Consider the following 57671-nt stretch of genomic DNA (forward strand, 5'->3'; position numbering starts at 1 on the left):
GTGTCCGACGTGACTTCGATATCGAGGTTGGGGTAGTGGTGCATCGCGTCGGCGACGAAATCGACGAACCACGAATGAATCGCGCTATCCATCGCGCCGATCCGGATCGTGCCGGCAGCGAGGTTCTCGTCTTGCAACGAGGCATAGAGCTCGGCCATGGATCGGCTCACCTGCTCGGCATGTTGCAGCACGCGCTCGCCGGCGCGCGTGAGCGTGACACCTTTCGGATCCCGCTTGAAGAGCTTGGAGCCGAGTTCCTGTTCGAGAACCGATATGCGGCTCGAAATGGCGGCCTGCGTCGAATGGAGCTTGTCCGCCGCGAGGCTGAAGCTGTGCAGCTTCGCGACCCAGATGAACGTTTCGAGGAACTTGAGATTCACTTTGCACTCCGCCATCAAACCGAATGAGCGAAGGGCCGGAATTGCCTCGGCAATCCGGCCCTTGCGCGCTGTCAATCTCGATATAGAGCTTCAGACATCACATGAACGCATTCAAAAGCACGATATTGACGATCAACAATGCGATCGCCGTCGGTACCTGTGCTCGAATGACGCCGTATTTATCGGGCAGCTCGAGCAGCGCGGCCGGCACGATGTTGTAGTTTGCCGCCATCGGCGTCAAGAGCGTTCCGCAATAACCCGAGAACATGCCGATCGCCGCAATCGGTGCGGGATTGCCATGGAAAACGCCGATCAGCACCGGCAGGGCGACGCCGCCGGTCATGACGGGGAACGCCGCAAAGCCGTTGCCCATGATGACCGTGAACAGCGCCATGCCCACGCAGTAGACGGCCACGGCAACCAGGCGGTAATCGAGGTTCACGTAGGCGGTGATCAGATGCGCGACGGCCTTGCCCATCCCGGCATCGGCAAACACCAGCCCCAGCATGCCGAGCAATTGCGGAAGCACGACGGCCCAGGAAAGGGCATCGACCAGGCGGCGCGCTTCTTTCACCGACTGTCCGACCGAATCGCGCGTCAGCGCACAGGCAAAGATCAACGCGATGACGCAACCGATTCCGAACGATGCGAGCGTCGCATTCTTGGGGTCGATCAGCGCGACACCGCCGAAGACGAGCTTCGGCGCGAGCAGCGTGCCGATGACGGTGACGAGCGGAATCGTGAGCGCCGGCATGAAGAGCTTGTTGCCGAGCCGGATCGCACTGGCGCGGCGCGCTTCCTCAGGGCGCATCTGGGGTTTGGCACGTGTGACGCCGCCGATACCGGCGACGATCGCCATCAGAATCACGAGTACGCCGACGACATCGGCGGGCAAGCGGTCGCCGGCCAGAAAAATCACGCCGCAGACGATCCAGAAGCCGCCTGCGAGGAAGCGCTTCGGATGTGAGCGGTCGCTGACGATGATGCCGCCGATGACGAACAGCACGATCCCGACGAGCCAGAAGAATACGTTGAGCGAGACGATCATGCGTTTTCTCCTTGCGCCTTCGCGGCGACTTCTTCGGAACCGGTGCCTTGACGAGCGTCGGTGGGCTGCTTGCTACCGAGATTGCGAGCGAGCCAACGATCCAGCCGGTACAGGCGGAAACTTTGAATCAGGAACGCAGACAGCGCGGTCGGCATGCCCCAAACGGCGACGTGCATCGGCTCGACGACGATGCCGGCCTCCTTCAGGAACGTCACCATCAGCACGATGGCGCCGAAGGCGACGAACACGTCCTCGCCGAAGAACAGACCGACGTTGTCGCACGCCGCTGCGAACGCGCGCAGCCGGTAGCGAACCGCATCGCTCAGCTTGCCGTGGCGAGCCTCGGCCGCGCCTTCCGTCATCGGTGCGATGAGCGGGCGCACCATCTGCGCATGACCGCCGAGCCCGGTCAACCCGAGCGCCGCCGTGATTTCGCGCACGAACAGGTAGGCGATCAGCAAACGGCCGGGCGTTGCGGCGCGAATACCGGAGATCCAGATCTGCGCGCGTTCGCGCAGCCCGTGCCGTTCCAGCAGACCGACCACCGCGAGCGGCAGCAAAATGATCAGCGAAATCACGCGTGTCTTGACGAAGCCGCTACCGATCGCGGCGAGGATATGGTCGATGGGAAAGTGCGCCGCAAGCCCCGTGACGATGGCCGATGCCGCCACGATCAACATGGGATTGAAACGCAATAGAAAGCCGATAACGATTACAGCCACACCGACAAGTGGGTATAGATTGACTGCATGTTGCATGGGGTGCTCCTCCGTAGCAGCGATGGACAAGGTCCCGCGCGTTCTCACGCGGGGCCCCGGTATGGCGCGTTGACCGGGGCCTGTTCGTTCAATGCCGCCCTCCGAACAGGCCCCGACTCGCGCTTGTATTGTTGGAATTATGCAGCGCGGCCGAAGCCGCCACCTCCCGGCGTTTCGATGACGAACACGTCGCCAGGATTGACCGTTGCCGTATGCGTTGCGCCGAAGTGATCGATTTCGCCGTTGGCGCGTTCGATCCAGTTGCGGCCGACGCCACCGGCTTCTCCACCCGCCAGACCGAACGGCGGGACGCGACGGCGGTTCGCGAGGATGTTCGCCGTCATCGCACGCCGGAAGCGGATTCTGCGCACCGCGCCGTCGCCGCCCGATTGCAGGCCGGCGCCACCGCTGCCCGCCCGAATCGCATGCTGCTCGACGATGACGGGGAAGCGCCACTCGATCACTTCCGGGTCGGTCATCCGCGAGTTCGTCATATGCGTTTGCACCACCGAGGTGCCCGGATGAGCGCGCCCCGCGCCCGAGCCGCCAGCGATCGTCTCATAGTACTGATGAGATTCGTCGCCGAACGTGAAGTTGTTCATCGTGCCTTGCGAGGCAGCCATGACCTCGAGCGCACCGTAAAGCGCATCGGTGATCGATTGCGAGACCTCCACGTTGCCGGCCACGACAGCGGCAGGGTACACCGGGTTCAGCATCGACCCCTGTGGAATCACGATTTCGATCGGACGCAAGACGCCTTCGTTCATCGGGATATCGTCGGTCAGCAAGGTGCGGAACACGTAGAGTACGGCGGCCTTGCAGACCGAGCAGGGCGCGTTGAAGTTCGTCTTGCGCTGCTCGCTCGTGCCGGTGAAATCCACGCGGGCCTGACGCCGCTCGTGATCGATCGTCACCTTGACGCGGATCGCGGCCCCGTCGTCCATCTCATAGGCGAATTCGCCGTCATGGAGCGTTGCGATGGCGTTGCGGACCGCTTCTTCGGCGTTGTCCTGCACGTGCCCCATGTAGGCGAGCACGACATCGGCACCATAGCGCTTGACCGCACGCAGCAGCTCGGCCGCACCGCACTCGCAGGCGGCGATTTGCGCGGTCAGGTCGGCGATGTTCTGATCGACGTTGCGGCTCGGGTAGGGGCCCTCGTTGAAGAGCCCACGCACCGGTCCCTCGAGGAAGGTACCCTCGTCGACGATCTTGACGTTATCGAGCAGGACGCCTTCTTCTTCGATGCGCGTGCTGTTCGGCGGCATCGATCCCGGCGTGATACCGCCGACATCGCCGTGGTGCCCGCGTGCGGCCACGTAAAAGAGCAGCTCGGCACGCTCGCCATAAACGGGCATGACGACGGTGATGTCAGGCAAGTGCGTGCCGCCGTTGTACGGGACGTTGAGCATGAAGACGTCGCCGCGCTTCATCGTCGCGCCGTGCTCGCGAATGACGCTGAGCACGCTGTCGCTCATCGACCCGAGGTGAACCGGGATATGCGGCGCGTTCGCGATGAGGCCGCCCGCCCGGTCGAAGATGGCGCACGAGAAGTCGAGCCGCTCTTTCATGTTGACCGAGTACGACGTTTTCTCGAGCGTCACGCCCATTTGCTGGGCGATCGACATGAAGATGTTGTTGAAGATCTCGAGATGAACGGGATGCCGCGCGGTCGTGATCGCGGTCGTCGCTGCCGCGGCGCCGGCCTGCGCCTGATCGTTGCGCTCGAGACGCAGCGTGCCGTCTTCGAGCAGGCTCGCCGACCAGCCCGGTTGCAGCACGATCGTCGAAATGTCCTCGGTGATGAGGGCAGGGCCTTCGAGCCGGTCGCCCAACGCGATTGCCTTGCGCGCGTGAAGCGGAACCTGCAGTTCGCGCCCGCCGACGAACATCGTTGCGCGCGCATCGGTTTGCGGAGCGCTCGCGGCGCGGCGCGAGACCATGGTCAGCGCGTTGGTATCGGTCTCGGTCAGGCCGACGGCCTCGACGACGACCGATTCCACGACGAGCGCCTTGGCCTGCATGACGAAGCCGTAGCGCTTGCGATGCAGTGTTTCGAACGCCAGCACCATCTCGGCTTCGTGGCCGAACGGCACTTCGAGCGTGGAATCGGTGTTCTGGTACTTGAGCCGCACGGCCCGCGTCACGCGTGTGCGATCGCTCGGGATGCGCTGTGCCACCAGTTCTTCGAGCGCTTCGGTTTCGAGCGCGTTGTAGAACCCGCGCAACTCGGGCAGCGCGGCTTCTTCGAGTACCGTTTCGACGGCGCGTTCGCGCAGCACGCGCAGGTCCGCGAGGCCCATGCCGAATGCGGACAGCACGCCCGCGAACGGATGCAGCACGATGCGTTTCATGCCGAGCGCGTCGGCCACCTCGCAGGCGTGCTGGCCGCCCGCGCCGCCGAACGCGCACAGCGCGTAGTCGGATACGTCATGCCCGCGTTCGACGGAGATGGTCTTGATCGCCTGCGCCATGTTGTCGACGGCCACCGTGAGGAACCCCTCGGCGACGGCTTGCGGGCTCATCGAGCGGCCCGTTTCGCGTTCGACTTGTTGTGCGAGATCGGCGAACTTCCGGCGCACGACTTCGACGTCGAGCGGCAAATCGCCGTCCGGCCCGAACACGTGCGGGAAATGCTCCGCCTGCACGCGGCCGAGCATGACGTTGCAATCGGTCACCGTCAGCGGGCCGCCGTTGCGGTAGCTCGCCGGACCCGGATAGGCGCCGGCCGATTCGGGGCCGACCTTGAAGCGTCCGTTTTCGAAGCTGCAGATCGAGCCGCCGCCGGCCGCGACCGTATGGATGTCCATCATCGGCGCGCGCACGCGAACGCCGGCAACCTGCGTTTCGAATACGCGCTCGTACGCGCCGTCGTAGTGCGCGACGTCGGTCGAGGTGCCGCCCATGTCGAAGCCGATGACCTTCTGTTCGCCCACGGCTTCGCAAGTCTTGACCGCGCCGACGATGCCGCCCGCGGGGCCGGACAGGATCGCGTCCTTGCCGCGAAAGCGCGAAGCGTCGACGAGGCCGCCGCTCGACTGCATGAACATGAGCCGCACGGAGCCCGTATGCTGCGTGACGCGATCGACGTAATCGCGCAGCACGGGCGACAAATAGGCATCGACGACCGTGGTGTCGCCACGGCCGACGAGCTTCATGAGCGGGCTGACTTGATGGCTGACGGAGATTTGCGTAAAGCCGCATTCGCTGGCGATGGCGGCGACGCGAAGTTCATGCTTGTGGAAGCGGTAACCGTGCATCAATACGATGGCAATCGAGCTGATGCCGGCTTCGCGCGCGGCGCTCAACGCCGCGCGCGTGGCCACTTCGTCGAGCTCGCGCAGCACCGTGCCTTGCGCATCGATGCGCTCGTCGATCTCCGCCACGCGTTCGTACATTTGCGCCGGCAGCTCGATATGCCGCGCAAAGATGTCGGGGCGTTCCTGATAGCCGATGCGCAATTGGTCCGCGAAGCCGCGCGTGATCGCGAGCAGCGTGCGGGCACCTTTGCGTTCGAGCAAGGCATTGGTCGCCACCGTCGTGCCCATCTTGACGACTTCGATCTTGTCCTGCGGCAGCGGGGCACCCGCTTCGATGCCGAGCAAATCGCGGATGCCCTGGACGACCGCATCGCGATAGCGATCGGGATTTTCCGAAAGCAGCTTGTGTGTGATGAGCTCGCCGTTCGGTTGGCGCGCGACGATATCGGTGAACGTGCCTCCCCGATCGACCCAGAATTGCCACCGGCCGTCGCTTGGGGTGGTCTCTCGCGCGGCGCCGACGCCGGTTGCCGCGTTCTCTTGGTTTGCTTGCGATTTCACTTCCATGACCTCGACTCTCCGTCCACGATGGATGGCCGCCGGTTGCTGGGTGTGGGCGCATCGCCGGCCATTGTTTGTCGGGTGGATTGTCGAAGGAGCCAACCCGGTCAGTCCAGGCAGAAAAATAAATCCACCGTATAAGAAAAATAGATACCTGCCGGAGCCTTATGCAGCGGGCCTGTCCGTGCCATCGACGCCTAGATGGCGGCGCACCGCGGGGTAGTCGTATAACTCGTCTTTCATGGCCGACAGCGTGTTGGCTCGCGGCACCGCTTCGTTGCGCGGCACTCCGGCCTGCGTCATGGCGTCGAGCGCGTCGCGCAGCTGGGTTTTGGCTTGGCGCAGTTGTCCGCGGGGCCACCACTTCGCGCGCACGAGGTTGGCCAGACCGACCGGTCCGCTGACGAGGCCATGGCCGACGGCGCGGCCGACGAGCCTCAGTTCGTCCCACGTCGAATGGACATGCCGGCGATAGCCCGCCGTCGTACGCAAGTCGACGCGCCGCCCGGCCGCCTGAAACACCCAGCGCGCTTCGTGCAACCGCGATTGCAGCGGGCTCACGCGCGTTTGCGAGAGCAGCTTCTTGTTGTCGGCCTTGCTCATGCGAACCTCGCCCGTGGCTGCAGTGAAGACTGCGCCGCCTGCAATGCCCGCACTCAATGCGCCCGCTTCGGCGGAGGGATCGAGGCCGGTGCGATGGCCGTGCGCGTCCGTGGTGTAGGACGAATCCGTTGCCGTGATGCCATCCATGATCGGCAGGGCCGTCCCGGTCGATACGCCCGCGTGAAAGGCCTGGACGTAGCGCTGAACGATCTGGGCGCTTTCTCCGGGCTTGCGAAGCCGCGCGCGGCGATTCGCTTTTTCGAGTTGCTTCAAGTCGTCGAGGCAACGGCCGATCAGGCTGTCGGCGGGAATCGCGGCCCAGCGTGCCGGATCCAGCGACTCGAAATCGCCCGCGTGCTGCTTGGCGAGCTCGATGCGTTCCGTCAACTCCGCAAGCCGCGTGCGATGCGGCGCCAGCGTACGCTCTGGCGTCGTCCCGCCCGCTTGCAGCGCGCGGATTTTTCGCTCGAGCTCGGCATGCTCGTGGATCCATTCGCCGAGCGCATCTTCGTAGACCTCTCGAACCGCCGCGATCTGCACTTCGGGCTGCGTCGTGAACGACCGCCTAAGGGCCGCTTCCGAGACATGCTCGGGCCTCAAATCCTTGAAATGGATGCGCGCGGCGCCTTCCGTCAGGAAGTCGCCCCACTTGGTGTTCGCTCGCAGGTTGTAGCGATGCTTGTTGCGCCGTTCGTCGAGGTAGCCCGCCCCCCATTGCAGCGGTACCGTGGCGGCCAATATCGCGGGGCCGGCAATCTGCCCGGCGACGGGCACGGTAGCGGTTACCACGGCGCCCGCTGCGGCTACGCCGTTCACGGCCATTCCCCAGCCCTTGCTGTAGGTCTGCGTGCGATTCAGGCCGATGCGGCGCCTGTACTGCCGATCCGCGGTGTCGTGCAACGCGAGGAACGCATCGGTCAGAGGGCCGACGGCGGCTTGCGCGCCTTCGTCCGATTGCGCCGCCTGCCGAAACTGCGCAACCGCCGTGGCCAGTTCGCGACGCTGATCCTTGAGCGATCTGACGATCGCCCCCATGTCGGGGCTTCGTTCGATTTGCGGCGCAACGACGGGCTGTCCGCCCACGCGTTTGAACGATTCCTTCACGTCCGTGATCGAGCGAAGCGTGCCCGTGAGCGCCGGGTTGACGATATTGGGCGGCAATTCGTGCGCAACGATCTTGGCGACCTTCTGCGTCACTTTCAATGCGTGCTCGGTACCGGGAACGAGCGAGAGTCCGCCGCTGATGCCGGCGGCCGCGACCGAGGTCAGTCGGCCCGCGACGCTGTGCAGCCCTTCGTATAGGCCTGCGTTGTGGATACCTTGCTTGTATAGCGCGACATCGATGTTCAGCGAAGCGAGCAAATGATGCTGAGCCAGGTCCGTCAACAGTGTGCGCGAATAGTGCTTGGGGTGCGCTTGCACGTCGGCGAGCAACTCGTCCACCGGTACGTCGAGTAACTCCTCGAAGCGTCGCTGCGCGGCGCCCTTTCGGTGCAGACGGGGCATGAAGCGGGCCCATTCGTTTTTCTCGCAGTGAACTTCAGCGGCGCAACGCAGCTTGATCGCGGTCAGTGCGCGTTCGCGATCGAGCGGCCGCCGCGTCGCGTCCAAGTAGTCCTCGAGTAGCCGTTCGCGCCGCGTGTGCGCAAGCGGCGGCGCTTCGTTCGTCTGCGCCTCGTGCACGAGCGGACCCGTGGACGCCGTGGTGTTCGGGGGCACGACGGCATTCGTTGGCGTGACCGTATCGGAGATCGTATCGGAGAGAGCATCGAATGGACCGGAAACCGTACTGTGAAACGAAGCTCCGCTCATGTCCGAATCGGTTCTCTCCTCGATGTGGGCCGAAGTCCGGCGCCATGGTCGCAAGTCGGAGAACTGCGCGTTGACGGCGGGCGTTTCGCGGCGCAGCCGCTCGGACGTATCGCGAACGGAAGCCGTCTGCGAATCGGTCGACGTCGACGCGACCGGGTTACCGGTGGAAATCGTTCCGCTTTTCATAGGGGCGATGGGCGAGGGATGGATGGGGCGTGCGTCGAGCGGCCCGCTGGAAAAACGCGGATGCCGTGCCCGACGCGTCATGGCCCAACCATAAGCTCGATCGCCGTGCCGCTCGGTTCAGCGAACGAATTGCGCTGGAAGCGAGCGAAATGAGGATTTGGAATATAGATCGACGATTTTATGGATACGCTTATGAAGTTCTATTGATAGGGAAATCGATCTATGCCGTCAGTGCCGGTCAGTAACGAATTCGATGCCTTGATTGATCGCGCATGCGTACGTGATCTGCGGCATCAAGCGCGTATAGGCCGGAAGGGAGAACAAATCGGTCGAGAAGGCGACCGTCTGATCCGGTTTGACCTGATAGCGGATGAATTGCCACAGCGGCGAACCGTCCTGTCCGACGCTCGCATGCTCGTCCGCGAAACTCAGCGTGCCGTCGGGCGTGATGCGGTACGACGAGATCTTGAGCCCGCCACGCGTCGTGCCGGGCCGCGTCGTGCTGCCGCTCGGGGCGCACCGGGTGAGATCGACCGCCACCGATACGGTTGCTCCTCGCTCGAGCGCCGCTTCGATGTCGGCCAGCGTCGACAGTTGCGGGTTGGCCAACGCTTGCGTCGACCAAAGGCCAGCGGCAATGGACAGCGCTATCCAGGTCATTTTCGATTTCGACATCTTTCCCTCTCAGGCTGGTGGAATGGGTGGTTGAAGCGCGGATGAATATATATAGATTCGTCACTCGAGAAAAGCACCATAAACATCCCTTATGGCGCTCGATAAACATTTCTTGTCTTGTGGAAACGGCTGACCCGGAACCCCATTCGCCGCGCGCGGCGCGGTTTCGTCGCACGGCTGCGTGCCTGATGCCCTTTACCGGCAAGCTCGCAGGGTGCGAATCAATGGGTCCGTCAAGTGAAAATCAACTTTACCGAAGGCAGCAGCTTTCATGTCGAGAAACATGACGACGACGCAGCCGGTAGGCGCGAGGCGGTCGCGCAGAAGGCCGCGCAACGCTACGGAGAGCGACCGGTCTATTTCAACGCGCTCCAGCACGGCAGTTTCTCGGCTTTCGAACAGTCGCCCGAGTACGTCGTGTCCAAGGCGCAGATTCGCAAAAACGTCGATTCATTGAAGCAATTCCTCGAACGCAAGCAAACAGCCCAACACCGGGATGCGTCGGCGCAGATCGAAACGTTTGCGGGGCGCGTCGAAGCCGGTTCTTCCGGTTATTTTTCGACACGCGTCGTGCTTGCGCATACTCAGGGCAAGGAGGCACTCGAGCAACTCGCCTATCGAATCGAGGATCCGGCAATCGACGAGGACAAGCGCGAGCAAATCGTCAGGAACCTGGCGCCCGGGCTGATCGTGTGTGCCGACGGCGCAATCACGCATCTGATCAATTCGGCGAGAGAGATCGATCTTGAAGGCGCCGGCGGGCTGCGCTTCAACGCTAAAACCGAATGGGAACGGATGCTGACTCAAGCGATTCTCGAATTCACGCAGAGATCGTTCGGCATGCGTCAGCACTATCAGCCGAACGAGGTCCATTATCACAACGCATGCTGGAATCATCTCCTGTCGGACTATGGCACGGACCCACGTGAGGACGCATTCATTCCGAGCCTCGGCATTTCCGACGGCGATCTCGCCGCGTGCAAACAACACGTCATCGAGCGTGTCACGCCGGGGCGGCTCGTGCGCCACGTCGCCGAAAACTGCCTGGCGGAGATTCGCGGACGCTTCAACGGCTTTACCGACCGTACGCTGTCGGCCGACGAGGTTTGGGCTTTCTATCGGGAGTTCGCGCCATGGGCCGAAACCGAACTGCGCGAGCGCTTCGGACCGATCGAGGCCGAGGCGCTGTTCGTCAGCGGGGAAGACGAAGATGGAGAAACCAGCTATCGGATGACGCAGGATCCGGTGCTGCTGATGCCGCAGATCGGCGCCAACCTCGTCAAAAGCGACCTGTTGAATGACTTTCCTGTGCGTGTCGTACGTGGGGGGCCGAGCGAGCAGATCGTCGAGCTCGGGTACCAGGCCTTTATCGTTCACGACGAGGCTCAAAAGAAAGATCGTTCGCTGGTGCTGCGCGATCTGGGCTATATGCATGACGCCTTGACGCCAGCGATGGTGATGGCTGCCCTGAACAATACGCCGCACGACGAGCTGATTGCGCTGGCACCCGAGCGTATGCTCGCGCTGCTGGATACCGAACGAGCGCCTGTGAGATGGCTCGCGCAACTGAGCGACCCTGTCGTGCGCCGATATTGGGAGAACAGATCCGATACGGGTGAAATCCTCACGGCGCCGATCGTGGACAAACTGAATGTCCTCGGCAGTGCGCAGCGCGATGCTGTACTGCTCGGCGCGGCGAAGGCCGGAGATGAACGTTTGACGGCCTTTCTGGTCCAGGCATTTACGCCGATCCGCGGAATCGATGAGCGCGGCAACGCGGTGGTGCATTACGCCGCGAGCCAAGGGATGGTGCGGCCGATCGAACGGCTGGCAGGGAAGATCGATGTCAACATGCGTAACCGCGATAACTGGACCGCGCTGATGTTGGCTGCCCAAAGCGGCCAAGCCGGAGCTATTCGCGCGCTCAAATCGGCCGGTGCCGATGTCGAATTGACCAACGAGGCAGCCGAGACCGCATTGATGATTGCCGCGCGCAAGGGCCGCGTCGAGGCGATCGAGGCGCTGCATGAGAGCGGGGCGAACCTGGAGCGAACGAACGTGGTCGGCTGGAGCGCGCTGCTGATCGCCGCGGCACACGACCAGCCTCGAGCGTTGGCGGCGCTGCTTGCGCGCGGTGCGAACGTCGAGCATCAAGACAATTACGGCTGGAGCGTATTGCACGTGGCCGCTTCGAACGGCGGTACGAGGGTTTTCGCCGAGTTGATGGCACGCGGCGTGGATCCGGAGCAAACCACCGCGACAGGCATCACGGCGCTCATGCTTGCCGCGGCGCATGGTCGCGTGCCGATGATCGAAGCGTTGGCGGACGCGGAAGTCTACGTCGACCGGGTAACCGGCGAAGGTCTTACCGCTGTCATGTTCGCCGCACAGGTAGGGCAGGCCGCCGCGATCGACGCGCTGGCCGCGCGCGGCGCCGACCTCGATCTGCTCAGCGACGGAGGCTTGAGCGCGCTGATGATGGCGGCGCAGCACGGACATGTCGCAGCCATCGAGATGCTGATCGACCGCGGCGCGGCGCGCGAGCTGCCTGACGCGCACGGTTGGAGCGCGTTGGTGCTGGCTGCGATGATGGGCAAGACAGCGGCGGTCCGGGCGCTTGCGGCGCGCGGCGCGAACGTCGATCATGCCGATGCCGCGGGCATGACGGCGCTGATGTCGGCCGCGGGAAGCGGCAAGCTGACCGTCGCCGAGGCATTGATCGAAAGCGGCGCGGACCTCGATCGCGCCGACCGGATACTGGGCGCCACCGCGTTGATGTATGCGGCAACCTCGGGACACATCGAAATCGTCGACGCGCTGCTCGCAAAGCGCGCCGACGTGGCACGGACCGACAGCAAGGGCTGGAGCGCGCTGATGCACGCGGCGAACGGGGGAGGACCGGCCGTTGTGACGGTCCTCCTGAATGCCGGCGCGGACATCCGTCACATCGCTCTCGATGGGCGGGACGCGCTCATGGTTGCGGCCGCGATCGATGCTCACGCGTCAATCGAGGCATTGGCGGCGGCGGGCGCCGAGATCGACCGGACCGATGCGTCGGGGCAGACCGCTCTGATGATCGCTGCGGCTCGCAATGGCCACGATTCGGTCCGCCTGCTTGCTGCTCGGGGGGCTGAAATCGAAAAGCGCGACGCCAATGGCCGAACCGCCCTGATCATCGCGGCGGCGCAAGGTCACGGCGAGGCGGTCAATGCGCTGCTGGCCTTGGGCGGCGATATCCGCGGCACCGACAATGAAGGCATGACGGCCCTGCTGGCGGCTGCCAGGACTTGCGATACCGAATTGGTCGAGACGCTGATTGCCCACGGCGCCGATGTCGAACATGCGAACGCGCTGGGTCAGACAGCGATGATGCTGGCCGCTCGGGACGGCGACGCCGATATGATCGCAGTCCTGATCGACCACGACGCGCAAGTCGATCGTACCGACGCCGCGGGGCGCACCGCGCTGCACCACGCGATACAGCAAGGCCAGACCGAAGCGGTCGCCTTTTTGCTGCGCCTGGGTGCCGACGCAAGCATTAGGGACACGGGCGGTTGGAGGCCACTGGCGCTCGCCGAAGCTCACGGGCATGTCGCAATCGTCGACTTGCTGCGCGCCGCCGGCGCATCGTCATCGGAGAGTTCCGATGACGACGGCTCGCCGGACGCTTCCGACTCGGGAAGCGGGAGCGACGACAGTCCCGAAGCGTCGCCGCCGGGCTCACCCCCGGCGCCCGGCCCATCTTCCTCCTCCGCTGAGCCGTCAGCGAAGCGGCAGCGGCTCTGACAGCGCGCGCGGCGAAACGCGGATCGCCGCGTCGTCCGCTTATGTGCCCGGGCGGGCGAGTCCGCTTACGTGAACGATAGAACCTGCTGCGCGCGGTTATCGTTGCGAGCATAGGTCACGCCGACGATACCGTTGATCCCCACCTGCTTGCCTTCCTGCTCGATTTGAAGGTTGGTCAGGAAGCGGCCCTCGCGATACTTCTCGTCGCCGTGTATCGCCGATATCTCTTCGCGCGCGGTACCTGCCGTCTCTTTCTTGCCCAGCCGCTCGGCCATGTAAGCGGCTGCGCGCAGTTTGTTGGCCGTATCCACGTTGTCGCCGAATTCCGTGTACAGCTGCGGTGTCGACGTCAGGTCGCGTTCCTTCAGGTAGTGGTTGACGAACTCGAGCATGCGGGTCTTCTCGCGCTGCACTACGTTCTCGCGTGCCTGACCGCCCGCGTTGTACTCCTTCGGGAAAAACTTCTTTGCCTTGTCGTCGGCATACTTGTCGACGTTTTGCCCGAATTCGTGAAGGAAGGAAATCGGCGCCTGGAACGTGCGTGTCGCGAAGCTCGTCGGCAGCTCCTTGCCGTCCTGCACGATCTGGACGCGACGATCGGCCACGCCGAAGCGGAAGAATTGCGCCGAGCCCGATACGAATGGGGCGATGGCGGTGGTGATCGAGCTGTGCAGGTCGTGAGTGCCCGCCGAAAGCTCGTCGTAGCCATTCAGCGACGCCAAAGAACCCTGGAACGACGCGTTGTAGGCGCTCGAGTCCGTCTCCCATTCGGTCTTCAGGAATCCCGATTGGTCCCGATACCGGATCGTCGTGCCTTGCGTGCGTCCGGCTGCGCCGACCGTCGGCAGGCCCAGCTTGAAATCGCCGAATCGAATGCCGACGTTGCCGTTGACGCTCAGCGTGCCTTGCTTGTCGGTTTGATCCATTTCGTAAAATCCGATCGACAGATCGTCGCCGAAAGCCTGATAGGCGCACTTGATCAGCGACTTGCGGTCTTCCTCGTTGGCCGGCTGCGCGTGGCCTTCAAGTGCGCCGCCTTGCACGAGCAGTTTGACGAGCTGCGCTTTTTTCTCGTTGACGGCGCGATCGCCCAGCACGCCGCCCGACAGATTGCGGGGGAATCCGAGGACCGCGCCTTCCTGATGGACGACTTCGTACGCGCCGCCGACATCGAGTCCGCCGCCCGCCGTGATCGGTGCGTCACCCGAGGTGAAATGGCCGACGCTGCCGCCGAAGCCGGCCTGACCGCGCTTCAGTGTCGTCACGCTGACGCGCAATTGACTGCGATCGGTACTCGTCACCGATTCGAAGCGCACGGTGCGGATCTTGCCGCCGCCCAGGTCCGCGTGGACGCTGCCGAGAAAGTGCAGCGGAACGCTCGAGATAATGCCCGAAACGTTCTTCGTGGTGCCCTGCACGTTGCCGGCGCTATCCAGCGCGAAACCCGAGCCCAGTTCCTCCGCGGCGACGATTTTGGCCAGGATGTCAGCGACTTCGTCGCGCGATTTGCCGCGTAAGGAAGGGGTGGCGATCGGGGCGATCTCGTCCGGATGTTCCGCGCGCTCGAACGCTTCCGCGAACGCACGCCATGGGTGGTCGGCCGGTGCCGCGCCCGCTATCTCCTTGGCCGAACCCGCGTTATCGGGCCCGCCGACAGCGGCGGCCCATTGCAGCAAACGTTGCGTCGTCAACGGCTTGTTCTCGTCGGCCACCATCGCGGCGACTTTGGCTCGCAACGCGTCGTTCGCTTCCGCATCGGCTTCGGCACCGGCGCCGCCAAGTTTCTGCATCACGGCATCCACGACCTTGCCTTGCGACAGGTCCGAGAGGCTCACGGGCTGCGCGAAACGCGGCAACATCAGTGTCTCCGCCTTGGACGTCTGAATGATCGACGATCGCACCATCAGACGCAGCGCTTCCTCGTCGCCGGCGGCCGCGTCCTCGCCAAGATTGGCGCGTTCGTCGATCGTCGTCTGGACCTTGTGCTGCATGTCGTAGAGCGCGCGGCCGGCGTGTGTGCCGCCACGGTTCGCGACACCCATGCCGCGGCCGCCGTCGCTCTCCGCGATGCGGTTGTAAGTGTAAAAGGGGCTCTTGTTCTTGTAGACGCCGACGTGCCGGCTCAACGCTTCGAGCGAGCCCAGGAAGCGCGTCCAGGTGGTCGGGCGCCGCATTGCGCGGTCGAGGTGCTTGCCAACGCTCTTGCCCAGGCGCGATTCGGCGAGCTGGAATTGACTGCGCACGCCGCTCGGCTCACGCGCCTGGTCGGTCAGCATATCGCCGCGAATCATCGAAATCGCGAAGCGGCAACCGTGCGTGCCCTGGCTGAAGGCCGTGCCGCGCGTGGCTTCGTCGGCGACGTGCGCATCGATCGTCTGCAACTCGTCTTTGACGGCGAGCATCGCCTTTTGCGCGAGCGAGAGATTGCTCGGCACAGACGTGTTGTTGCTTCCCGGCCACTGGTCTTCGCCCGCTTGCGCGATGGCGGCGTGGAGCGCACCGTCGGCGAAGATCGAAGCCGGATCGTGCGCGAGCATGCGAGGACCGCCGGGCTCGGGCGAGGCGGCATTGCCCACCTGCCGCGATGCCCGGGGAAACACGCCGAGTATCTTGCTTTCGGGCTTCGTCGCGGCCGATTGCCGTGCTTCGCGCACGACCTGTTGCGAGGCTTTCAGCAACACGCTCAACAGCATCCGGTCCTTTTCCACGACCGAGGCATGTGTGCCCGCCGGACGGGGCGTCTGCGGCGTGAGCTTTTCGATGAGGCTCGTGCCGACGCCGCCTGGAATGTGGATGAGCTCTTGTGCGAGCGCCCACGCCTTATCGGCATCGTAATCGGGGGTGCGCTGCGGTTCGGCGGTATCGCGCAGCGCATCGAGCAGATTCGTCTGCGGCAGCGATTGCAGTGCGATCTGCGCATCGTGCGCTGCGTCGTAGGCCGGATCGTAAGCGGCGTCGCTCGAACGATCGGGCGTGCGGCTGAACGCGATATGCAGTGCCTGGGCAAGGCTGGATGCCTCGAACGGCGTCAGGTTCTTTTCCGCGGCGACTTGCTTGATCGAATCGAAGAGCTGGCGGCGGTTGGTCCCGGGGAGGATGCTCGCGTCGAGAAACAATCGATCGAGTGCGTTCGGCGCTTCGAGTTCCTGCACGACGGGGCTTTCATGAAGCACGGCCGGCGGTGTGCTGCCGGGCAGATTCGCGAGCCGCCTGTGCAGCTCGACGGGTGCATCGCCTTCGCGCGTGACGCCCGTGAACGGTTTGGCGCGTGCGGTTTTTGTATTGGTCGAGATCGGGGTGAGCGACAGGCTCGTCGACGAAAAACCGAAGCCGTGAATATACGCTTCGTCCTTGGCATAGGTCTGCCAGCCCTTGAGCGCGTTCTTGAGTTGCTTCAACTTGCCCAGGCTGCTTCGCTGCGGGTTGGCGCTCGGCACGGGGTCCGGTTGAGGGAGCGGTGCGGTCGTAGTCAACACTTCGTTCTGCTGCGGCGGGACGTCGTGCCGTGCCGAACCCGTTTCCGAATTCGATGGCGTGACCGTACGGATTTCATTTTCCACCGGCGGTGGATGCAACGGGCCGATGTCGAGATCGAACAGATTGTCCTCTTCATGTTCGTCGCCCGACTCGTCGAAGATGGGGCCGGTGTCGTAGGTGACGTCTTTCGCCGAATGCTCCGATGTGTTCGAGTTACGAGGGCTCTCGTGCCGAACCTCGGTATCGTCGTCTCCGGCTCCTGTCGAGGAGAAAACCGCGGCACTCGGCTCCTGGATATCTTCCTGCGCGGTGGATTCCGCGGCGTGCTTGGCTTTGATCCAACTAACGGTCTCCCCAATCGGATCCTCGCGATGGGTGACCGTCGACAATGTGGCGGGGGGGGCTTGCGTCGGCGCCTTTTGCGTGGCGGCAGGAGTCTTTTTGGAACTGGATCGGCGATGGAAAAGCCCGCTCCAGCCTTTCTTGGAACGTTTCTCGGGTGCGCTCGGCGAGACGCCGAGTTCCGGTGCGAGGAAGTGCGCGATCGTGGGGCGGGCTTCGGTTTCGCTCGATGTACCGGCGGCGCCAGGACGGCGCGAGTCTTTTTGCGAGACGATGCGTGCGACCATTTCGCGCACGTCGTCGTCGTTAGAAGGGGCGGTGCCCGAGCGCCGGTTGTCTGCCGCGCCAACCGTTCCGGACACGGGTTGCTGAAAACTCCCGCCCGTCGCCAGTGAAGACTGCGCCTTCGGCGATCGCCCAAGCCGGGTAAGCTTCGAAAGCATACCGCCAAACGATCGACGCCCGCTCGAACGCGAGGCACGGGTACGGTTGCCGCTATCGGTTGCGGCTTGAGCAGGGTGTTGATTTGCGGCGGTGGACGACGCGCTGGTTCCAAACAGTTTCATAGCCTCGACTCGCTCAGGGAGACGAATGAAATAAGGCGCTGGAACACCACGCGCCGTCCTTCAAACCGGGTCTTGGGGTACCCGCGCGAAGCCAACCGCATCGGCTCGCGCGGGCTCGCTTTCAATCAACGCGCTGCGTTCGATACCGGTTCGCCGCGCTCATCGACACCCGCGGCGGCGAACGCCGCATCGCGTGCGGCACGCAGCTTCTCGGGTTCGATGTGCGGACCGTTGCGCAGCGGCGTCGGTCCCGACGGGCGAACGTTGCGCTTCATGAACTCGTTCGTCAGCACATGCTTCTCGAACGCGCGCACCTTCGCGCGCGCGCCGACGATGACGCGCTCGTAGTTGCCGATCGTCACCTGATGCCGTACTTCGGGAGACAGTTTGTCGAGCAACGGCTTATACATGTTGCCGGTCTCGGCCCAGGTTTCTTCCTTCTTAGGATCGAGCGCATCGGAGCCCATCAGAAAGCGATCGGGAAACTCGGTGATCAGTTTGGCGGCCGCGTCGATCGAGGCCGGATCGGGCTCCTCGACACCGTGCGCGTTTTGCTTCATGACGATCTGGCGTGCCACACGCGACCACGAGATGTCCACGTGAACGTGCTTCATCTCGGGATCGCGCAGAATCTGGCGCAGGTTTTCCATGTGATTGTCGGGCTTCGCGACGAAGCGGCCGATGCCGCCGAAGTGCGCCCAGACCATCGTCGTGTTCTTCGCTTCGGGCGAGCCGAGCAGATTTTTGATACCGTCGAGATGCTGCGGAGCACCGAGACCGTTCTTGCGCTGGTTATCGGTCGAGTCCACGTCGCAATGCAGAACCACCGGCATGCCGACGACCCCTGCCGTTGCGATGAGGTCCTTGAACGGTTGAACGTTGTCGGTCAGATTGGCCTGGCGCGCACCGTCGAACTGGCGCTCGACGAGCTCCTTGTGAATCGTTACTTCACCGATGCCCGTGAACGTGCCGGGGTCCTTGTGAAGCTTTTTGAGCAGCGCTTCCGAACTGAGCGGCGAGCCCAGATGCAGGCCCGTCACCATCGGATCGAGGCGGTCGCGCTGAGCATCGGTGAGACCCGACATGTCCATGAAATCGGCTGTGTCCGCGTCGACTTGCTGATTGACGACGAGATGCGCGCTCTTGGCGATCTTGTCTTCGCGCTCCGCGGTCAGCTCGTGGCGCGCCATGCTCATGTCTTCCTTCGGAACGTAATAGTCCTCGGGCGGAATGTGATTGTTGTCGGGGTGGCCGCACGGAATGACATCGGTTGGAATCGGCATGATCACGCTGCGATACACGCCTACCTTATCCATCATCGCGAGCATTTCTTCCGGCAGAATGCCTTGCTGCGTGTATTGGGTCGGATGGAAATGCGAATCGGACGTCCAGCTGCCCAGCGTGGTTTTAGCGCCTCGTTCGAGCGCTGCCTTGTCGGTGCCGTGGGTCACCGCGTCGATCTGCCGGCCGCGTAGCGCGGCGGTGATATGGCCGGCGCGCTGTGCAATCGGAACACGCGACGGAACGCGCGAACCGGTTGTCGTGCTGCTGCCGTCTTCGAAAAAACGTGTATGCGCTTGCAGCGTGGACGCCGCTTCGCTGCTCTCGCCTTTGCCACGCTTGGCGAGGTTGCCGGTCGGCGAATCGGGATTACGGCGTTTCGCGGTACCCGTCGGCGCTTTTGGACTGGCGCTTTGAGCGTTGTCGGACGGCGAAGAGGGAGTGGATGCCGAGGTTGACGCACGGCTGGATTGGACAGTGGTCATTTTGCCTTGCTTCGATAGGGTTGGAGTAATCGAGCGCGCCGAGATAACGGCAACGGCCGCTCGGTATGCGCGGCTTCGTTACGTGGTTCGTAGGAAGAGCGCGCGTGCTCAGTATCGGGAGGCGAATATGAGGGTGCGTCGTCTCGCGGCGAAATTGCTCGTACCGCGGCGAATCGAATCGCAGGCGTGGATGGCGCGTGTTCGGCGATGCCCTATTGGGGGGGGGTGACGAGCGGGAGCGAGAGCGGATGCGCTTGGGCGTCTCGCCGTGCAACCTCAGAAAGACCAACTGACTTGCGCGACCCAGCGATGCACGAGCATTGGACCCAACCGCGCTTTGATGCGCTCCGGACCTTGTGTGCCGAAGTAGGCGAGCTGAAGTTGCAGCGAACGGTATTGGTAGATCAGCCCGATGTCGTCATAGACGAAACCCGAGCCGAGTCCGGCGTGCAGGTCGTAATAGCCGACGCCGGCCGTCGCCGAAAATCCGTGGGCGAGCGGCAGATGCCCGACGAGGTTGTAGGTCAGCGCCAGCGTTCGCGGCGATCCTCCGTAAGCGGTATTCGGCGACACGGTGACAGAAGCGAAGAGGCTCTCGCGCCAGCTTCCCGCGAACCCCACCTCGTCGTATTCGATCCTCGTTGCGCGAGGGATGTGGGCGAACTGATAGTGCAGCAACATCGCTTTCGCACCCCAATCGCCGCGGCGCCATCCGTAGCCTGCGTTGGCGAGGAATTCCGCACCTATCGGGCTACCGCTCATCGGCCTGACGGTCCATGCCGAAACGCCGGCAAACGGCCCCGTGCCCGGGTACCAACTGACCGCCGCGTCGACCGAGGGCTCGTTGTGGCTCATATCGAGGCCGCGGTTGATGCGGTCGGTCGTCGCGCCTAACTGAAAATGCCAGGTATCGGACGCGCGAGCGGCGGGAACCGAGGCCACCAGCATCGAGAGCGCCAGGGCCAACCGACGCCCGACTGGGAGGCGCTGCCCGAAGGACAAATGCGAATACCGCTGCCGCAACCGCAATGCCGTTCGTATTCGAAGCAACGCCTGAATCCCCCTCATGACTCGTACCGCTTTCCTTTCGATCAGACTCTGCGCCGAAGTATCGCCAGGCTGCGGCAACGACTTCGGCGGGCAGGGCAAGGTACCCCGAGCGGGACGATGCTACCTCAAAAACAATAATTGTCGAACGGCGGATCGGGGGGCGGTGCGCGACGCTTGCATCTTTCGACGATTCGCCGATGGCTTTTTGATTTCGCCGCGAGCCATGAGATCGAAAGGCGGCTTCGATATCGTGGCGCGCAGAGCGACGCGGGGATGCAGGTCAGTGCGGCGCTTACGCGGCGGGGCCTTTCGCGCACGATGCGCATCGGCGGTTTCTCATCTATGCGGAGTCTAATACCATGAGCGTCAACCTTTCTCTCGATAGCACTGTCCAGTCCGAGCCACTCGACCTGAGTCCGACGACATCGTCCCCGGTCAATTCCGCTGTGGCGAATTACGAAGCACTTTACGAATCGGCGCTGCAATCGATTCAGCAGATGCTGCAACAAGTGTTCGCGGAGGAGAGCTCGCTCGACGCAGGGAATATCGACAACGGCGGTCAGCCCGATTCGGGCATGACGGCGCAAGGCGCATCGGGTGCGCTGGCTGCTTATATGCATCAGAACGGGATCGGCTCGCTCGATCCGAGCAAGCTCTATCAGATGGCGTACTCTCCGGCTGCCGGCACGCCGTCGGAAGTGTCCGACGCCGCCAAGTTCATGCTTTCGAACCCCGATGTGTTCAATCAGATCGAAACGCACGACGTCGCGGGCAGCGACGGCATTGCCGGCGTTAACGATTTCGACTGGGCGGCGCAAGGCGGGTTGAGCGACGCGTCGAACACCGGCGATGCCTCTTCGGCGGGCGATGCCGATTTCCTGGATGAGAGCGCAACGATTGGCGATACGGGTGCGTCGCTCGGCGCGCAAAGTGCCTCCGGTGCGTCGCTCGACGCCTCGGATGCGTCGCTCGACGCGCAAAGCGCCTCGGGCGCGCTCGGCGCCTACCTGCATGAGCAGGGAATCCCCAAGCTCGATCCGAACAAGCTGTATCAGATGGCTTACAATCCGGCGAGCGGCACGCCTTCGGAAGTCTCCGCGGCCGCCAAGTTCATGCTCTCGAATCCCGATACCTACAACCGGATCGAAACGCACGACGTCGCGGGCGGCGACGGCATTTCCGGTGTGAGCAATTTCGATTGGGCGGCACAGGGCGGCCTCGATAACGTCTGACGAAAGGCGCTCACGGGCACGCATGGCGCGTTGTCCGGCGAGCGGTTCGTCCGGTTTCACGGTTCGTGCGTCAGGGCTGCAACATTTTTCACTGTTTGCGGTACTCACGGGTTGCCATGTCTCGCCTCTCGATCAGCAACCCGGAGAAATCAATCAGATGACACATTGTCAGCCCAGCACGCCACGCGCCGGCCGTGCACCGTTTGCGCGGGAGGCGGCCCTGAAACGGCCGGCCCGCGCGCACGTCGTCCGTCTTTGGATGGCGGTATGGACGAAAGCGGTCCGGCGCACGGCAAGGCCGCGTCTCGTCGCGCTTGTCGCGGCCATCGTCCCGCTCGTCGTGGCATGCAGCCACGTTTCGCTCGTCCCGCCTTCGAATGCCGATATCGATCCCGATGTGCTCCGTCAGATCAACGACGAGGGCGAGCGGATGATCGTCGTGGCCGTTGCCAATCCGAGCGAATCGGTGCCGATTCTGGCAGGCACGACGATTGGCGGCTATGACGGCGGTCCCGGTTATACGGCTTACGGCAGCGCGCGGGAAACGATCGATGCCATTGCCCGGGACTACAAACTCGAGCAAGTCATGGCCTGGCCGATCGTGCCGCTCAAGGCCCATTGCGCGGTGCTCGAGGTACGTGACGAGCGTACCCGTGCACAGGTGATCGAGCAGCTTTCGCATGATCGGCGCGTGAAGATCGTGCAGCCGCTGCAGTCCTTTCGCACCGTCGGCACGTTGAGCAAACCCGGTGGCGATAGCGCGACGATGGCCGAGACGGCCGCGGCGGCCGACGCGAAAAGTACCGCGGAGCGTGCATATCGCGCCAACTATGTCGACTTCGAGCGGGGGTTGCGCGAAATCGATGCCCTGGCCGCGCAGCGCATTTCACAAGGCGAGGGTGTCCGAGTCGCTGTCATCGACACGGGCGTCGACGCGTTTCATCCCGGCCTCGCGGGATCGATCGCCATGAGGCGCGATTTCGTCGAACAGAACTTGGCGACGTTCGGCCACGACGTGCATGGAACCGCCGTGGCCGGCGTAATAGCAGCCAATCTCAACGGCGGTCGCGGCATGGTCGGTGTCGCGCCGCGTGCGCGCATTCTTGCATTGAAGGCATGCTGGCAGGAGCCGGCGTCTTCGGGCGGTCATGCGGCCGGGCAATCGGTGTGCAATTCGCTGACGCTTGCTCAGGCACTTGCGGCGGCGATCGAAGCGCACGCGAACGTCATCAATCTGAGCTTGAGCGGTCCGCCCGATCCGCTCTTGACGCAACTCGTCGAATATTCGTTGCGGCACGGCATTGTCGTGGTGGGCGCGGTCCCGCCCAGTGGAGACATGCATGCTTTTCCGGTTGGCATCGCGCACGTGATCGCGGCAGACTACCCGGGCGCGAAGACGGCCGCGCCGGTCGTGCGGGCGCCGGGTCGCGACGTGCTGAGCCTGACGCCGGGCGGTCACTACGATTTCTTTTCGGGCACTTCGTTTTCGACGGCGTTCGTCTCGGGCGTGGCAGCATTGCTGCTCGCCGTCGATCCGCGGCTCGATTCGGACAAGATCTATGCGGCGCTCAAGAGCAGCGCCCATGGCGACGCGGCGCACCAAACGGTCGATGCCTGCGGCGCGCTGTCGGCCGCAGTCGGCATCGCATGCGCCGACGCCGTAAATCAACCGCACTGAGCGCTGGCCGTCCAGCCGGCCCTTCTCTGCGCTCGCTCGTTCCCGCCCAACCCGCTTCTCTCGTTTCCTCGCGCCCGGATGTATTGGGCGAATCGCGTTTTTCGGCGCGCGAATCGTAACGGCCGATCGATTCGTCGAGGGACGCCGATATTCGCCACTTCCGATGTGAGCGCAGTTCGGTCGCCATGACAATCGATTCATCCTGCCGCTCGTGCGGCATTGTCGACGCGAAACCCGGAGAAGGCGATGAGAACCGATACTGTCCATGGCAGGCGCGTGTCGCGCGTGCTGCTGTTTGCACTCGCATGTCTAGGCGTTTTCTTCTCGGGGCCGATCCGTTCGGACAGACATGACCTGCTCGCGCGATGGCAGCGTGCCGACGCGACGATGTTGCGGGCGGCCGGATTCGACTTGCATCGAATCGCGTCGGGGGACATGCCGTGAACAGCAAGATCACGAAAGCGCTGTCGTTCTTTTCGGGGCTGACGCGCGGCGCGAGCAAGCCGGCGAGCGCGCCGGCCAAGACAGGGACGACGCGGCCCGCTTTGAATGGAGCGTTGAGCAACCTTGCGCGGCTGAACACGTCGTCGTCCGCGGCGGCGTCGCTCTTGAGTGGAGCGGCTCGGCCGCGATTATCGGCTCGCGATCTGCCGCGCGCGGGCGCCACGCCCCGGGCGCGTGCACAAGTGCTTGCGACGGCGCGCGAAGTGGCACGCATCCAGGCGTTGCCAAGCCCGGCGTTGCCAATTGATCTTCAGAAGCGGTTCGATGCACTCAAGGCAAGCATGCCCAAGGCGGGCGGAGGAAACGCCCCGGCCGGGCGCAAGCCGCCGATGACAGGCGAGAAGCGCAACGGCGGGTTGTCGGCGGCCGTATCGGTCCAGGTCAACGTGTCGTTGTCGGCATCGGTTACGAACGCGGACGCTCACGAAGTGGACGGCGCGAAGGTGGAAGAGCCGAAGGTGGAAGCTCCGAAGGTGGAAACTCCGGAGGTGGAAACTCCGAAGGCGGAAGAGCCAAAGGCGGAAGAGCCAAAGGTGGAAGAGCCAAAGGCGGAAGGTCCAAAGGCGGAAGAGCCAAAGGCGGAAGGTCCGAAGGCGGAAGGTCCGAAGGCGGAAGAGCCGAAGACGGAAGAGCCGAAGACGGAAGAGCCGAAGACGGAAAAGCCGAAGACGGAAGAGCCGAAGGCGGATGCTCCGAAGGTGGAAGACCTGAAAGCGGATGGTCCAGAGGCGGAAGGATCAGAGGCGGAAGGACCGGAGGCGGAAGGACCGGAGGCGGAAGGACCGAAAACCGAAGGCGTCGCAAGCCCCATTGCCGACGCTCATCAAGAGCTCTCCGGCTTGGAAGGCAAGGTCCACGACCATGTCAACGCCATGCACAACGCAGTTGCGGCTCATCCGGCCCAACCGCCGTACGACCTGTTCCAGCAGGAAATGGCCGAGCTGCAGCAACTCGCCATCCTGATCTCTCAGATCCTGCAGCGACTCGTGCAGCACTCGGGACAGGCATTGCTTTCGATCACCCGGAACTGAGATGGCCGAACGGCTGGCCGAGGTCGGCCGTTGGCAAAACGTCTTGCGCAGACGGCATGGGTCGAAATTTGCACAACTCGATGGGGCGTATGCGCCGAGAAAGCAGGCGCTCGCAACCGCTCCGAAGGGGAATGAGCGACGCGACCTATATGGGGCTCACGAGCGAATTGCCGCTGGAGGAGGAGGCAGCGCCGACTTGGCGCGACTGTACCGGACATTGACGCTCGACTCGGTGGCGCTCGCGGCGCACCCCGCAGACCGATCGAGCGCGAGCGCGCCGAGGTGACGAGCAAGCGCACTTGCCGCACGCAAAGGGCTATTCGACGTGAGATCGAGGAACGGGCCCGCGCGAGCGTGCGAGCTCGCACATTGCGCCATTACCCAAGGACGGGGCGCCAAAGACTCTGCAATTCGTCGGCGAGCTTATTCATGGCTTTCTGTTGCTTGGCCGGATTGGTCGCGCAAAACGCGCGATCGAACGCATTCGGGCCGAGCGCCTTGCGCACCTTCGAAGCCTGCGCGCGCAGCGCGGCCGCTTGCTCGGCGGAGATTTCCGCGAAGCTGCCCACGGGTAGCGCGAAGCGTATCGGATAGCTTTGGCCGAGCTCCTCTTTGGGCAACGATCCGGTATGAAGCAGAGTCGCGCCAACGAACGATTCGGCCATCGCTTGCTGGCCAGCGCCGCGCCAACGCGAGGTGTGAAGCCAGGCATTCGGTGTCGGCGCCTTCGGCCAGAGGCCGTAGATCGCATCGGCAACCTTCGCGATGGCCTCGGGTTCCCCGCCGAAGTAGGCGCGCTCGAGGGTGTCCTTACCCACTGTGAGCTCGAGTTCCGCCGCAAGCTCGACGCCCGACTTGCCGTTGGCGAGCCGTGCCGCCGCCGATCCATTGTCGAGCACGGTGCCGCGAAAGCGCGTCCCGTCCGGGAATTTCTCCGTGAAGTGCTGGGCAAGCCCTTCCGAAATCGACGGTGTACCGCTGCGCAGAAGCAACTCCTGAAATGCAGGGCTGTTATAGCAGTGAATGTATTCGTGCTGCGTGATATGGGTGGCGAGTTCCTGCGGCAACGTCTTGTCCAAATGCATGCCGACGACTTTTGCGTTGCCGAGCAGCCCCGGTACGTACTGCAAATCGGTTACGCCCGGCATGCCGAACGGCAACTGATCCAGTTGCGGTTCGATCGAATGGCAATCGCTATCGGCCGGAATATGGGTGCCGAACCGCTGCAGTACATTCTCGCGAGCTTGATAGACAGTGGGTAGATCGATTCGGGGACTGGGGACCTTCGGCGCTGCCGCGGGCGGACGATTGGCGCTCGTGCCCGGGGTCGATTCCGAGCCCGACGACGCTTGCCTGCTTCCTTGATACACACCGTAGCCCGCGCCGACGGCCAGTGCGCCGACATAGGCCTTCCAGAGATGCCGCATCCAATTTCCGCCTGCCGCGGCCGGTGCGGCCTGATCCGGCTGAGCGCGCTCGTCGGCGGGCGCAGCGTCACCCGTTTGGGGCAAGCGTGCGCGACGGCGCCGAGCGCCTTCCGGGTTGGGCCCCCCGCTCGTTGCCGAACGCCGGTTCAACGATTGGAGATTGGCGTCGCGCGTGGGGCCGGAGGACGAGGAGGGCTGCGACGAAGTCTTCTTCGTTTCGCGGCCCGATCGCTCGACCGGCAAATCGCCGGCACGGTTTGCGGAGGTGACTTTGGTCATGAATATACTCGGTGGGTGCGCCCCGCGCGGCGCGAGGACGCACCGAATAATCGCTTAACCCTGCGTCAGGCTCTTCGCGTTCTTCGGACCGGCTTCTTCGAGCTGATCCTTGGCCGCGTCGTTGTTGAGCGCGTTTTCCATTTGCGTGGCCGCGTCTTGCAGCGCGATCGAGCTAGCCGTGCTGGCCGACATTTCAGCGATGGTCGAAGCGTTTTGACCAACCGTTGCGCCGGACGAGAAAGCGGACGTATTGATTGCCATTTGTAGTACTCCCAATCATCAAGGTTGGGCCCATGATGGGCCAGAGTAATGCCGCGGCCTGGTGGACACGGTTACAACGATTCATTGAATTGGCTTGCTTATAAGTACCGCTCTCACGCTTGACGCATCGTTTTTGCAAAACAGTCGATTGGCTTCGGCGTCAGGAGATATTTTGCTACTGCTGCCGATTTTTAACCTGTATTAGAACGAATTTTATGAGGCGTCGGCGAACTCTCTTAAATGTCTATTCATGTGTTTGGCATTCAATTTCGATCAGGCTCTAATCCATAAATAATTCCCATCCGCGAGATGGCGAAACATTTCGTCATCGGAAAGCAGGATGTTTTCCCGCCAATAACGGCCATGCTCGACATAATGTTCGATCATCTCGACGAGCCATTGCCCGTCCGAATTCGCTTCGAGCACCCCACGGACGACGAGGATGACGCCGCCCGTCTCGGCTTCCACGCCGAGCTGGGCCTGGTCCTGCGCATAGACGGAAAGATTCGCTTCGAGCAGCAGCCGGAACACACGCAACGTGCGTCCGCCCGAGACAATGCCGAATTGAAAATTCACGTAGATGGCAGCCGGGTCTTCCTCGTAGAAGTCGATGGCGATGTCGAAATCGTCGATGCTGATCACGCCGCGCTCGATGGCGCGATCGGCATCGCCGATGCCGCGTAAATCGCATAACTCGCGGATCAACTGATTTCGGCGTTCGAGGCTCATGAGCAGGAGTCTTCGGAACGAAAAGGGGGTGCGCCCCGCGCGGCACGAAGGCGCACCTCGGATTACGCTTAACCTTGCGTCAGGCTCTTCGCGTTCTTCGGACCGGCTTCTTCGAGCTGATCCTTGGCCGCGTCGTTGTTGAGCGCGTTTTCCATTTGCGTCGCCGCGTCTTGCAACGCGATCGAGCTGGCCGTGCTGGCCGACATTTCGGCGATGGTCGAAGCGTTTTGACCAACCGTTGCGCCGGACGAGAAAGCAGACGTATTGATAGCCATTTTAAGCACTCCTAACGATCAGAAAAAACCCATTACAGGGCGATGGTGTTGCCGCGACCGGATGGACGCGGATACTGCGGATTCGTACTTTCGTACGGGGAACGACTAATGCAATGCGGTACTGGCCTGACAGGTCACGATGGAGATTCGATCGTGTTGCGGCACAATTGCGCCGCGGCATTCAGGCCGTCCGCGATGGTCGTCGCGGATTGCCGAAGCATCGGATCGGCCAGCTTGAGCGCTTGCGACGCGATTTCGGTCGCGAGGCGTTCGAGCCCGCGCGCCGCTTCGCCGAGCTTTTGCCGCTGTTGCGGGGGCTGGTCGGCCAGCGTCTTCACGCTGTCGATCGCATCGATCATTTCGGGGGTCACGGTGTCATACATGATCGTCCTCAGTTCAGTGGATGCGCGGCTGCGCGTGAATCGATGAATTGCTTGGTGCCGTCGCCGGCCTCGACGTATTGGAGATCGTCGACGGCGAGCAGCGACTCGACCGAGCTCGGCATCGCCATGCGGTCATCGGGCGTGAGCTCCTGCGCCACACGCGTGACCATCGGCTGCAGGTCGGCGCTCAGTTGCGCGAGCGTCGTGCGCACTGCGCGCGTGTCTTTCGCCACGCCGGACACACCGAATTCGCGGTGGCCCAGGTAGTGCACTTGCAAAGCCGGGTCGTGCAGCGACTCCTGCAGGTCGCGCTCGATCTGGTCGACACAGCCGAGGTGCCATATGATGCGGCCCGGCGCCATCGTTTCGAGCGTCGTTCGCACGAGTGCCTCGCTCCCGGTGTCGGGTACTACGCCGACGACATCGAAGCGCCCGCCTTGCTGCGTGACGGCGACGTCGGGCTCATGGAGCCGATCGAGCGCACGCTGAAGCTGTTCGAGACCGGCCTGCGGTGCCATGGCGCGTTGCGGCTCGGTCGGTCCCCCGAGGCCCGCCAAGGCGCCGGTGCGAGGGTGGAGCACGGCAGGCAAAGCGATGCCGGCACCGCCGATCGCGAGAACCGCGACGCCCGCAATCCCCAGCGCATGCAGCGTCTTGCGATTCTTCGGCGAGGCAGGCGGTGCGGCGGGCACGACCTCGTCGACGTGCACGGGTTCCGGTTCCTCCACGGGCGCGATAGCGGGCGCCAGCAGCGTTTCGAGCAACTCGATGTCGCTGGGCCAGGGCGCATCGGCGTCTCCAGCGCAGAGCACGACGTTGCCGAAGCGGTGCGGTTTGAAGTCCTCGAGCACGATGGGCTCGCCATGACCGTCCGCGTCGGCGATCGTGAGGCTTGCGTCGTCGTGTTGGCTCAATTGCATGGTGGGCTGATCCCAATCGCTGATCTGAATTTCCGCTTCGCCATCGTTGCCGATGCCTGTGTGCGTTGAGGTCAACTTTATGCGGGCTCCTGCGTGGCGCCCGGTGAGCAGACGAATTTCCTTGGTCATGAACGAACTCCTTTTTGTTGCGTTGCGCGTCGCGCGTATGCGTTCAAACGTAGGATCTGCGCCGCTCGATCAGCGAGGTGATCTTCGCGACCGCCAGCGCGCGCTCCGTATCGGTGCGCGTGCGTTCGAGATTGAGCAGCATCAGCGGCAATAGCTGATTGATCGACTCCTGTTGCGTCGGCGCCCGTTTCGTCGGGGTGCCCACAGCCGCGACGAGCCGCTCCTTGATCAGCGCCAGCGTTGCCGAGGCGCGTGCCGCGGTGCCGGGTACGGCCAAAAAGTCGCGCATCACAGCGAGTACGCGATAAGTCGAGCTCATCGTGGCGCCGGACTCGCCTTGCGCCCGGCGTGCTTCGAGCAGTGCCGATTCCGCGGCATCGAAAGCCGCGATTGCCTGCTCGGGATGCTCCGTGGTGCGAAAGAAACGCTTGCCGGAACCCGTGCGTTTGAGCCGGGAGGATGCGGCGCTGCCGTTTTCGTCGCCGCCCTCGCGCGTATCGGCGTCCGATTCGCCACGCTCGCCGCCGTGTCGCTCGGCGACGCGCATGACGAGGTCCGCCTCTTTTTGCAGATGCTCGGTGAGCATCATCAGCAGCTCTTCGCTGGCGCCGGATTCGTCGATACCGTCCTGTGAATCGGCGCCGCGCTTACGCTTGGACCGCGAGCGAGCGCCGCTCTTCTGCGCTTGATGAACCTGATGCTTGTGGTGATGATGGCCTTGCGGGCCAAACGGTCCCTGCGGGTTTTGCGACGATGCCCCGTCATCGGCGGGCGCCGGGATCGGGCCGATGCCTCGGATATGAATGCTCATGGGAAGACGCTCCGCATGACGGATTGCGCGAAGTGCATGACGGCCGATGCACCCCAGGGTGCCGCCACGATGATGACCACGGTGACGATCAGAAATTTGAAGCCATGGGAGATCGTGGAGTCTTGCAGCGAGGTCACCGCCTGCAAGAACGCGATGACGAGGCCCGCGACGGCCGCCACGCCGACGGCGGGCAGCGAGACGAGCAGGCACAACGTCAGCGCATCGGTGGTCAGGCGCGTGATTGCGTCGGCATCCATGCTTCACTCCTTCACTTGTACGTCGAGATGAGGCCGTGAATCAACGTCGACCATCCATCCATCGACACGAACAGCAGCAGCTTGAACGGAATCGCCACGTTGGTCGGCGTCACTTGCGAGAGTCCGAGTGCCATCAGGAGGTTCGCCACGATCAGATCGATGACGACGAACGCGAGGTAGAGCAGGAAACCGATTTTGAATGCCGAGGTCAGCTCGGTCAGCGTGAACGCCGGGGCCAGCACGACGAGATCGTCCGGCTTGAGACTTGCGACCTTATCCGCCGGCCAGATCTGCTGCGCCGAGCGCATGAAAAACGCCTTCTCGCGTTCATCGGTATGTTTGAGCAGGAATTGGCGGAACGGCTCGCGGGCAGCATCGAAAATCGGCATCACCTGGCTCGTCGCCGTCTGGTCGCTCGAAAGCTCAGCGCGATGCACGGCCTCCATGCCCACGGGCGCCATGATGAAGCAGGTCACGATCATGGCGATGCCGTTGAGCACAGTGCTCGGCGGCACTTGCTGTACGCCGAGCGCGTTGCGCAGCAAACCGAGCACCACGACGATCTTCGTGTAGGACGTGACCACCATTGCTGCGAACGGCAGCAGGCCGAAGGCGAGCAGCGCGACGAGCAGCGAGGCGACGTCAAGATTGCCGTTCATCGCTGGCCGCCATGCGGTTGATCTGCACGCCGAGGTTGTCACCGACTGCGACGAGCTTGCCGAACGCGAGCGTCTGACCGTACGAAACGAGTCGGACCGCGGAATCGGCGAGCGGCAGCGGAAGGTCGAGCACGTAGCCGGGCTGCAGCGAACCGAGCTGGGCGACGCTCAGATTGACGCTGAGCAGCTCGACATGAACCGGCAGCTCGATCGATCCGACCGGGACGAGCGGCTCGCTCGATGGATCGATCGATGCGCCCGCGAGCGGATCGAAATCGTCGGGTTGGGCGGCGGTGGCAAGGGTCACGGGGGTCTCCAGAGTAACGGTATGCGGATCGACGCGCACGCCGGCCCGCAGTTGGCGGCCGCGAGGGGCGCCCACGCGTAGCGAGGCTTGTTCTATGGCGCCGCCTTCGATGTAGGGGTGGCCCGGTTGCCAGCCGAGCAGCACGTCGTGGCGTCGCAGCGACGCGAGCGTCGCCGGCGAGCACAGGCGGCTGCGCAGCCGAATGGCCGTCGGCACCACGATGTCGTTGACGGTATCGTGCGGCACCTGCGCGCCCGGGCGCGCCCAAGCGCGTTCGTAATCGTCCGCAAGAGCAGCGGGGAGGTCGACGACGGCGAGCTTGACGTGGCCGCCGCCCGCATCGACCGAGAGCTGAAGCCCATGCACGTCGGCGGCATGCGCGCCCAACGCGATCGATTTGACCGACGGCGTGATGCCGTCGCCGGCATCGAGGCGCGCGAGCCACTCGGAGAGCCACATATTGGCCAGTGCGCTCGCCCGCTTGGGTTCGCTATCGAGCGCAATGCTGAGGAGTGCGGAATGTTCTGCAGCGTCGGCGACGACCGAAATCGGCCCATGCATGCTATCGAGCGTGACCGTCAGCGGCGCTTCGAACGCACTCGCTTCGAACCCGCGTACGCGCAGCCCGAGCTGAGCCGCCGGATGCGCCGAATGGCTGAGCGCGAGCGCGCGAGTCAGCTGAGCGAGCGCGCTCGTGTAGCGGGGTAGCTTGCCTTCGAGCAATGTCGGCAGGGCGTCGTTCATGGTCTGCTGGATATCCTCGTGGCGCAGGTGCGTTTCGGGCGTATGTCACGCGGCGAGCTCGACTTCGATGTGGCGGCCCAGGGCGTCGCTCAATCGGGTGCGCAAGGCGTCGGCGTTATCTGAGATTAATTGCGTCGAGCGCGCACTCGACGTTTCAAAGCGAATACCGATGGACGACGGCGAAAGTTGCAGATGCAACAGCGTATCGGGCAGCACCGCGGGATTCATCGGCAGCGTGACGGCCCACGATGCGTCGTCCGACGCACCGGACATCGAGCAAAAGCGCGTGATGCGATCGGCCAGCTCACGGGTGAAGAGCTCGCCATGCGCGGCCGTGGCGCACGCATGCACGATCTGCTTGCCGAGCGCGGCATCGTGTTCGGGCGGTTCGGGTTTTTGCGCTTCGCGCTGAGCCGTGGATCGCAAGCCCGACAAGGCGCCGCCGCGCGACGTGTCCTGTTTCGGCTGGTCGTGGGGGGCCGAAGCTGGAACGGATGGCGGTTGCTGTTCGCGCGGCTCGGCCGATACGATGGTGGCTGCTCCCTGATCGGTCGAAGACGATGCTTGAGCATCGGATTCGTCGACCGACGCCCCGTCCCCTGCCGCAGCGTTCGCCGATAGCGGCTGTCCTTGCGCCTGGCTTGCCAGTAGGCGGAAGATCTGTACCGCGGTCGCGCTCGGGGACGGCGAGGGTGGCGATATCGCACTTCCGGCGGCCGCACCCGCGGGCACGATGCGAATATCCTGGGGTTGGCGTACGCGCTCGCTCATGACGGCTCCCGAATCAGAAAGTCAGGCGCCCGACCGGCGTCAGATGCGCGTCCGATCCGAGCTCTTGGAACGAGTAGACGTGCAACCAGGGCAGCCGCTGCTCGATCATCCGCCGCACGTAACGGCGAATGTCCATCGCCGCGATGACGGCCAGATGCTTGACGGGCTCGGCGCCGCAGATGCCTTCGAGATTGCGCAGCAGCGTATCGACGATGGCAGGCTCGAGTGCGAGAAAGTTGCCGGCCGGTGTCGGCTTGATGGCCTGGCGTATGGTCTGCTCGACTTCCGGGTCCAGTACGATCGCGGGCAATTCACCGGTGCCGCCCGTCGCCCGGTGGGCGATGAAGCGGCCCAGATCGCCGCGTACGTATTCGGTCACCATCAGCAGGTCCTTTTCCTTGGGGCCCCAGATGACGAGGCTTTCGAGGATCGCGCGCATGTTGCGAATCGGCACCTGCTCTTCCAGCATGCGGCGCAGGACCTCGGCGATCCGCTGAGCCGGCAGCGCCTTTTGCACTTCGGCCACGAGGCCCGGATAGTCGGTGCCTGCGCGCTCGAGTAGCCACTGCGTTTCCTGCAGGCCGATGAAAAGCTTTGCGTCGGAGCCGAGGCGCGCGACCGCATGACCGGCAATCAACGCTTCGCGGCTCACCACGTCGCGGCTCAACTCAGCGGGCAGGCGGGCAGTGTCGATCCAATAGCTCTCGTCGAGCCCGGCGACATCGCGGCGCGCTTCGAATGCGTCGCGCAACGCATCGGGTACGCTGCGCACCACGCTCAGATTCGGCGGAAGGTCGAGCGGAACCGAGGGCACGTCCTGCACGAGCAGCTGATAGCAGTGATCGGGCAAGGCGTCGTCCACCCAGAGCGCCGTGCGGGGAAACGGCAGGCCGAGGTCGGCGGTCAATGCGCGGCGCCCCTGTTCGAACGCTTCGTCGAGCTTGGCCGCATCGATGAGGGCGGCGAGTTTCGGCGAGAATCGAATCGCCAACGGCACCGCGAACGCCGGTGCTTTCGCCGAAATCGTGGGCGCGTTTTCCTTCGATCCTTCGCGCGTGAGCGCGGGCAGCTCGGGGCCGGCCGGCTCGTTATCCTTGCGTTGCTTGCGACGCAGCGCGAACGCCGCAGCCGCCAGCGCAGCCGCGAGCACGACGAACAGCATCGACGGAAAGCCGGGCACGAGCGCAAAGCCGCATAGCAGCGCCGCGGCGCTGAACAGGGCGCGCGCATTGCCCGAAAGCTGCTCGAGAATCTCCGCGCCGAGCGAGCGCGGCTTGCTGTCTTCGTCGGCCACCCGCGTGATGAGCACGCCGGCCGCGACCGAAATGAGCAACGACGGGATCTGCGAGACCATCGCATCGCCGATCGACAGCACGGAAAAACGGTTCGCCGCTTCGCCGGCCGACATGCCGTGATAGCTGACGCCAATGACGATGCCCGCGAGAATATTGACCATCGTGATGACGAGACCCGCGATCGCATCGCCCTTGACGAACTTCATCGCGCCGTCCATCCCCCCATGGAGCTGACTTTCGATCGCGAGCAGCGCGCGGCGCTTTTGCGCCTGCTCGGCGCTCAGGTTGCCGGCCCGCACGTCGGCGTCGATGCTCATCTGCTTGCCCGGCATGCCGTCGAGCGTGAAGCGCGCGCCGACCTCCGCGACCCGCTCCGAGCCTTTTGCGATCACGATGAACTGCACCGTCGTGATGATCAGAAAGACGACGAGACCCACGACGAGATTGCCCCCGACGACGAGCTCGCCGAAGCTTTCGATGATGTGACCGGCTTCGGCGTTCAGCAGAATCGACTTGGTCGAGGCGATGTTCAGCGACAGGCGAAAGAGCGTCGTGAACAGCAGCAGCGACGGAAAGGCCGACAGGGACGTCGCCTTCGGGATGTACATCGTCACCATCAGCAGCACGACGCTCGTCGTAATGTTTATCCCGAGGAGCGTATCGATCAGAAACGTCGGCAGAGGCAGGATCATCAGCGCGACGACAGCGACGATGACGCCGGCGATGCCGACCTCCCCGCTGTATTGCGACACGCTCGACATGGTGGCGTTCTTGGTCATGACGGTAAGCCTCGATGGGGTTGAGCTTGCGGATTCGGCGCGTCCGGCGGTGCGTTCGGTGCATCGCCGCGCCTTGCCGCAGCCATGTCTTCGACCCAGGCCAGTACCGCGGCAACGGCCTTGAAGCACGATTCGGGAATCGCATCGTCGAGCGGCACCAGATACAGCGCCCGGGCGAGCGGCGGATTGCCGACGATCGGCACGCCGTGACGCTCGGCCATCCGTCGAATCTCGAGCGCATCGGCGTCGACGCCTTTCGCGACGATGCGCGGCAGCTCGTACTCCGAGGGCATGTAACGCACGGCGACGGCGTAGTGCGTGGGGTTCACGATGACGGCTTGCGCGCCGGCCACGGCCTTCTCGGGATTGCCTTCCACGATTTCCTTGGCCACTTGCTTGCGCTTACCTTTCAAATGCGGGTCGCCTTCCGAATCCTTGTGCTCGCGCTTGACCTCGTCCTTGCTCATGCGGTGATCGCGAATGAAGAGCCATTTTTGAATGCCGTAATCGGCTACGCCGAGCACGAGATAGAGCACGCCGCCCACCGCGAACAGCCGGCATAGCGCCGACCACGAAATTTCGATGAGGTCGAGCACGGGTTCATAGGCCACGCCGACGATCAGCGGCACCAGGCCCATCATCGTCTTGTAGAGCGCCGCGGCCAGCACGGCCGCCTTGACGAGCATCTTCGCGAGATCGATCAACGAACGCAGCGAAAACATCCGCTTGAGGCCCGAGGCCGGGTTGATCGCATTGAACTTCGGCTCGAGCGGTTTGAACGAGATCGCAAAACCCACCTGCGACGCGACGGCGACCACCGCGGCCACCATCGCGACCCATACCGGTATCGACAGCAGCAGCGCCTCGATGCCGATGCGGCCCATGGCCCGCCGCAAATCCGCATCCGTGCCGCTCGCGAACCGCATATCGAGCGCGAAGCCCAGCAGGGCTCGCAGATGTTGGCCCATGACCGGTCCCGCCAACGACAGCCCGAGCGCTGCGGCGATCAACAGCATCGAAAACGACAGATCGGCGCTCTTGACCGTTTCGCCATCGCGACGCGCGTCCCGAAGCTTCTTGTCTGTCGGCTCTTCGGTTTTCTCGTCGGACATCGGCTGACGCTTCGTATGCGCGCGGTGAGTGGGAATGGTCGAAGTCTCGCGTAGCGTGCGTTCGGGCGGCGACACCTGCGACGAAACCGCGCGTCGGCCGGCGAAATCCACGTGGGCCGTGCCGCTGGCGCGCTCCGGGTTCGCTGGCGGGCCACGGAATTCGCTGTCTGTGTCAAGGGCGCCGGTTCGGCCCGGATACGTTACGGACGTCGGCGGCGCAGCTTCCGATGAGGGCGGCACGGCTGTCGCCCTGATTGACGAATCTGAACTTCGCGAGGTGTAACGATGAATCTCACGACATGCAGCAATCGCCTGGTGTCCGCACTGGTCGAGTTGTTGACCTGGGCGGCACGCAAGGGGCACTTGGACGAGGCGGACCGCCTGCTGGCGGCGCTACACCTGATGCGTCCGAACTTCGTCGAGCTCAATGCGTACGATGCATGGCTCCTGATTCGGCGCAATCGCATGGAAGACGCGGCGCAACTGCTGCGGCAGCTCGAGGGCCGCGAGCTGCAGCCGCCGTTCGGTCCCTACGTCACGGCGCTGTTGGCCGTGTGCCTCTCGTCGCTCGGCGATTCGGGCTGGCGGATCTATGCCAACCAGGTGCTCACGCGCGACGAGGACGCCGAATCGGTCGGCCTCATGAACCTGCTGATGGGCAAGCGCGAGAAAACCGAACGCGACGACACGCAGACGGCAAGCAAAACCGAGGCGGCCGATCTGCTTCGACAAGCGATGTCGTTCAGCTACATGCGCGCCTGAGGAGACAGCTCATGACTTCCGCAATTGCAGCCATTGCCCCGCCGCCGTCCGTTTCGTTTGCCGAGCCTGCCGGCGGCGTGACCGGCGCCGCGCAAGCCGCGATGGGCGCGCAGGCCCCAGCCGGCCTCGGAGACCGCTTTCGCGACGCGCTCGCGCAGGCGCGGCTCGTGCCCGAGCAGGGTGCGCACATACAAGGCCCGTCGATGGTATCCGAGGCCGTCACCGCACAAGACGAGGCCTTCGGTGCCCTGACGGAAAAGATCGACGCGTTCGAGGCGTCGAGCGGCTCGATGTCGATGCAGCAAGTCGAGGCCCAATCGCTTCAGATTCAGCACGAAATCACCGAGCAAATGGTGAAGATCTACACAGGTACGGCGGTCGCGCAAGGCGGCAAGAGCACTGTGCAAACACTGATGAAGAATCAATGACGGGAGAGCGCGATGCGCCGTGTTCCAACTCTAGTGCGCGCGCTGGCGATTGCGGCGCTGGCTGCCGCATTGTTGGCAGGATGCAGCAAGCAGTTGTATGCGCAGCTGTCCGAGCCGGATGCCAACGATTTGATGCGCGTGTTGATCGAGGCTGGTATCGATGCGAGCAAATCGTCGCCCGATGGAGGCAAGAGCTGGACGGTATCGGTCGATGGCGCGGACTTCGCGCGTTCGACCGAGGTGCTGCGAGCACACGGTTTGCCGCATCAGAAATACACGTCGCTGGGCGACCTGTTCAAGAAGGACGGCCTGATTTCCACGCCGACCGAAGAGCGCGTGCGCTTCATTTACGGCGTGTCGCAGCAACTGTCGGAGACGCTCTCGCGCGTCGACGGCGTGGCGTTCGCTCAGGTGCAGATCGTCTTGCCGAATAACGATCCGCTGTCCAGTACCGTGAAACCTTCGTCGGCCGCTGTATTCATCAAGTATCAGTCCGGCACCGATGTGCAGGCGCTCGTGCCGAGCATCAAGAATCTGGTCGTTCACAGCGTCGAGGGACTGTCCTACGACAATGTCAGTGTCACGCTGGTGCAGGCCTCCGAGCCGCAATCGAGCAACTCGGCGGGCGGAAGTGCGGCGGGCGGACTGCCTGTCGTCTGGACCGTCGGCGCGGCCGTGCTCGGTGCGCTCGCGAGTGCGCTCGCTTTCGGCGCGTTCTTTCTGCCGAAAGCACTGAAAAACGGGGCGCCCGCGCGCTGGCTTCAGCGCGTCAAGGGTAAGGTCCGGAAGCCTGCGGCCGCATCATGAGCAGTGCCGATCATCCGCTCATCCGCATGCTGGCCGGCTTCGAGGCGAGGGTGCTGGACTTGACCTCGGCGCTCGCGCAAACGTCAACGGCCGGCGACGCGAGTGAGCCGCGAACATCGGAGCCGCGCGCAATGGCGCTGAGGATCGCGGCCTGCCGGCACCTTTGGTTTGCCGAGCCCGTGCCGCTCGACGCATTCCTGCAGCCGGGCAACCGCATCGCGATTCTGGCGCCCGCAGCGCTGCGCCGTGTACTGGCGGCACGCGCGCTGATCCGTTGCCAGGACGGCATTCGCCGTTGCATCGACCGCGATCGGCGGCGCGCGCTCGCGCTTGCGCTCGGTGATGAAGCACTTGCACAGCTGCAGGATCGGCCAGCGGCGATGGCGAGCGCCGACCCGTTGCCCGACGATCTGGCACCCGACATCCTGGCAGAGCGCGGCTGGCAAATGATCTCGGGCGAGGGGGCGTGCGGCAACGCAACGCTCGGCAATATCGTCGAGTTGAGCCTCGCCCGCGTCGCGGGAGGCGAGCGCTGGCAACGGATGCTGCGCCCCGGCGCCGACCGGACAGCCAGGGCGGGCGTGGCGAGCCGGGCGAGTGCTGCGAAGCCGCCCGCGGGCGAGAGCGACACGAGCCGATTCTTTTCCATGGCAGGCGATTTGTTCCCGGAGTTTCAATGGTTATTTGGTTGAAAGCACAACCGAAAGTGCTCGCCTTCGATACCGATGTCGTGCGCGCGGACGAGCTTGCACGCGTGACCGAATTGAACGACGCGCTGGGAGCACTTGACGAAGTCGTGCATGCGACGATGCGCGAGGCCACGGAACACGCGCGCGAGCTCATCGAAGCGGCCCGTCGCGAAGCCGACGCCTTCGTCGAGGCGGCGCGACGCAAGTTCGACAACAGCTCGCGGCTCGGCTATGCGGCCGGCCATCGGCGCGCGCTGGCCGAGGCGCACGCGCGGCTCGCGGCGCGCGCCCGTAGCGAGCATGAGGAGCTGCAGTCGTCGTCCGATCGCCTCGCGCGCCTCGTGATGAAAGCGGTCGAGCAAGTGGTCGCCGAGACGGACCGCGACGCGTTGATGCGGCGCGTCGCGCTTGCCGTGGCACGATCGATCGACGACGCGACGCATCTGACGGTGAGCGTTGCGCCTGCCGATGCCGAGAGTGCGAAGCGGCTGTTCGGCGAGCTTGCCCGCGGCGCTTCGCCGCCGCTCAATCTCGAGGTCATCGTCGACGACGACATGGACGAGGGCACCTGTGTCTGCGAATGGGACTACGGCGTCGTCGAGTCGAGTCTGCGCGCGCAGTTGGCAAGTCTCGAACGCGCGCTGGCCAACGGTGCTGCCTTGACCGCCGCAAAAGCGCCGCCGGCCGGCGGCGCGCTCGATGACGACTGGCAGTTCGATACTCCGCACGGGACTCGTGACCCCCATGACGCAGCGGGCCGGCTCGAATCGCGCGACGACGCGGCGCGTGCCAACCGCCACGACCGGTTCGAGGGCCCCGACGCCAACGGGGCGAGGATATGAGTACGATCGCCCACCTCGCCGATCGCCTCGAGACGGCGCTAGGCGCGAGCGCTTCGTTCGAACGGTACGGCAAGGTACTGGAGGCCGTCGGTACGTTGATCAAGGTGGGCGGGATCGATGCCCAGCTCGGCGAATTGTGCGAACTCTGGCGGCCCGACGGCACATTGATGCAGCGGGCGGAAGTCGTCGGTATCGGACGGCAACATGCGTTGCTTGCACCGTTCGACAGCATGACGGGCGTGTCGCGCAGCACGCGTGTGACGGGCCGCGGCGAGCCGCTGTCGGTTCCCGTGGGGCCCGGCTTGCTCGGGCGCGTGCTCGACGGGCTCGGCGAACCGGCGGACGGGCTCGGGCCCGTGCTCGCGCAGTGCCGCGTGCCCGTCTATGCCCCGGCGCCCGATCCGCTCGAGCGGCGCATGATCGAGACGCAACTCGGCACCGGCGTGCGGGTCATCGACGGGCTCATGGCTCTCGGCGAAGGGCAACGCATGGGCATCTTCGCGGCGGCCGGGGTCGGCAAGAGTACGTTGCTCGGCATGCTCGCACGCGGTACCGATTGCGACGTCAACGTAATCGTGCTGATCGGCGAGCGGGGGCGGGAAGTCCGCGAGTTCATCGAGTTGATCCTCGGCGAGGAGGGCATGGCGCGCAGCGTCGTGGTGTGCGCCACGTCCGACCGATCGTCGATCGAGCGCGCGAAGGCCGCGCACGTCGGCACGGCCATCGCCGAATACTTTCGCGACCGCGGGCAGCGCGTCTTGCTGATGATGGATTCGCTCACGCGATTTGCGCGCGCGCAGCGCGAGATCGGTCTGTCCGCTGGCGAGCCGCCGACGCGGCGCGGGTTTCCGCCCTCGGTATTCGCCGAACTGCCGCGCTTGCTCGAACGCGCGGGCATGGGACGGGAGGGCTCGATCACGGCGCTCTATACCGTGCTGGCCGACGACGAGGAGGGGGGCGACCCGGTCAGCGAGGAAGTGCGGGGCATTCTGGACGGGCATCTGATCCTCTCGCGCAAGATCGCCGCGCGCAATCGCTACCCCGCGATCGACGTGTTGGGCAGCCTGAGCCGCGTCATGCCGCAAATCGCTTCGCCCGAGCATTGCGCGGGAGCGTCGCGCGTGCGTCGTCTGATGGCCAAGTACGACGAGATCGAGATGCTGCTGCAGATCGGCGAGTACAAGAGCGGCAGCGATCCGCTCGCCGACGAGGCCATCGCGATGCACGACGACATCGAAGGGTTCGTGCGTCAGCGCACGGATGAACTGGCCGATCTGAACGAGACCCGCGATCTGCTCAGCGGCTTCGGACAGGCGTAGGACGCCCACATGCGCCGATCATGACCCAGGCCGCCTTGCATGTCTGGAAAATCGTGGTGGCCGCGAAGACCAGCGCCAAGGAAAGGCTCGAGCAAGAGCTGGCCGATGCGCGTCGCCATCGCGAGGAGCTCATCGAAGCCACGGAGCAGGCCAACGAGGTGTTCGAGGGAGCGCAGTCCCGACGGCTCGCGCACGAAGAACGGATTGCTCAGTTACTCAGCAGTCCCGACGGATTGTCGCCGCTGGCCTATCTCGATCACGACCGCTATCGCGAGCCGCTTGGACAGGCGGTGGACGAGGCGCGCACCGCACTCACGCGCGCGATCGAGGCGGCCGAGGCGCAGCAGCAAGCCGTCGAGCAGCTCGGCATTGCCGTGCGGCGTGCGGATGCGTCGCTCGAGGCCGCGCGCGAGCAATTGAAGAAGGCGATTGCGGCGGCCGAGCGCCGTGTCGAGGAACGCAACGACGAAGAAGCGGGCGAAACCGCGGCCGCCCGTATGCACCGAGGAGCCTAGGATGGTCGATGGATTGCACGTAGGGCGTGCGCTTGCCGATTTGTTCGGCGAATACGAAGGTTTTTTCATGACGCTGGCGATCAGCGCCGCCCGGATCGCGGTGGCGTTCCAGATCTTCCCGCCCACGAGCGGCGACATGCTGCCCGGTACCGCACGCAACGGCATCATCTATGTGCTGGCGTTTTTCGTGGCCGCCGCGCAACCGGAACATTATTTCGATACGGTCAATTCCGCGCAGCTGCTGATGATTTCGCTGAAGGAAATGTTTCTGGGCGCGGTGCTGGGCTACGCCGCCTCGACGGTGTTCTTCATCGCGCAGTGCGTCGGCACGCTGATCGACGACCTGGCCGGCTACAACAGCGTCCAGATGAACAACCCGCTGCGCGGCGATCAGAGCACGCCGGTCTCGAATACGCTTTTGCAAATGGCCGTTGCGCTGTTCTATGTGGGCGGCGGGATGACATTTTTGCTGGGCGCGATGTTCGAATCGTTCAAATGGTGGCCGCTCGTTTCGTTGACGCCATCGATGACCGATGTCGCGCAAAGCTTCATCATCGCGCGCACCGATTCGATCATGTCCGCCACCGTCAAGCTTGGCACGCCCATCATGCTCGCGCTGATATTGGTCGATCTTTCGATCGGCATACTGGCGCGTGCGGCGGAAAAGCTCGAACCCTCGGCGCTGAGCCAACCGATGCGCGGTGCGATCGGTTTGTTGATGCTGATTTTCCTGGTGGGAGTGTTCGCGCAGCAGGTATTGGGTTCGCTGCGACTCGACGAGTTCGGGCGCGAAGCGGCCGCGCTCGCGGCGCCGGGTGCGGGCCATGGAACGCGATGAGCATCGCGATCTAAAACATCGGAATTTCTTATGCGAGGGATTGTTTTTTCTGATTGAGAATTGTTGTGTACTGCGCTGAGATTGTTGAGATTGCGCGGAACAGCTCTCGCTAATATCAATGTCAGCACTGCATCGACTCAACGGTTTCGCGAGCGATGCGGTGCGCGGCCTAACGCCCGATCGGCCGTGGAAATTCGGGCGAACACAGCGAGTGTCGAGCAATGTATCCGACCGTCTATCTGGCATTGTTGTCCGCGTTGAAATTTCGCAAAAGTCTGCCCCGCTATTGCGCCGCCACCCTCGACGGGGACTTCGCGCGCGCCTATTGCGCGGTGGACGACGCGGCCGATTTGAGCGAGCGCGTGCATTCCCAGGCACGTAACCGCAGCAATGAGGAACTGACGGCATTGGCCGACGTATCGCTCGTGCTGGGCAATTGGGAGGAAGCCGAAGACTATTACCGCCGCGCGCAAAAGATGGTTTGGAAAAACGACGATCAGCTGCGCGTGCAGTCTTGCCGAAACACGGGTTGGCTCTCGCTGCTGCACGGCCGCCTGAGCGTCGCGCAGCGCAGCTTCGCCCGTATGGCTTCGGAGGCCGAGGCGCATGCTGAACAGCGTATCGAGGCCCATATCGGCATGGCGCTTTCGCATCATCAACTGGCCCAGCAGCAGGCCGCCGACGATGCGCTCCTCGAGGCCGCCGAAATTGCCGACCATCTCGATGAACCACGCTTTCGCCTGATCGTCGAGCTGCTTTCCCGGGAGTTCGATGTACGCCTGAAGATCCGCGCTTCGCGCGCGCTCGACGACAATGCCTTTTGGCAATCGGCATTGACGACGGTATCGCTGGCGGCCGGAGGTCGCGCGCAGATCGAGCCGGCCTGCGTCGTGGCGGCCAGCCCCGCGCTGTTGTCGCTGCGCCTGGAGGAGCTTCACTGCATGGAGCGCCTCGCGCAGGGAGACCGCGGCACGCCCGCATCGTTGCTCAATGCGCGCTTGAATCGGGGCGTCACGAATGCTCAACTGACCTTCCGTGGATGTCTCGACACCGCGCTGGCGGCATTGGCGGGCGGCCTCGACGACATCGCCGCGCAAATCATGGACAACCTGCCGGCAATCGGCGACCAGCCGCGGCGCGACTTCGACTACCTCTACTGCATGGCGAAAGTCGCCACGCAACGCGGCGATTTCGTACGCGCGCTGAAGTTCTACTCGCAGTACACGACCGAAGCGCTGCGTTGCCTGCGCAATGAAGCCGCGACCGTGCGCAGCGCGACGACGGCACGTCCGCGCGCCGCGGCCGCCACGATCAACGACGACGTCTCCGCCCGGCTGCCCGCCAAATATCGGCGCGCCTATCGATACATCATCGAAAACATCGACCGCGAGGATCTGACCACACGCGAGGTCGCGGCGGAGATGAACGTCACGATGCGCACGATTCAGCTCGTGTTCAAACGCGCGCTCGGCGTGACCCCGTGCGGGCTGATCCGGTCGCTGCGCATGGAAGGCATTCGCGAGGCGCTGCTCGATGAAAACGGTCCGGCACCGTCGATCTACGACACGGCGGCGCGGTGGGGGCTCAAGAGCCGCTCGACGCTGGCGAAGGGGTATCGCCGGCACTTCAACGAGTCGCCTTCCGAGACGATCGTCACCCACACGCGCTGAAGCCCTTATCCGCCTGGAACGCAAAAACGATGAATATGCCCGGACGCAAGCTGCGCCTGAAAGCGCTCGTCTTCGCGATGCTGATCGGCGCGGGGGTCGCCAGCCCTGACGCATCGGCAAGAGCGATTCCTTGGAAGTCGAACCATTTCCAGTACGTGGCCGACCACAAGGACATCAAGGAGGTCCTGCGCGATCTCGGTGCGAGCGAGAACGTCATGACCTGGATTTCCCCGCACGTGGACGGTGTCGTCACGGGGCGGTTCGACGAGACGCCGCAGCGCTTTCTCGACCGATTGTCCGATTCGTTCGGCTTTGTCTGGTACTACGATGGCTCCGTGTTGCGCGTGTCGGGGCCGAACGAGGCGCGCAGCGCCACGATCGGGCTCGTCCACGCGACGACGAGCGATCTGCGCGGCGCGTTGTCGAGGCTCGGTATCACCGATCCGCGCTTTCCCGTGCTCTACGACGATGCGATGCGCACGGCCGTTGTTTCGGGGCCGCCGCGCCTCGTCGAGCTCGTGACCGATGTCGCCCGTCTGATCGATCATGACGTTGCGCGCAGCGATGCGCCGGAAGTGCGCTCGTTCAGACTGCACTATGCCTGGGCCACCGATCGCACGTTGACGATCAACGGGCAGCCTGTCGTCGTGGCCGGTGTCGCGTCGACCTTGCGCAGTCTCTATCCGGACAGCCCCGGTGCGCGAGCCGCCGACACCACGGCGGCGCCTGGAGACGATGCCTATCGGCTGCGCGATATCGGTGGCTCGGGCGCCAATCCGAACCCTGGCTACGGCGCGGGCGACCGTTCGTTCCCCCCCATGGCCAACATGTTCGGCGGCAACGGCTCGGCGCGCACGGCGATCAACCCGCCGCTGCCCGCGAACATGCGCGGTACTGACGCGAACACCGTCGTATCTCCGCTTCCCAACGATCCCGGTCCGACGAGTACCGATTCGTCGTCGAGCGCCGGTCATTCCGACGAACCGATCATCCGAGCCGACGCGCGCAACAACGCGATTCTCGTGCGCGCTCGCGCCGATGCGATGCCGGCGCTCGAAAAGCTCATCACTTCGCTCGATCGCCGGCCCGGCGTGCTCGAAATCGACGCGAGCATCATCGAGATCACCGAGACGGGGTTGAAGGAACTCGGGGTCGATTGGCGCCTGCACTCGGGTCATGTCGACATCGAGACCGGCAACGGCCAGAACACGCAGACCGGTTTCCCGGGTTCGGTCAATCCGCAAGGATTCCCCGCGCCGGGCAGTCCCGGCACCATCGGGTCGCTGACCACGGCCGCAACGGGCGCCGCGGTGGCCGCGACGCCGGTGGGCGGCGTGTTGACGGCCGTCATCGGCGGTACCGGGCGGTATCTGCTGAGCCGCATCAGCGCGCTGGAGCAAACGGACAACGCCCATATCACAGCCAGCCCGAAGGTGGCCACGCTGGACAATATGGAAGCGATCATGGACAACAAGCAGACGTTTTACGTGCCGGTCCAGGGCTTCGAATCGGGGAGTCTCTTCAGCGTATCGGCCGGCGTGGCGCTGCGGGTGTTGCCGAGCATCGTCTCGGATCAGGGCAAGCCGCAGATCCGGCTCGACGTGCACATCGAAGACGGCAATCTGACAGGACAGAGTGTGGGGAATCTACCTGTCGTGAGCAAGAGCACGATCGATACGCAGGCGTTGATCGATCAGGGGCAAAGCCTGCTCATCGCCGGCTATACCGTCAACCAGGACGATCGCAGCGAATCGGGCGTGCCCGTGCTATCGAAGATTCCCGTGATCGGGAGCCTCTTTCGCTTCAAGCATCATCAGGGGCAGAAGTTTCAACGGCTGTTTCTGCTCACGCCGCGCGTCGTATCGGCCTCGCCCGACGATGCCGCGCCGTGCGATGCGGGATGCGAGCCGACGGCTTCCGTCGGCCATCCGATGACGTCCGTCGGTCAGCCGACGACACCTTCGTGGCAGCCTGGCCCACCTTTAGGACTGCCAACGAGATAAGACCGAAGCGCTGGGAGGAAAACGCAAGTCGGCGCAAGGGACCGGGCGGTGAGCCGGTCCCTTTGTCGTTGCAGGGGCGAAACGCCATCGATAAAAAAGGACCGGCGGGCCGGTCCTTTGCACTGCTCGAAGCGGGGAGGGCTAACGAGCGCCGCTCATGCGTCGCCAGTCAGCATCGCCCGACGCTTCTTCGCATCGTCGCGCCGCGTCATGCCGGCCTGCAGCAGGAACATCTCGAGCATTTCCTGGCCGTTGTCGCCGGCCTGGCCGCCGTTGGCCTGATTGGCCGTGTTGCTGGAGGCGTTCTGCGCGTTATCGGCACGACGCTGCTCTTTTTCCTCCTTGGTTTCGCGTCCCCCGGCAGGGCTTTCGTTGCGTTGCGCGGAACTGCCGCCGCCGCGGCCCGTCATCGCGCTCAGACGTTCGCTGAATTTCATCTTGGACGATCCGCCCGCGCCGCCTTCGAACGAAGTATGCGAGCGCTTGCCGCCCATCGAGAATCCGCCGCTGCCGGCGATGCCGAGTGCTGCGCCCGCCGCGACGCCGGCATAGGCCGAGCCCGAGCCGGAGCCCGAAGCGCCTTCGGGCATGACCTTCGACTCCAGCGAGCCGAGCTTGTCCTGCACCTGGTTGCCGATCTCCATTTCGGAGACGTTCTTGACGACACCTTTCACCGTTTGCGCGACATTGCCATGCAGCGCACCGCCGATAGCCTCGTCGAGCTGTTGGCTGCCGATGTGCGCATTGACCAGCACTTGCGTGCCGACGGCGGCCATCGCCCCTTCGGGCGTCAGATCGGAGGCGACTTCCATCGCATCCATGCCTGCCTTGCCGAGGTCCCCGAACGCGGTGCCCCAATGACCATGCACCGCATCCTTGCCGGCCTGAACGGTATCCTTGATCATGCCTTCGGTACCGTTGACCACCTCGGCACCGACCTGATCGACGCTCGATTTCACATCGTTCTTGACGGTGTCGTAGCCTTTCTCGACCTTGCCCATCGCGTGGTCCATGCCCTTGCTCAAATGCATGTTGGCGAGCGAATCGACGGTGGCTTGGCCCACGGCGGTACTGGCGTCGGCTACCGTATTGAAGCCGTCCTGCGCGGTCTTCACGGTATCGTCGAGCGCCTTCTGCCAATGCCCGTGAATGACATCGCCGCCGGTCTTCGCGAGGTCCTTGCCGACCGTGCTGACGTCTTTCCCGAGTTGCTGGCCGACCATCCCGACGCCGGTCTTGATGCCTTCGCCCACTTTCTGCATGCCTTTTTCGGCCTTGCCCATCACGTGGTCCATCTTCTTGCTCAGGTGCATGTGAGCGAGCGAATCGACGGTGGCCTGTTCGCCGGCCGTGCCGGCGTCGTAAGCGGTCTTGGCGAGGTCCTGCGTGGCCTGCATCGCTTGATTCAAGGCCTTTTGAATGTGGCCGTGAATCATGTCGTCCGCTGCCGCCAGCGTGTGCTCGGCGACATGCGCGAAGTCTTTGCCGATGGTCTTGCCCACGTCCTCCGCGCCCTTGACCACGCCTTCGCCGACTTTGGCGATGTCTTTACCTGCCGTTTCGAGCCCGTGGCCGACGTCTTTCGCGACGTTCTTGATGTCGTGCCCCAGATGCTCGAAGCCGTGCTTGATTTTCGAAAAAATGCTCATGGCAAATCCTTTCGAACGGTGCCTGTGAAATGTGAAAAGCCGGCGTTGCGCCGGCCTCTTCCGCGGGGATCAGATGCCGCTCGCGCCCGACGCCTTTTGCTGCTGCATGATCTGCTGCAACATCTGGATGATTTCGCCGAGCATTTGCACTTCCTGGTTCGTCCCGCCGCCGTTTCCGTTTCCGTTTCCGTTGCCGCCCGATTGGCTGCCTTGCGATTGCAGTTGCTGGAGCATCTGCGTGATTTCGGCAAGCATCGATTCGATCGATTGCGGCTGGTTGCCCCCGCCTGCGTCCGAGGGTCCGCCCGCATCGGAGGGTCCGCCTGCATCGGAAGGACCGCCCGCATCGGAAGGACCGCCGGCACCGGAGGGACCGCCCGCACCGGAGGGACCGCCCGAGCCGCCGCCCGCGCTCGACGGACCGCCGCCGCCGCCACCACCACCGCCACCCGCGCCGCCGGCTCCATCGATCATCTGTTTCAGCATGCTCAGGATTTCGCTGAGGATCTGCATCATCTGGTCGTTGTTCTGACCGTTGCCCGACTGGCCGTTTTGCGATTCGAGCTGTTGCAGCATCGAGAGAATCTGCTGAAGCATCGAGTCGATCGACGACGACTGGCCACCGTTCGTGGCATCCGAGGGGCCGCCCGCATCCGACGGGCCGCCTGCGCCCGAGGGTCCTCCGCCTGCGCCCGAGGGTCCGCCGCCTCCGCCCGCGGGGCCGCCAGCACCGGACGGTGCATCGCCGCCTCCCGTACCGGGTGACGAGTTGCCGCCGCCGCCCTTCGTATCCATGCCGGTTTGCGCGTTCTGCTTTTGAATGGCCTGCTGGAGCAGGTCCTCGATCATCTGCAGCACTTCCGCGAGGATTTGTTCGAGTTGCTGAACCTTGTTGCCGCCCGAGCCCGTCGGGCTGGAGAAATCGAGTGAATTGATGCCCGAGCCGAATGAATTATCGATCGATACGCTCATGAGTCACCTCGTCGTCATGAATGGTGGATGCGCACTGCCTGCCGGCAATGCGGGGTGTTTCGCCGCGCGACGAAGCGCCCACCCGGGTTCCGGCTCGGAACGCAAGGGCACGGCGCATCGCTCGGAATCGACGATACCCGGCGGCCGGCCGTCCGCTTGCGGATAGCGGCGAACTCCACTGGACCTCGGCGAAACGAACTGAACGAACGTGGCCCGATACACGTGCAGCGATGAAGCAGGCCGGCAAGCGCCGATGCGCAAACATCGATCGTCGGTTTCGACGATCGATGCGGTAACGGACAGCGGAAGGAAAAAAGGCGGGCAGCCGCGCTCTTAGAGCTCGGCCACTTTCATGGCCGACAGCAGACGGCGGCCAGGCAGTTCCGACGAGCCGGAAGCGGGGGGTTTGCAATCGGATGGCGTGGGTATCGGCTCCTCGTCCGGCGCGTCGGACGCCGAGAGATCGAGCTTGTAGCCGAGCGCGTAGACCGTCTTCAGGTTGGCGCCCGTGCAGCCCGAGAGCCGCAGCTTCCTGCGCAGTTTGTAGACGTGCTGTTCGATCGAACGACCCGCGACGTCCTCACAGGCACCCCAGACGCTGCTTGCAATCTGCGCACGGCTCAGAAACTTGCCGGGGCTCGAAAAGAAGAGCCAGGCCATGGCGAACTCGCGCGGCGTCAGCGGAATCTCTTCGCCGTCGATCGTGAGCGTGCCGATGTCGCGACGCAACGTATAGGGCCCCACGGCAATCACGTCGTCGACGCGTTCCTGAGTCCGGCGGCTCAGGGCGACGTGCACACGCAGCCGCACTTGCTCGAGGTCGAAACGGCTGGCGACGTCGGTTGCGCCGGCATTGATCCATCGCAGCATCGCCGACCAGTTCGAGAATGGCGTCAGCACGATGACCGGCGTGCATAAGTCGGCGTTGCAATTGCGCCAGGACAGCAGCGAATTGACGAGCATTGAATTGTTCTTCGCATCGATCAGCACGACGTCGAACGCCGTCGTGCGCATTGCGCGAAAGAGCGGCAGCTCGGCGCTGAACGGGTCGACCGCAATCGCCTCGTCGGCGAAACAGTCGGCCACGCTGGCCGTGAGCTGGGGGTCCTCGGTTACAAGAGCGAATCGCACTTTATCCTCCTTTCAGCGCGCTTCGTCGACGAAGCGTTTCGTGTAATAACGGCGCCGCCACTGCGCCATGGGGCATCGGCGTGGTTCGACCGGACGGTGAACATACTGGTCTCTCATGACAGATGTTTCGTTTATAAGACGCTCGCTTGTTGTTGCGGTGTCACCTCCAAGTAGGACGCGCTCCCGTCGCGCCCGGCTTCATGAATGAAGTCTTGTTGTCCGTTAGTGCCGGCTCTCGGGAACTCGGATGCGTCAGGTTCATGCCCGTTTTGCGGCTTTTCACAGTATGCGTGCCGAACTCCTTACCCCGCGAAACGGCTGGCCGTAAAGGATTCCAGCGGCCCGTGGGGCGTCTTGATCAGGAAATCCCTACAGCCGAATCCGTCTTTCCCGATCTAAATCCTGTGAGCGTTGACGGCAAAGTGAGGCCTGCATCGGCTTTCGATATTCGAAACGTCGCAACTTTTTTCATGCTGGCGGGTACCTACAGTGAAATATCGAACTGGGTGGATTCTGAACTGCATGTTGCCGGTCGTGGAGATTTCGATCGGGCGGCCCAAGGCGGCGGCCTCGCGCAGCAACGACGCCGACGACGTCGCGTTGCTGGCGCGCATCGCCACGCGCGACAAGGCCGCGCTGGCCTCGCTCTACCGCGAGTACCACCGCCGGCTCGTTCGTTTCCTGGCGCGCTTCACGCGGCGGGAGGACCTGATCGAGGAGGTCGTCAACGATACGTTCCTCGTCGTCTGGCAAAAGGCCCACGAGTTCAAGGGGCACTCGCGCGTCTCGACCTGGCTCATGGGCATCGCCTATCGTGTGACGCTCAAGGCGCTGCGGCAAGGCTTGCTGCCCACCGAATCGTTGGAAGGCGAGCATGAGGCGCTGGCGGGCGAGCCCGGTGTCGATCACGAGTTGATCGACTGGCTCAACAAGGGGTTGACGAGGCTCACGCCCGAGCAGCGCCTCGTGATGGAAATGGCTTACGTGATGGGATATTCGCTCGATGAGATCGCCGACATGACGGGCTCGCCAGTCAGTACGGTGAAGGCCCGGATGTTCCATGCCCGTGTCAAGTTGCGCAATGTCATGCCGGCGTTGGCCGGTTTTGCCGAGGAAGACCAGTGAAAAATACATCGACCGACAACGGTTGCGAGCGTACTCACCTGCGCGTGTGGGATTTGCTCCCTTGGGTCGTCAACGGCACTGCTTCCGAGTCCGTTCGACGCGAGGTCGACGAACATCTGCGCGAGTGTATCCACTGTCGCGAGGAACTCGTTCGTCAACGGCGTGTGCATGCGGGCATGAATGCCGGCGGCGGCGTCGAGCTGCCCGTCGAGCGCGGGCTCGACCGATTGATGCGAAAAGTCGAGGCGCGGGACGAGCCCGCGGTCCCGCACGTTGCCGCCGCGGCCGGTGGCGCGGCCCGCAGCCGCTGGGCCTGGGTCGCCTGCGGTCTGGCCGCCATGGTGCTGCTCGAAGCGGGTGGGTTCCTCGCGCTTGGCGTATCCCATCAGCCGGCCGCCTACCACACGCTGTCATCGCCCGACGCCCTGTTGCCGCAGGCATCGATACGGCTCGTCATCGACGCATCGATGACTGCCGGCGAACTCCAGGCGCTGCTCGTGCCCCGCAATCTGCAGATCGTCGGCGGCCCGAACGAGGATGGCGTCTACTCGCTGGGCGCGCTCGGCCAAGGCCACGACATCGAAAAGGACGTCGCGGCACTGCGCGCGGCGCGCGGCGTGCGTTTCGTCGAGCCCGTCGACGGAGTGCGCAGCGCTCAGTGACGCACGAGCGTTTCGTCAGACCGTTGAATCGGCCGCGAGGCGGCAGGACGTTTACAATGGTGACCGGGTTTGGGCTGCTTCCAAACTCCCGGCAATCGTGCGATGCTCAGCGTCGTCCGGTCCATGCCGGCATGGCCTCTGGCCCGCTGACGGTCGCCAGCGCGCTCCATCTGTCCCACATATTGAACGGAAAGTCTCGTTGTGCCGCTGAGGACTGCCAAGACGCTTCTCCCGCGCCTACGGCGCCATGCCGAGGCGATGCCGGGCACGCGGCTTTCGTGTCGCGCTGTCGTCACTGCGGCGATGATTGTGCTGACCGCTCTGTTCGCGCCCCTTGCGCGCGCCGAGCACTTCGACATCGTCTATCCGCGGCTCACGGTCATCGACGATCAGCGCGCGCTGTTCGCGAAAGCCGTACTCGATCTTGCGATGCGCGAGGCGCATGCCGATTACACGATTCGCCGCTCGAGCGATGTAATGCAGCGCGAGCGGGCATTGCGCGAGCTGGCGGCGGGACGCTCGATCAATCTGGCGTGGGTCAGCATGTCGGCGCGCGACGAAGCGATGCTGCGCCCGGTGCGCATACCGATCTATCGCGGGTTGATCGGCTATCGTGTCCTGCTGATTCGCAAGGACCGCCAGGCCGAGTTCGACAAGATCGATTCGCTCGCCCAACTGAAGACGTTGACGGGCGGGCAGGGCTTCGGGTGGGTCGATACGGGCATTCTGCGCGATGCGGGCCTGAATATCGAAACGTCGACGTACGATTCGCTGTTTCCGATGACGGAGGCGGGTCGCATCGATTATTTCCCGCGCGGTGTCGTCGAAGCGTGGACCGAATTGGCGGCACGTGGGGCAGCCAATCCCGATCTCGTCGTCGAACGTCATCTGTTGCTCGCTTACCGCTCGGATTTCATTTTCTATACGAGCAAGCATGACGATGCGCTCGCCAACACGATCGAGACCGGCTTGCGCGCGGCCTATCGCGATGGTTCATACAAACGGCTGTTCGATTCGCAGCCCGATATCCGATCCGCGCTCGAGCGCGCCGAACTGGCCCGCCGTACGGTCATCCATCTCGACAATCGGTATTTGTCGGATGCGGACCGCGACATCCCGGGGGAATACTGGATGGCTAACTGAGCCGCCGGTGGCATGAAGGCAGGGTTTTTCTGAAGTCGATATGAATCTCAACGCGTCAATTCTCGGGTGGCGCCCCCTCGATCGCGTGCGCGGCAGTGTCGTCTTGCGGTTGTTCGTCATCGTATTCGTGTTCAGTTGCGTCGTCACGCTCGCGCTGACCGCCGCGCAGCTGTGCCGCGATTACTGGCTGGGGGTCGAGCACGTGCAAGACCGCCTCTCCGAAGTGGACCGCATCTACCGCGACAGCCTCGCGGAAGCGCTGTGGCGACTCGACCGGTCGCAACTGAACCTCGAACTCGAGGGCATGCTTCGGCTCGACGACATCAGTGCGGTCCAGGTGCGGGAGGCCGGCGCCGATCCGTTGATCGTGTCGGCCGGCCATTCCGTCGGCGCGACGGCGACGCTTGCGCGGGACTACCCGATCATGCGCAGGGGGCAGGACGGGGCGCAACGGCAGATCGGCACGCTGCACGTCGAGGCGACGCTCGCCGGCCTTTACCGTTCGCTCGCGCGAACGGCGGCGCTGATTCTCGTGAACCAGGCGGCCAGTACGTTTCTCGTCGCGCTTTTCATCACGTGGCTGCTCAACCGGCTCGTGACGCGACATCTGGCCGCGATCGCCCGGGCCGTTGCCCGCTACGATTATCGCGAGCTGCCGGTGCCGTTGATACTCGAGCGTGGCAAGCGCACGATACCGGACGAACTCGATCGCGTCGTATTGGCCACCAATGCCATGGCGCTGCGCGTCTACGGCGCGTATCTCGACGAGCGCGACGCCGCGGCCGAGCGCGAGGCAAGGCATGCGGCCGAAGCCGCGAACAGCGCCAAGAGCGCGTTTCTCGCCAGCATGAGTCACGAACTGCGCACGCCGCTGAACGGCATTCTCGGCTATGCGCAGATTCTTCGCCGCGATGGCTCGCTCGGCGCGACGCAACGCGAGGCCGTCGGCGTCATTCAGCGTTGCGGCGAACAATTGCTGGCATTGATTCACGATGTGCTCGACTTCGCGATGATCGAGGCGGGCCGCATGCGTGTCGAAGTCGCGGATGTGCCTCTGGTGGAGGCCGTCAGCGCGATCAGAGAAGTGATCGTGGTCAAGGCCACCGACAAGGGGCTTCGATTCGTCTGCCACATCGAGCCCGATGTACCCTTCGGTGTACGCGCGGACGAACGCCGTTTGCGGCAGGTGCTGTTGAACTTGCTGACGAACGCGATCAAGTTCACGGCGCATGGGACGGTAGAGCTGCGCGTGCGGCGCGGCACCGCGGGCGGCGCCACCTTCGAGGTGCGCGACACGGGTTGCGGCGTCGGCGCCGACGAGCTCGAGCGCATTTTCCTGCCGTTCGAGCAAGGCCGGCAAAGGAGCGGCCACGATGGCGGCATGGGGCTCGGGCTCGCGATCAGCCAGCAGTTCGTGCGCGCCATGGGCGGCGAAATTGCCGCCGAGAGCGAACTCGGCCGAGGCAGTGTCTTTCGCTTCGAGCTGCCTGCCGCGATCCAGGCGGGTACGCACGCGATCGCGTGCGAAATCGAGCGGGTCGCAACCGGCTATACCGGGGCGCGCCGTACGGTGCTCGTGCTCGACGATATCGCTGTCAACCGCGCGATCGTATCCGATCTGCTCGGCAGCCTCGGCTTCGAGGTGATCTCCCTCGAGAAGGCCGCCGACGGCCTCGCCGCGCTGATGCAATCGCAAGGGCGCGGGAGCCCTGTTTCGCTGATATTGACCGATATCGTGATGCCCGGCATGAGTGGGCTCGAATTCATCGAGCGCGTGCGCGCATTGAGCGAATACCGCAGTGTGCCGATCGTGGCGCTCTCGGCCAGCTCCTCGGCCGCGGATGTCGAAAAAACGCTCGCGGCCGGTGCCAATGTGTTTTTACCGAAGCCGGTCGACTTCGAACGATTGCAGGCGGAAATGGCGGCGCTGCTGGGACTCGAGTGGACTTATTCATCGCAGCCCGCGGGGCGCGCGCTCGATCTCGCGCAACTCGCGAGCGTCCTGCTGCCGACGCCGCCGGCGGAGTCGATGCGCGAGCTGCATGAGCTTGCGCGCATGGGCGATATGCGGGCCGTGCGCGGCTGGGCGGATGCGCTGAGTGCGCGCGACACCCGCTATGCGCCGCTCGCTTCGGCGTTGCGCGCGCTTGCGCGCGGCTATCAATCGAAGGCGCTGCTCGCGTTCGTCGAGCGGCATCTGCACGCGGGAGGCGCGCCTTGAATCAGTTTGCCGATCTCCAGCCGCGCACCGCGACCGTGCTGATCGTCGACGATAACCCCGCCAACCTGGGCGTGGTGGTCGATGCGCTCGGCGAGCGCGGCTTTCGCGTGCTGATCGCGCTCGACAGTGCGGAAGCGATCGAGCGCGCGCGATTCTCCCAGCCCGAGCTGATCCTGCTCGATGTCAACATGCCGGGCATAAACGGCTTCGATACCTGCCGGCGATTGAAGGCCGACGTACCCACGCGCGACATCCCCGTCATTTTCATGACGGTCGCCGATGGCCTGGGGGATATGGTCGAAGGTTTTATGGCGGGCGGTGTCGACTATGTGACCAAGCCCGTGCGTATCGACGAAGTCGTTGCCCGAATGAACGTGCATCTGGCCATGCGCGAAATGCAGATGACGCTCGTCAGGCAGAACCGGCAACTGCAGGAGGAGGTGAGGGTCAGGCAGAAGGCCGAGTTCAAGCTTTCGCGCATTCGCGACGAGCTCGAATTGCGCGTGGCGCGCCGTACCGAGCAACTCGCGCGTGCGAACGACGATCTGCGCGCCGAAATCGAGGAGCGCGAACGCGCTCAGGCGCGGCTGAAGGTCAGCGAGGCGCGCTTGCGCGAGATCGTCGAGGCAAGCCCGGTGCCGCTTTGCATCGGCTCGCTCGCCGAACCGCGCGTGTTGTATGCGAACGAGCAGTGGCGGCAATTGATGGGCGTGAGCGAGGCCGAGCAGGGCCATGTCGACTGCAACCTGCTCTACGCCGAACAAAGCGGTCGACGCAGAATCATCGAGCGTGCGCGGATCCAGGGGATGTCGTGCGACACCGACGTGCTCCTGCGCCGGCTCGACGGCACCACGTTCTGGGGCGCCATGACGGCCCGGCTCGCGACGTTCCAGGACGAGCCCGCGATGTATATCGGCATACGCGACATGACGGAGCGCAGGCGCATCGAGCAGGCGTTGCTCGAATCGCGCGAGCAGTTGCGTCAACTGAGCGCCTATATGGAGGCGATACGTGAAGAAGAGCGCAAGCGGATCGCACTCGAGATTCATGACGAACTCGGGCAATTGCTGACGGCTTTGAAGATGGACGTATCATTGCTCAAAATGCGATTGAGTGGCGCGCCCGATCTGCTCGGGAAGGTGAACGGCATGCGCGATCTGGTCGAGCAGACCATTCTGATGGTGCGCAATGTCGCGAATCACCTGCGGCCCGCGGCGTTGAATTTCGGTCTCGTTTCGGCACTCGAATGGCTGGCCGACGATTTCGGCAAGCGCACGGGCATTCCATGCCAGCTCGTGCTCAATGCCGGCGAGCCCGAGCTCGACGACGCGCATGCGACGGCGCTGTTCCGGGTCGTCCAGGAATCGATGACGAATATCGCGCGTCATGCGCGCGCCACACGCGTCTACGTCACGATGATGCGCGACGCACGTGGGCTCGTCCTGAACGTCAGCGACAATGGCTGCGGTTTCGATCCGGCCGCCGCCGGCACGCGCGATTCCTATGGGCTGCTGGGCATGAGCGAACGTGCACGGCTCATAGGTGCTTCATTACAGATCGACAGCGCACCCGGTTCGGGGACTGTGGTGTCGATCAGTATTCCTGTCGAGAATGGAAGAGAAGATGATCAAGATTCTGATCGCGGATGATCATGCCGTAGTCCGCAGCGGCTTGAAACAGATCATGGCGACGGCCACCGACGTGACGGTGGTCGACGAAGCCGCGAGCGGGGCCGACGTGCTCAGTAAGCTGCGATGCCGTGAGGTGGACTTGCTGATGCTCGACATCACGATGCCGGGTATCAGCGGCGTGGACCTGATTCGCCGCGTTCATGGCGAATATCCGGACATGCCCATTCTGATTCTGAGCATCCATAACGAAGCGCAGGTCGTCTCGAGGGCTTTGCGCGCGGGTGCGAGCGGCTACGTCACGAAAGATAGCGATCCCGAAGTGCTGCTGGCGGCCATTCGAAAGCTTGCAACAGGCGGGCGCTTCATCGATCCGACGCTCGTCGATGCGGTGGTGTTCGAACGCCATTCGAGCGACGTGCCGCCGCACGAGATCCTCTCCGATCGGGAATTCGAGGTGCTGCGTCTGCTCGCGAGCGGGCGCAGCATCAACGAGATCGCCGAGGCCTTTTCGCTGAGCGCCAAAACGATCAGCACGCATAAGCGGCGTTTGATGCAGAAACTCGGCGTGAGTAACAACGCGGAGTTGTTCCGCTATTCGATTCGTCATGGGCTCGCGGCGCAGTAACTGCCGCATCGGCGTTCGATCGATGTCCGCTCGTCACCGCCGACGCTGACTCATTCCCGTCCCGGTTTATTCGATCTGGCCCGCCGGGTTGGGCCGTCGTTCGTCTTGGCATCGTCATCGAACCGGACGCGCCGCCCGGCCACCGTCCAGCGGCGCGAATCGGCGCCGACGACGGCGGCCGTCGTTCCGGCGAACGAATCCTGCCTATCGAGGGACGGCGAACGAAGCGTCGAATCCTGCACGGCATCGATGCCGCGCGGTGTGGGTTGTGTCGATTCCGCTGCCCGCCTGAGCGCGCCGAGGGTCCGCGGGTCGGTCGGCATGGCGGACAACCACGCCTCGAGCCGGCTGCTGACGGGTTCGACGTCGGCCGGCAGCGTGGCTTGCGTCAACGACACCGAGGCGACCGGTTGTTCGCTCGACGATGTCGACGTGTCCGAAGGTTCGTCGACGATGTGCTCTTCACTGATGTCGCCCGCCATATGAACGGCCTGAAAGTGATTGCCGAACATGACGATGCCGACGGGATCGGTTCCGAGCCGCGACGCTTGAAAGCGAATAGGACCGTCGATGCTGGGCATGATCAATTGCAGATTCATACTGGCGCCGTAATCGCGGTTGATCCGCTGCATCAGCGCCGCGATCGCCGGCTCGTCGTCGTAGAGCATGCGGTCGCCGCCTTCGATCTCGGGATACTCGCGCGCCATCGCTTCGCGGTAACGCGATGCCTGAGCCGCGAGCAGCGGCTCGGATTGAGCGTCATAGCGGCCCGTCGCGTGCTGAAGC

Annotated in this window: 48 protein-coding genes (1 of these 48 running past the window's edge); 22 read left to right on the forward strand and 26 right to left on the reverse strand. The window is 64.0% G+C overall.

Annotated features, from left to right (window positions below; translation table 11 throughout):
• The 5 genes from VGL01_RS08610 to VGL01_RS08630 all read right to left on the reverse strand — a co-directional run.
• Positions 1 to 380: LysR family transcriptional regulator (locus tag VGL01_RS08610; RefSeq protein ID WP_331568436.1), on the reverse strand; the 380-nt coding region annotated here is incomplete at its 3' end.
• 97 nt (positions 381 to 477) lie between these two features.
• Positions 478 to 1428: a DUF979 domain-containing protein gene (locus VGL01_RS08615; protein ID WP_331568437.1), complete on the reverse strand. Its 951-nt coding sequence runs from the start codon at positions 1426 to 1428 to the stop codon at positions 478 to 480.
• The gene (locus VGL01_RS08620) at positions 1425 to 2186 is read right to left on the reverse strand and encodes a DUF969 domain-containing protein (RefSeq protein ID WP_331568438.1); all 762 of its coding nucleotides are present in this window, start codon (positions 2184 to 2186) and stop codon (positions 1425 to 1427) included. The genes VGL01_RS08615 and VGL01_RS08620 overlap by 4 nt, the downstream gene beginning before the upstream one ends.
• Before the next feature lie 137 nt (positions 2187 to 2323).
• Positions 2324 to 6013, reverse strand: a complete 3690-nt coding sequence (locus VGL01_RS08625) for a hydantoinase B/oxoprolinase family protein (RefSeq protein ID WP_331568439.1) — start codon at positions 6011 to 6013, stop codon at positions 2324 to 2326.
• 159 nt (positions 6014 to 6172) lie between these two features.
• Positions 6173 to 8422 carry a hypothetical protein gene (locus tag VGL01_RS08630; protein WP_331568440.1) on the reverse strand — a complete coding sequence of 750 codons (2250 nt, stop codon included), beginning with the start codon at positions 8420 to 8422 and terminating at the stop codon, positions 6173 to 6175.
• Here VGL01_RS08630 and VGL01_RS08635 point away from each other — a divergent pair.
• A complete protein-coding gene (locus VGL01_RS08635; RefSeq protein WP_331568441.1) occupies positions 8421 to 8702 on the forward strand; it encodes a hypothetical protein in 282 nt (93 codons plus the stop codon). The genes VGL01_RS08630 and VGL01_RS08635 overlap by 2 nt on opposite strands.
• Positions 8703 to 8836: 134 nt before the next feature.
• Here VGL01_RS08635 and VGL01_RS08640 read toward each other — a convergent pair whose 3' ends face one another.
• Positions 8837 to 9283 (reverse strand): VirK family protein, encoded by a 447-nt coding sequence (locus VGL01_RS08640; protein ID WP_331568442.1) that lies wholly within the window; start codon positions 9281 to 9283, stop codon positions 8837 to 8839.
• A gap of 237 nt (positions 9284 to 9520) precedes the next feature.
• On the opposite strand from VGL01_RS08640, the gene VGL01_RS08645 reads away from it, so the two are divergent.
• Positions 9521 to 13069 carry an ankyrin repeat domain-containing protein gene (locus VGL01_RS08645; RefSeq protein WP_331568443.1) on the forward strand — a complete coding sequence of 1183 codons (3549 nt, stop codon included), beginning with the start codon at positions 9521 to 9523 and terminating at the stop codon, positions 13067 to 13069.
• A gap of 65 nt (positions 13070 to 13134) precedes the next feature.
• On the opposite strand, the gene VGL01_RS08650 is transcribed toward VGL01_RS08645, so the two are convergent.
• The 3 genes from VGL01_RS08650 to VGL01_RS08660 form a co-directional block, all read right to left on the reverse strand.
• On the reverse strand, positions 13135 to 17331 hold the full coding sequence (locus VGL01_RS08650; protein ID WP_331568444.1) for a hypothetical protein: 4197 nt from the start codon (positions 17329 to 17331) through the stop codon (positions 13135 to 13137).
• A 248-nt stretch (positions 17332 to 17579) separates the two neighbouring features.
• Complete coding sequence (locus VGL01_RS08655) at positions 17580 to 19220, reverse strand: hypothetical protein (protein ID WP_331568445.1); 1641 nt, start codon at positions 19218 to 19220, stop codon at positions 17580 to 17582.
• A gap of 276 nt (positions 19221 to 19496) precedes the next feature.
• A complete protein-coding gene (locus VGL01_RS08660; protein ID WP_331568446.1) occupies positions 19497 to 20168 on the reverse strand; it encodes a hypothetical protein in 672 nt (223 codons plus the stop codon).
• Positions 20169 to 20629: 461 nt separating this feature from the next.
• On the opposite strand from VGL01_RS08660, the gene VGL01_RS08665 reads away from it, so the two are divergent.
• From VGL01_RS08665 to VGL01_RS08680, 4 genes are all read left to right on the forward strand, one after another.
• On the forward strand, positions 20630 to 21502 hold the full coding sequence (locus VGL01_RS08665) for a hypothetical protein (RefSeq protein ID WP_331568447.1): 873 nt from the start codon (positions 20630 to 20632) through the stop codon (positions 21500 to 21502).
• A gap of 157 nt (positions 21503 to 21659) precedes the next feature.
• On the forward strand, positions 21660 to 23180 hold the full coding sequence (locus VGL01_RS08670; RefSeq protein WP_331568448.1) for a S8 family peptidase: 1521 nt from the start codon (positions 21660 to 21662) through the stop codon (positions 23178 to 23180).
• A 246-nt stretch (positions 23181 to 23426) separates the two neighbouring features.
• The gene (locus VGL01_RS08675; protein WP_331568450.1) at positions 23427 to 23624 is read left to right on the forward strand and encodes a hypothetical protein; all 198 of its coding nucleotides are present in this window, start codon (positions 23427 to 23429) and stop codon (positions 23622 to 23624) included.
• A 263-nt stretch (positions 23625 to 23887) separates the two neighbouring features.
• On the forward strand, positions 23888 to 24715 hold the full coding sequence (locus VGL01_RS08680) for a hypothetical protein (protein ID WP_331568451.1): 828 nt from the start codon (positions 23888 to 23890) through the stop codon (positions 24713 to 24715).
• A 377-nt stretch (positions 24716 to 25092) separates the two neighbouring features.
• On the opposite strand, the gene VGL01_RS08685 is transcribed toward VGL01_RS08680, so the two are convergent.
• From VGL01_RS08685 to sctU, 13 genes are all read right to left on the reverse strand, one after another.
• Positions 25093 to 26421, reverse strand: coding sequence for a hypothetical protein (locus VGL01_RS08685; RefSeq protein WP_331568452.1), 1329 nt, complete (start codon positions 26419 to 26421; stop codon positions 25093 to 25095).
• 54 nt (positions 26422 to 26475) lie between these two features.
• Complete coding sequence (locus tag VGL01_RS08690; RefSeq protein ID WP_173256253.1) at positions 26476 to 26682, reverse strand: hypothetical protein; 207 nt, start codon at positions 26680 to 26682, stop codon at positions 26476 to 26478.
• Positions 26683 to 26955: 273 nt separating this feature from the next.
• A complete protein-coding gene (locus tag VGL01_RS08695; RefSeq protein WP_173256254.1) occupies positions 26956 to 27411 on the reverse strand; it encodes a CesT family type III secretion system chaperone in 456 nt (151 codons plus the stop codon).
• Positions 27412 to 27479: 68 nt separating this feature from the next.
• Positions 27480 to 27686, reverse strand: a complete 207-nt coding sequence (locus tag VGL01_RS08700) for a hypothetical protein (RefSeq protein ID WP_173256253.1) — start codon at positions 27684 to 27686, stop codon at positions 27480 to 27482.
• Between the two features lie 134 nt (positions 27687 to 27820).
• Positions 27821 to 28069: a hypothetical protein gene (locus VGL01_RS08705; protein WP_331568453.1), complete on the reverse strand. Its 249-nt coding sequence runs from the start codon at positions 28067 to 28069 to the stop codon at positions 27821 to 27823.
• Between the two features lie 8 nt (positions 28070 to 28077).
• Positions 28078 to 29118: an HrpD5 family protein gene (gene hrpD5 / locus VGL01_RS08710; RefSeq protein ID WP_331568454.1), complete on the reverse strand. Its 1041-nt coding sequence runs from the start codon at positions 29116 to 29118 to the stop codon at positions 28078 to 28080.
• A gap of 43 nt (positions 29119 to 29161) precedes the next feature.
• A complete protein-coding gene (locus tag VGL01_RS08715; protein ID WP_331568455.1) occupies positions 29162 to 29929 on the reverse strand; it encodes a hypothetical protein in 768 nt (255 codons plus the stop codon).
• Positions 29926 to 30186, reverse strand: coding sequence for a type III secretion system export apparatus subunit SctS (gene sctS, locus VGL01_RS08720; RefSeq protein ID WP_331568456.1), 261 nt, complete (start codon positions 30184 to 30186; stop codon positions 29926 to 29928). Before sctS ends, VGL01_RS08715 begins: the two co-directional genes overlap by 4 nt.
• An 11-nt stretch (positions 30187 to 30197) precedes the next feature.
• Positions 30198 to 30845, reverse strand: a complete 648-nt coding sequence (sctR, locus tag VGL01_RS08725) for a type III secretion system export apparatus subunit SctR (protein ID WP_331568457.1) — start codon at positions 30843 to 30845, stop codon at positions 30198 to 30200.
• The gene (gene sctQ / locus VGL01_RS08730; RefSeq protein ID WP_331568458.1) at positions 30829 to 31896 is read right to left on the reverse strand and encodes a type III secretion system cytoplasmic ring protein SctQ; all 1068 of its coding nucleotides are present in this window, start codon (positions 31894 to 31896) and stop codon (positions 30829 to 30831) included. Before sctQ ends, sctR begins: the two co-directional genes overlap by 17 nt.
• Before the next feature lie 45 nt (positions 31897 to 31941).
• Positions 31942 to 32667: a type III secretion system protein SctP gene (sctP, locus tag VGL01_RS08735; protein WP_331568459.1), complete on the reverse strand. Its 726-nt coding sequence runs from the start codon at positions 32665 to 32667 to the stop codon at positions 31942 to 31944.
• A gap of 13 nt (positions 32668 to 32680) precedes the next feature.
• On the reverse strand, positions 32681 to 34741 hold the full coding sequence (gene sctV, locus VGL01_RS08740; protein ID WP_331568460.1) for a type III secretion system export apparatus subunit SctV: 2061 nt from the start codon (positions 34739 to 34741) through the stop codon (positions 32681 to 32683).
• Positions 34738 to 35853 carry a type III secretion system export apparatus subunit SctU gene (gene sctU / locus VGL01_RS08745; protein WP_331568461.1) on the reverse strand — a complete coding sequence of 372 codons (1116 nt, stop codon included), beginning with the start codon at positions 35851 to 35853 and terminating at the stop codon, positions 34738 to 34740. The genes sctV and sctU overlap by 4 nt, the downstream gene beginning before the upstream one ends.
• A gap of 285 nt (positions 35854 to 36138) precedes the next feature.
• On the opposite strand from sctU, the gene VGL01_RS08750 reads away from it, so the two are divergent.
• The 10 genes from VGL01_RS08750 to sctC all read left to right on the forward strand — a co-directional run bounded on the left by VGL01_RS08750 (position 36139) and on the right by sctC (position 45726).
• Positions 36139 to 36615 carry an HrpB1 family type III secretion system apparatus protein gene (locus VGL01_RS08750; protein ID WP_331568462.1) on the forward strand — a complete coding sequence of 159 codons (477 nt, stop codon included), beginning with the start codon at positions 36139 to 36141 and terminating at the stop codon, positions 36613 to 36615.
• Positions 36616 to 36626: 11 nt separating this feature from the next.
• On the forward strand, positions 36627 to 37043 hold the full coding sequence (locus tag VGL01_RS08755; RefSeq protein ID WP_331568463.1) for a hypothetical protein: 417 nt from the start codon (positions 36627 to 36629) through the stop codon (positions 37041 to 37043).
• A 12-nt stretch (positions 37044 to 37055) separates the two neighbouring features.
• Complete coding sequence (sctJ, locus tag VGL01_RS08760; RefSeq protein WP_331568464.1) at positions 37056 to 37850, forward strand: type III secretion system inner membrane ring lipoprotein SctJ; 795 nt, start codon at positions 37056 to 37058, stop codon at positions 37848 to 37850.
• On the forward strand, positions 37847 to 38542 hold the full coding sequence (locus tag VGL01_RS08765; protein ID WP_331568465.1) for a type III secretion protein HrpB4: 696 nt from the start codon (positions 37847 to 37849) through the stop codon (positions 38540 to 38542). The genes sctJ and VGL01_RS08765 overlap by 4 nt, the downstream gene beginning before the upstream one ends.
• Complete coding sequence (gene sctL, locus VGL01_RS08770) at positions 38527 to 39381, forward strand: type III secretion system stator protein SctL (protein WP_331568466.1); 855 nt, start codon at positions 38527 to 38529, stop codon at positions 39379 to 39381. Before VGL01_RS08765 ends, sctL begins: the two co-directional genes overlap by 16 nt.
• Positions 39378 to 40700, forward strand: coding sequence for a FliI/YscN family ATPase (locus VGL01_RS08775; RefSeq protein ID WP_331568467.1), 1323 nt, complete (start codon positions 39378 to 39380; stop codon positions 40698 to 40700). Before sctL ends, VGL01_RS08775 begins: the two co-directional genes overlap by 4 nt.
• A 20-nt stretch (positions 40701 to 40720) precedes the next feature.
• Positions 40721 to 41215, forward strand: coding sequence for a hypothetical protein (locus VGL01_RS08780; protein ID WP_331568468.1), 495 nt, complete (start codon positions 40721 to 40723; stop codon positions 41213 to 41215).
• Position 41216: 1 nt separating this feature from the next.
• Positions 41217 to 42053 carry a type III secretion system export apparatus subunit SctT gene (sctT, locus tag VGL01_RS08785; protein ID WP_331568469.1) on the forward strand — a complete coding sequence of 279 codons (837 nt, stop codon included), beginning with the start codon at positions 41217 to 41219 and terminating at the stop codon, positions 42051 to 42053.
• A gap of 221 nt (positions 42054 to 42274) precedes the next feature.
• Entirely contained in the window at positions 42275 to 43723 is a 1449-nt protein-coding gene (locus VGL01_RS08790) for a helix-turn-helix transcriptional regulator (RefSeq protein WP_331568470.1), read from the forward strand.
• 29 nt (positions 43724 to 43752) lie between these two features.
• A complete protein-coding gene (gene sctC / locus VGL01_RS08795) occupies positions 43753 to 45726 on the forward strand; it encodes a type III secretion system outer membrane ring subunit SctC (protein WP_331568471.1) in 1974 nt (657 codons plus the stop codon).
• A 155-nt stretch (positions 45727 to 45881) separates the two neighbouring features.
• Here the strand turns inward: sctC and VGL01_RS08800 are convergent, their stop codons facing one another.
• From VGL01_RS08800 to VGL01_RS08810, 3 genes are all read right to left on the reverse strand, one after another.
• Positions 45882 to 47375 carry a hypothetical protein gene (locus VGL01_RS08800; protein ID WP_331568472.1) on the reverse strand — a complete coding sequence of 498 codons (1494 nt, stop codon included), beginning with the start codon at positions 47373 to 47375 and terminating at the stop codon, positions 45882 to 45884.
• 69 nt (positions 47376 to 47444) lie between these two features.
• Positions 47445 to 48347, reverse strand: coding sequence for a hypothetical protein (locus VGL01_RS08805; RefSeq protein WP_331568473.1), 903 nt, complete (start codon positions 48345 to 48347; stop codon positions 47445 to 47447).
• 333 nt (positions 48348 to 48680) lie between these two features.
• Entirely contained in the window at positions 48681 to 49478 is a 798-nt protein-coding gene (locus VGL01_RS08810; RefSeq protein WP_331568474.1) for a response regulator transcription factor, read from the reverse strand.
• Between the two features lie 489 nt (positions 49479 to 49967).
• On the opposite strand from VGL01_RS08810, the gene VGL01_RS08815 reads away from it, so the two are divergent.
• From VGL01_RS08815 to VGL01_RS08840, 6 genes are all read left to right on the forward strand, one after another.
• A complete protein-coding gene (locus VGL01_RS08815) occupies positions 49968 to 50603 on the forward strand; it encodes an RNA polymerase sigma factor (protein WP_331568475.1) in 636 nt (211 codons plus the stop codon).
• The gene (locus tag VGL01_RS08820) at positions 50600 to 51265 is read left to right on the forward strand and encodes a hypothetical protein (protein ID WP_331568476.1); all 666 of its coding nucleotides are present in this window, start codon (positions 50600 to 50602) and stop codon (positions 51263 to 51265) included. Before VGL01_RS08815 ends, VGL01_RS08820 begins: the two co-directional genes overlap by 4 nt.
• A 201-nt stretch (positions 51266 to 51466) precedes the next feature.
• On the forward strand, positions 51467 to 52408 hold the full coding sequence (locus VGL01_RS08825) for a hypothetical protein (RefSeq protein ID WP_331568477.1): 942 nt from the start codon (positions 51467 to 51469) through the stop codon (positions 52406 to 52408).
• A 40-nt stretch (positions 52409 to 52448) separates the two neighbouring features.
• Complete coding sequence (locus VGL01_RS08830; protein WP_331568478.1) at positions 52449 to 54629, forward strand: hybrid sensor histidine kinase/response regulator; 2181 nt, start codon at positions 52449 to 52451, stop codon at positions 54627 to 54629.
• On the forward strand, positions 54626 to 56278 hold the full coding sequence (locus VGL01_RS08835; protein WP_331568479.1) for a response regulator: 1653 nt from the start codon (positions 54626 to 54628) through the stop codon (positions 56276 to 56278). Before VGL01_RS08830 ends, VGL01_RS08835 begins: the two co-directional genes overlap by 4 nt.
• On the forward strand, positions 56253 to 56885 hold the full coding sequence (locus VGL01_RS08840) for a response regulator transcription factor (RefSeq protein WP_331568480.1): 633 nt from the start codon (positions 56253 to 56255) through the stop codon (positions 56883 to 56885). The genes VGL01_RS08835 and VGL01_RS08840 overlap by 26 nt, the downstream gene beginning before the upstream one ends.
• Positions 56886 to 56935: 50 nt before the next feature.
• On the opposite strand, the gene VGL01_RS08845 is transcribed toward VGL01_RS08840, so the two are convergent.
• On the reverse strand, positions 56936 to 57671 hold the 3' portion of the coding sequence (locus tag VGL01_RS08845) for a type III effector protein (RefSeq protein ID WP_331568481.1). Its footprint extends 3107 nt past the window's final position; the window shows 736 of its 3843 coding nt (coding positions 3108-3843); its start codon lies off the right edge, out of view; it ends in the stop codon at positions 56936 to 56938.

It is taken from the genome of Trinickia sp. (assembly GCF_036503415.1).
Taxonomy (GTDB): domain Bacteria; phylum Pseudomonadota; class Gammaproteobacteria; order Burkholderiales; family Burkholderiaceae; genus Trinickia.

Bases quoted from the DNA above. Each gene is read 5' to 3' on its own strand.
- VGL01_RS08615 (WP_331568437.1), bottom strand. From the start codon at position 1,428: ATGATCGTCTCGCTCAACGTATTCTTCTGGCTCGTCGGGATCGTGCTG.
- VGL01_RS08620 (WP_331568438.1), bottom strand. From the start codon at position 2,186: ATGCAACATGCAGTCAATCTATACCCACTTGTCGGTGTGGCTGTAATC.
- VGL01_RS08625 (WP_331568439.1), bottom strand. From the start codon at position 6,013: ATGGAAGTGAAATCGCAAGCAAACCAAGAGAACGCGGCAACCGGCGTC.
- VGL01_RS08635 (WP_331568441.1), top strand. From the start codon at position 8,421: ATGTCCGAATCGGTTCTCTCCTCGATGTGGGCCGAAGTCCGGCGCCAT.
- VGL01_RS08630 (WP_331568440.1), bottom strand. From the start codon at position 8,422: ATGAGCGGAGCTTCGTTTCACAGTACGGTTTCCGGTCCATTCGATGCT.
- VGL01_RS08640 (WP_331568442.1), bottom strand. From the start codon at position 9,283: ATGTCGAAATCGAAAATGACCTGGATAGCGCTGTCCATTGCCGCTGGC.
- VGL01_RS08650 (WP_331568444.1), bottom strand. From the start codon at position 17,331: ATGCTTTCGAAGCTTACCCGGCTTGGGCGATCGCCGAAGGCGCAGTCT.
- VGL01_RS08655 (WP_331568445.1), bottom strand. From the start codon at position 19,220: ATGACCACTGTCCAATCCAGCCGTGCGTCAACCTCGGCATCCACTCCC.
- VGL01_RS08660 (WP_331568446.1), bottom strand. From the start codon at position 20,168: ATGCTGGTGGCCTCGGTTCCCGCCGCTCGCGCGTCCGATACCTGGCAT.
- VGL01_RS08665 (WP_331568447.1), top strand. From the start codon at position 20,630: ATGAGCGTCAACCTTTCTCTCGATAGCACTGTCCAGTCCGAGCCACTC.
- VGL01_RS08670 (WP_331568448.1), top strand. From the start codon at position 21,660: ATGACACATTGTCAGCCCAGCACGCCACGCGCCGGCCGTGCACCGTTT.
- VGL01_RS08675 (WP_331568450.1), top strand. From the start codon at position 23,427: ATGAGAACCGATACTGTCCATGGCAGGCGCGTGTCGCGCGTGCTGCTG.
- VGL01_RS08685 (WP_331568452.1), bottom strand. From the start codon at position 26,421: ATGACCAAAGTCACCTCCGCAAACCGTGCCGGCGATTTGCCGGTCGAG.
- VGL01_RS08690 (WP_173256253.1), bottom strand. From the start codon at position 26,682: ATGGCAATCAATACGTCCGCTTTCTCGTCCGGCGCAACGGTTGGTCAA.
- VGL01_RS08695 (WP_173256254.1), bottom strand. From the start codon at position 27,411: ATGAGCCTCGAACGCCGAAATCAGTTGATCCGCGAGTTATGCGATTTA.
- VGL01_RS08700 (WP_173256253.1), bottom strand. From the start codon at position 27,686: ATGGCTATCAATACGTCTGCTTTCTCGTCCGGCGCAACGGTTGGTCAA.
- VGL01_RS08705 (WP_331568453.1), bottom strand. From the start codon at position 28,069: ATGTATGACACCGTGACCCCCGAAATGATCGATGCGATCGACAGCGTG.
- hrpD5 (WP_331568454.1), bottom strand. From the start codon at position 29,118: ATGACCAAGGAAATTCGTCTGCTCACCGGGCGCCACGCAGGAGCCCGC.
- VGL01_RS08715 (WP_331568455.1), bottom strand. From the start codon at position 29,929: ATGAGCATTCATATCCGAGGCATCGGCCCGATCCCGGCGCCCGCCGAT.
- sctS (WP_331568456.1), bottom strand. From the start codon at position 30,186: ATGGATGCCGACGCAATCACGCGCCTGACCACCGATGCGCTGACGTTG.
- sctR (WP_331568457.1), bottom strand. From the start codon at position 30,845: ATGAACGGCAATCTTGACGTCGCCTCGCTGCTCGTCGCGCTGCTCGCC.
- sctQ (WP_331568458.1), bottom strand. From the start codon at position 31,896: ATGAACGACGCCCTGCCGACATTGCTCGAAGGCAAGCTACCCCGCTAC.
- sctP (WP_331568459.1), bottom strand. From the start codon at position 32,667: ATGAGCGAGCGCGTACGCCAACCCCAGGATATTCGCATCGTGCCCGCG.
- sctV (WP_331568460.1), bottom strand. From the start codon at position 34,741: ATGACCAAGAACGCCACCATGTCGAGCGTGTCGCAATACAGCGGGGAG.
- sctU (WP_331568461.1), bottom strand. From the start codon at position 35,853: ATGTCCGACGAGAAAACCGAAGAGCCGACAGACAAGAAGCTTCGGGAC.
- VGL01_RS08750 (WP_331568462.1), top strand. From the start codon at position 36,139: ATGAATCTCACGACATGCAGCAATCGCCTGGTGTCCGCACTGGTCGAG.
- VGL01_RS08755 (WP_331568463.1), top strand. From the start codon at position 36,627: ATGACTTCCGCAATTGCAGCCATTGCCCCGCCGCCGTCCGTTTCGTTT.
- sctJ (WP_331568464.1), top strand. From the start codon at position 37,056: ATGCGCCGTGTTCCAACTCTAGTGCGCGCGCTGGCGATTGCGGCGCTG.
- VGL01_RS08765 (WP_331568465.1), top strand. From the start codon at position 37,847: ATGAGCAGTGCCGATCATCCGCTCATCCGCATGCTGGCCGGCTTCGAG.
- sctL (WP_331568466.1), top strand. From the start codon at position 38,527: ATGGTTATTTGGTTGAAAGCACAACCGAAAGTGCTCGCCTTCGATACC.
- VGL01_RS08775 (WP_331568467.1), top strand. From the start codon at position 39,378: ATGAGTACGATCGCCCACCTCGCCGATCGCCTCGAGACGGCGCTAGGC.
- VGL01_RS08780 (WP_331568468.1), top strand. From the start codon at position 40,721: ATGACCCAGGCCGCCTTGCATGTCTGGAAAATCGTGGTGGCCGCGAAG.
- sctT (WP_331568469.1), top strand. From the start codon at position 41,217: ATGGTCGATGGATTGCACGTAGGGCGTGCGCTTGCCGATTTGTTCGGC.
- VGL01_RS08790 (WP_331568470.1), top strand. From the start codon at position 42,275: ATGTATCCGACCGTCTATCTGGCATTGTTGTCCGCGTTGAAATTTCGC.
- sctC (WP_331568471.1), top strand. From the start codon at position 43,753: ATGAATATGCCCGGACGCAAGCTGCGCCTGAAAGCGCTCGTCTTCGCG.
- VGL01_RS08800 (WP_331568472.1), bottom strand. From the start codon at position 47,375: ATGAGCATTTTTTCGAAAATCAAGCACGGCTTCGAGCATCTGGGGCAC.
- VGL01_RS08805 (WP_331568473.1), bottom strand. From the start codon at position 48,347: ATGAGCGTATCGATCGATAATTCATTCGGCTCGGGCATCAATTCACTC.
- VGL01_RS08830 (WP_331568478.1), top strand. From the start codon at position 52,449: ATGAATCTCAACGCGTCAATTCTCGGGTGGCGCCCCCTCGATCGCGTG.
- VGL01_RS08840 (WP_331568480.1), top strand. From the start codon at position 56,253: ATGATCAAGATTCTGATCGCGGATGATCATGCCGTAGTCCGCAGCGGC.